The following is a 47,226-nucleotide window of genomic DNA, read 5'->3' on the forward strand; positions in this document are numbered from 1 at the left end:
CGACCGTCTTCACGGGGAGCAGCACGGCAAAGGCCTGCCAGATCTCGTCATAGAGGCCGTGCTTCCTGATCTGGTCGATGTAGACGGCATCGGCCTTGCGCAGGATGTCGAGCTTGTCGCGCGTGATGTCGCCGGGGCAGCGGATGGCAAGTCCCGGGCCCGGGAAGGGATGGCGGCCGACGAAGATTTCGGGCAGGCCGAGCTCGCGCCCGAGCTTGCGGACCTCGTCCTTGAACAGCTCGCGCAAGGGCTCGACGAGCTTCATGTTCATGCGCTCAGGGAGACCGCCGACATTGTGGTGCGACTTGATGGTGACCGAGGGGCCGCCGGTGAAGGAGACGCTCTCGATCACGTCGGGGTAGAGCGTGCCCTGCGCCAGGAAGTCGGCGCCGCCGATCTTCTTGGCCTCAGCCTCGAACACCTCGATGAAGAGGCGGCCGATGGTCTTGCGCTTAGTTTCGGGATCGGTGACGCCTTCGAGCTCGCCGAGGAACTGCTTGGACGCGTCCACGTGCACGAGCGGGATGTTGTAGTGGTGGCGAAACAGGTCGACCACGGTCTTGGCTTCGTCGAGACGCAGCAGACCATGATCGACGAACACGCAGGTGAGCTGGTCGCCGATGGCCTCATGGATCAAGACGGCCGCGACGGCGGAATCGACACCGCCGGACAGGCCGCAGATCACCTTGCCCTTGCCGACCTGCTGGCGGATCTTTGCGATCTCCTCCTCGCGGAAGGCGCGCATGGTCCAGTCCCCGGTGAGGCCGGCGATCTTGCGGACGAAATTGCGGATCAGCTTGGCGCCGTCGGGCGTGTGCACCACTTCGGGATGGAACATCAGGCCGTAATATTTGCGCGTCTCGTCCTGGATGATCGCGAAGGGCGCGTTCGGCGAGGTGCCGGCGACGGAGAAGCCCGGCGGCATCCTGGTGATGCGGTCGCCATGGCTCATCCAGACCTGGTTCTTGCTGCCTGATGACCAGACGTCCGCGAACAGCTGGCTCTCGGCCTTGACCTCGACGTCGGCGCGACCGAATTCGCGGTGATGGCCGCCCTCGACCTCGCCGCCGAGCTGCGCCGCCATGGTCATCTGGCCGTAGCAGATGCCCATCACGGGCACGCCGGAATCGAAGATGAGCTGCGGGGCGCGGGGCGAGCCGGCTTCATGCACCGATTCAGGGCCGCCGGAGAGAATCACCGCTTTCGGCTTCATCTCTTTGAAGGCCTGTTCGGCCTTGTTGAACGGGACGATCTCGCAATAGACGCCGTCTTCGCGCACCCGACGCGCGATCAGCTGCGTCACCTGGCTGCCGAAATCGACGATGAGAATCTTGTCGTGCGCCGCGGCCACCGAGGGCGTCGACGCGGAGCGGTCGTTCTGTGCTGCTGTCATGGCAAGCCAATACGCGATGAGCCCCCTGCCCGCAACCGCGGCCGTAGGCACTCCCACATGCTTCTTTGGGCATGGACAAAGCTATATAGGTAAGTATTGTTGACCTAATTGCCCATCGCGTGAATCAAGGGCTATCAGGGAGAACGCCATGTCCAGATTTCATCAGCCATCACAGCTTGTCACCCTCGGCCGGACCTGGGTCGAGGCCTGGAACGCGCGCGACCTCGAGCGCGTGCTGACGCTCTATGACGAGGACGCCGTGATGACCTCGGACCGAATCCCCGCGATGGGGTTCGACGCCAGCGGCACGGTGCGCGGCAAGGAGAGTTTACGCGCGTATTGGGGCAAGGCACTCGGATTGTTGCCGGAGCTGCACTTCTCGCTGATCGATGTGTTCGTCAGCCCTGACAGCGTCGTGGTATTTTACCAGAACGAGCGCGGCAAGAAGATCTGCGAATATCTGCGGGTGAATGATGCGGGGCTGATCGTGCAGGGCTCGGCGAACCATCTGCCGCATTGAGAGCTCACGTCCCATCCGCCACCGTCATTCCTCGCGAAACCGGGGAATCCAGTACGCCGCGGCTCCTCCGCATTACGGCATGGCCTCTGGAGTCCTGGATCCCCCGCTTCGCGGGCGATGAGACGGAGACTGCGGCGCGTACGTGCGCTAACACAGGTGCTGCCGGCTCTGAATTCAAGGACTCCTCTCCATGAAACTCCCCACCTCGCCATTCACCGTCACCGACTGGAGCAAGGTCGAAGCCACCATACATCCCGGCGAGACCGGCGAAGCAAAATGGCGCACCCTGAACATCGGTGATCTCAGGGTGCGGATGGTCGAATATTCGGCGGGCTATCTCGCCGATCACTGGTGCGATCGCGGCCATGTGCTTTACGTGCTCGCCGGCGAGCTCGACAGCGAATTGCGCGACGGGCGCAGGTTCAAGCTGACGCCGGGCATGAGCTACCAGGTCTCGGATTTCGGCGACGCCGCGCATCGCTCGTCGACGGCGGTGGGCGCAACGCTCTTCATCGTCGACTGACGGAACTATCCTTCCCGCGGCCGTGTGCAGCGCAAAATAGCAAAGCGCGCGCGGCTCGCTGTCAGCGCGCGGTGCCTTGAAGTCGCCCCAAAAAATCTCTAGATTGTGATCATCGATCCTTGGCCGAACGACTGGGCCGCTCCGTCTCATTTCCAATGGGCGAGCACGTTTCAGGTATTTCTCCAAAATCGACCAATCGGGACGTGGGCGCAAACCATGCGCATTTGTCCCCCTGAGTGCATCGTCACAAAGAAGGAAATGACTATGGCAATGGGTACCGTGAAGTGGTTCAACAATCAAAAGGGCTTTGGCTTCATCCAGCCTGACAACGGCGACAAGGACGTGTTCGTTCACATCAGCGCCGTCGAGCGCGCCGGCCTCAGCACCCTCAACGAGGGCCAGAAGGTCTCGTTCGACATCGTCGCGGACCGCCGCAGCGGCAAGTCCTCGGCCGACAACCTCCGCGCCGGCTAGTCAGCCGCGCACGATCTGACCACGGACGTACCGGTTAGAATCGTTGAACTCGAAGACCCCGCGACCGGGATACGGTTCGCGGGGTTTTTGTTTGTGCTGTCATTCCGGGACGCCCCCAGGGCGAGCCCCGGAATGACGGCGGAGCGAGATCAGCCGACCTTCTTCAGAACCGAGACGAAAAACCCGTCCGTCCCCGTACGGCGCGGGGTCATCAGCCAGCCCTCGTCGGATTGCAGCGCGGCTTGCGCAAACTGCTCGGCCTTGTCCCAAAGCACGCTGGCGGTCTGCTCGGGCGGAAGGGCCGAAAACTCCGGATGCTTGGCGATGAAGGCCCTCACCTGCTCGTTGTTCTCTTCTGACAGCACCGAGCAGGTGATGTAGGCGATGCGGCCGCCGGCCTTCACCAGCGGAACGGCGCGCTCCAGCACCTCGGCCTGGTCTTTCAGGCGGATCTCCAGCGCACCCGGCCGCATGCGCCATTTGGCATCGGGGTTACGGCGCCAGGTCCCGGTTCCTGTGCAAGGCGCGTCGATCACGACGAGGTCGGCGGTCGCGCTGATATCGGCAAGCGGATCGGCTTCGCCCTTGGGCGTGCGGACATCGGCATTGTGGACGCCGGCGCGCGACAGGCGTTCGTGGATGGGCATCAGCTGGCGCTTGTCGCGATCGGTGGCAATGAGCCGGCCCTTGCCCTGCATCAGCGCGGCGAGCGCCAGTGTCTTGCCGCCGGCCCCGGCGCAGAGATCGATCACCTGCTCACCCGGTTTGGCCGCGGTGAACAGGGCCGCAAGCTGCGATCCTTCATCCTGCACCTCAACGCCGCCCTTGATGAAATCCTCTTCCGCCTGAATGCCGGGATTGCGCGCATCGGCCGACAGCTCGATGCGCAGGCCGTTTGGCGACCATGGCGTCGGTTTCGCATGAAGATGAGCAAGCGCCTTCAGCACCTTGTCGCGATTGGACTTTAGCGTGTTGACGCGCAGGTCGAGCGGCGCCCGGCTTGCCATCGCCATCGCCTCGGCGATGCGGTCATCGCCGAACACTTTGGCCAGATGCGAATCGAGCCATTCCGGATAGTCGCCGGCGATCGAGGCCGGTGCATGCTTCAGCGAGCGTTGGCTGAGCGCGGCCTGCTCCGCCTCCGTCAAAGGCGCCGGTGCGAAGCGGCTGCCGTCGAACAGGGCGGCCATGGTCGCGGTATCCATGTCGCGCTCGAGGCGGAGCATGCCGATCAGGCGCGCGCGGGCGGTATCGGAATCCATCAAATAGGCGCTCGAGGAAAAGCGGCGCAACACGTCCCAGACGAGGCCTGCGATGGCGGCGCGGTCGCCGGAGCCGGCAAAGCGGTGCGCGGTGCCCCACTCCTTCAGCGCCTTCGCCGCAGGCACGCGGTCGCGTTCGATGGTGTCGATCAGTTCGATGGCTGCGGACAGCCGGGCAGCGGGAGTCATTTGAGTCTTTCAGATCAGGATTGGCGCACCAGCGCCTAGATCAGCAGCAGGATTTTCAGTGCGAAGTAGACCCACATCGCCAGCAGCACGAGCACGCCGGCGAGCCAGATCGACGAGCGCTGGCCGAGATCGTTCGACGTGATGAACACGCCGGCATGGGCAAAGCGCGTCACCACGAACACCCAGGACATCAGCACGATGAAAAGGTCGGCGTGGCGCAAGGGCAGTGCCAGTGCGATCAGCGCATAGAACAGCACCGGCAGTTCGAACTGGTTGCGGTAGCAATTGGCGGTTTGCGTGGCGCCCTTGGGCCAATTGGGCTCGCCGAGCGCAATGTCGCGGATCTTGGTCTCGCCCGAGACCAGCGCTTTGCGGCGGGCGAACACCATGCCGATCAGGAGGGCGAAGGTGAGCCCGATCTGCACGAAGACAGGCAACAAAGCCATTTGAACTGACATCGGAACTTTCCCGTGAGGCGGCATGCCGCGGACCGTCAATAGCCGCGACTGCTCGCCCTGACAATCGGCGAGTTGAACCGGCGTTCCCGCTTCGGCGACCAACTGCTGATACTTGAAGCGATTTTGGCCCCTCAAGTCCGGCGGCGGCGCCGCCCAGAGCGCGACATGAATACCCTGTCCAATCTTTGGAGCGAAGCCGCCGACGGCGAGCTCGGCATCTGGATGTCGGCGCTGTCGGGCATCGCCGCGGCCCTCGCCGTGGCGCTGGCGATGACCGTCTACTTCCGCCTGTCCTACCGGACCTGGCGCGACGTCGTCAGGCATGGCCTCGCAACGCTCGCTGCCGTCGCCCTGTTCGGTTTCGCCGCTTACGACATGCGCCACGCCGCGCTGGCCTATCTCGGCCTCAACCCCTCCAAGCCCGCGGTCGAGTTCGAGATCCGCATGCCCCGGGAGACGCTGACGGCCGTCAGCGGCAGCCAGATCGAGCTGCACACCGACCGCAACCAGACGCTGGCGCTGGTCGACGGCGTGACCGAACTTGCCGACGGACGCGCGGTGCTACGCGGCGCGGTCGCCCTCAACTACCGCACCGCCGACCGGGTGCTGGTCCTGAACCTGCCCGGCAAAGGCACGTTCGAGTTTCGCCTGCGCCTCTCCGCCGAGCCGCATCCCAGCGAGCAGTTCGGCCCCTGGCACCTCGCCGACCGCATCACCCCCTCGGTCGCAAGCGGCGCCGCGCCGCAGGACGCTTACACGATCCGCTATCGCGTGCTTTAAACTTTGTTTCATCACGGTTCTTGTGCGCGCGTCATCGTTCCGACGTTTCGCCGGACGATACTTTGCCTATGTCCGAATTTCGCCTCACCCAGATTTCCGACACGCATCTCGGCCGGCGCTTTCCCGGCCTGATCGCCAACTTCCAGGCGATCAGCGAGCATATCGACGCGAGCAGGCCTGATCTCGTCATCAACACCGGCGACGTATCCTTCGACGGGCCGATCAGCCGCGACGACGTCGAGTTCGCGAAAAGCCTGCACGACGCCCTGCCCGTTGCCTGCCGCTACATTCCGGGCAATCACGACATCGGCGACAATCCGACCGCACTCGGGCCTGCGCCGAAACCGCCGGTGACCGAAGCCCACCGCCGGCAATTCCGCGACATCATCGGCGAAGACCATTGGTCGTTCGAGGCTGCCGGCTGGTGCTTCATCGGCCTCAACTCGCTGGTGATGAATTCTGGCCTCGCCTTCGAGGCCGAGCAATTCGACTGGCTCTCGGCCGAAATCTCACGCGCGAACAGAAAACAAGTCGCGCTGTTCATCCACAAGCCGCTGTTTCTCCACCGGCCCGATGACGTCGAGACGCCGGAGACCTCGATCCGTTACGTGCCGCAGCCGGCGCGTGCGCGCCTGATCGAGATGCTCGGCAGCGCGGACCTCCGCCTCATCGCCAGCGGCCATGTGCATCAGCGCCGCGACTTCACGTTCCGCCACGTCAGGCACGTCTGGGCACCGTCGGCCGGCTTCAAGATCAACGACGCGCGCCAGGACCGGATCGCGATCAAGGAGACCGGCCTCGTCGAGTACCGCTTTTCACCCGACAGTTTTGAAGTCCGCCACATCCGCGCGGCTGGTCAAGTCGATGTCGATATCGAAGAGCTCTTCGCCCAGATGGGCGGCGAGCAGTGAGCGCACACGCTCAAGCGACGCTCTTGAGATCCTGCTGGATCGCAGCGAGTAACGATTGCAGCGCTTCGCTGGTGACTTCTGGAGGCGCCGCCCCATCGACCGGCACGATCTTCGCGGGCTCGGCCGTCTTGAGCGACCGATTGGGAAAACGCGGCGGCGGCTTTGGCATGGCGGGGGCTGCGAACTCGCCCTCCTCCTCGCTGTGCACGAACTTGCCGTGAATGACGTCGTCGTGGCGGCCCATGACATACATGGCCACCCAATAGCCGGCCGCCAGAAGAATAACGCAGAAAATACCGATCTCTAACATCGCAGCACCTGAAATATGCGCGATGATTCAATGCCTTCGCCCGGACGTCAATCAACCCTCGTTCACACTCCGCCCTTTAGGGGCGAGTGTGGCCGATCGGTGACTCTTTGTTAACCATTGACGCCCAGGGCGCGGCGTCGGAGCAACTGGATGGCGCTCCAGGCCTGTCGGAGACGCAGCAGGCCTTGAAAGTTAAGCCTTATCCCCCCCGACCCGGACCAGCTGCTTGCCGAAATTGGCCCCCTTCAGCAGCCCGATGAAGGCAGCCGGGGCACTCTCCAGGCCCTCGGTGACGAATTCCTTGTACTTCACCTTGCCATCGCGGACCCAGGTCGACATGTCGCGCAGGAAGTCGCCATGGCGCGAGGCGAAGTCGGAGACGATGAAGCCGCGGAAGGTCAGCCGCTTGGTGAGGATGTTGCGCATCATCGCAGCGGCCCATTTGGGGGGCTTGGCCTCGGTATCGTTATAGTGGGCGATCAGGCCGCAGACCGGCACCCGCGCGAAGGGATTGAGCAGCGGGAAGACCGCCTCGAAGACGGCGCCGCCGACATTCTCGAAATAGACGTCGATGCCATCAGGGCAGGCATCCTTCAGCTTGGCCGCAAGATCGGGATCGCGGTGATCGATGCAGGCGTCGAAGCCGAGCTCCTTCACCACGTAGTCGCACTTGTCCTTGCCGCCGGCGATGCCAACCGCCCGTGCGCCCTTGATCTTCGCGATCTGGCCGACGGCCGAGCCGACAGCGCCGGAAGCGCCGGCGACGACCACGGTTTCACCGGCTTGCGGCTTGCCGATATCGAGCAGGCCCGTATACGCGGTCATGCCGGGCATGCCGAGCACACCGATGGAGGTCGAGATCGGCCCGAGCTTGGGATCGACCTTGATGAGCCCCTTGCCATTCGAGATCGCATGCGTCTGCCAGCCGGTGCGCGCACGGACGATGTCGCCGACCGCGAAATCGGAATTGTTGGAGGCTACGACCTCGCTCACCGCCTCGCCTTCCATCACGCCGCCAACCGGCACCGGGGCGGCATAGGACGGCCCTTCGCTCATGCGTCCGCGCATGTAGGGATCGAGGGACAGCCAGACGGTGCGCAGCAGGACATCACCCGCGCCGGCCGAGGGAATCGCGAATTCCTCGAGACGAAAATCCGACGGCTTGGGTTCCCCGACGGGGCGTGCGGCGAGAACGATGCGTTTTGCTTGGGCCATGATGGTTCCTCCGGATCTGTTTGTGGGCATGATTTAGAGGCAGCGTGGCGGCGAAGCAAACGCTCGCTCGATTAAGGCTTTGGTCGCGAATGCAAACTAAAATTGCGCAGCGTTTCCATGATCAAAGAGCCTAACCGGTGCCAGAGCTTTCCGTCCCGTCCGACCATCGCCGAGAGATCGGCGCGAAGGGCGGGCTCAGCCTGCGCTGGCGCGTCCTGGCCGGCAACCTGATCACGAGCCTTTTGGCCGTCGCCTTCGCCGGCGCGGTCGCCTGGGGCGGATGGGGCGACCTGCGCAAGCGGGAAGCGGCCGCGCGCTCGCTTGATGCCTTCGAGCTGGTGATGAAAGCGAACAGCCTGATTCCGGTCGAACGCACCGCCTGGTATGCGGCCGCAACTCCCGCCGAGCCGGCCACGCCCGAGAAGTTGTCGGCGCTCGACAAGACCATCGCCAACACGGACGCTGCCATCGATGCGGCCAAAGCGGCCATTCGCGCGGCGGAGCTGCCGACGCGATCGGTCGAAGCCGCCGAGCAGATCTTGCAAAAGACCCGTAGCGTCGGACGCCAGGCCGCGGCCTTGCCCAAGTCGCAACGTCCCGCCGATAGCCAGACGGCGATCGTGGACGGCCTTGCGCGCTCCGTCGACGCGCTTACGGCTGCGACGAGCGAAGCCTTGATCAGCCTATCGCGCACCGGCAGCGACATCGAGAACCTGCTGCCATCGGCCGCGCTGGCGCAGAGCGCGCAAAGCATGCGCACCATCAACGGCGCGCGTGCCGCCGTGCTCGGCCTGTTCGCCCGCAATCAGCCTCTGTCGGCAGCCCAGCGCGTCGAGGTGACCGAATTGTCGGGTCAGGTCGCGCTGATCTGGACCCAGATCGAGCAAGGCGTTCACAATGCCGGCGATGCGCCGGTGCTCGTGAACGTCGCCAACCAGGTGCGCGCAAAACTGATGAGCGAAGGCGAGCCGCGTTTCCAGGAATTGGTCGCGGCGGCCCGCGAGGGGCGCCCCAGCCCGATCAGCGAGGCCGAATGGCCGCGCTGGCTCGCTCCCGTCCTGAACAGCGTGCTCGGTCTGCGTGACGCCGCCCTGACCTTTGCCCACGAGGCCAACAATACGGCGATCGGGCAAGCGCAGACGCGCCTGATCTGGGCGCTGGCGGCCCTGCTGGTCGTGCTGATCGCCTCGGTCTCCGTCGTCATCGCCGTGATGCGCCAGGTGATCAGCCCACTGGTGCGGCTGACCGGCGCGACCCTGCGGCTTGCTGACGGCGAGCTCGACGTCGCGATCCCCGACGGGCATCGCAAGGACGAGATCGGCACCATGGCCGGCGCGCTGCAGATTTTCAAGGATGCGCTGGTCGCGAAAAAGCGCGCCGACGCGGATGCGGCGCGTAACGCCGAAGCGCAGATCGAGCGCGGCCGTCGCGTCAACGTCATCACGCGCGATTTCGAGACCGTGATCGGCGAGATCGTCAGCACCGTCTCCTCGGCCGCGACCGAGCTTGAGGGGTCGGCCGGCACCCTGAACACCACGGCGGATCGCTCGCAGACGCTGACGACGGCCGTCGCGGCAGCCTCCGAAGAAGCATCGGCCAATGTGCAATCGGTGGCCACCGCGACGGAAGAGCTCACCTCGTCGGTCAACGAGATCAGCCGTCAGGTGCAGGAATCCGCGCGCGTGGCCGGCGATGCCGTCGAGCAGGCCCGCCGCACCAACGACCGCGTCGGCGAATTGTCACAGGCCGCGAGCCGGATCGGCGACGTCATCGAACTCATCAACTCGATCGCGGGCCAGACCAACCTTTTGGCGCTGAACGCGACCATCGAGGCCGCGCGCGCCGGCGATGCCGGTCGCGGCTTCGCGGTGGTCGCCTCGGAAGTGAAGGCGCTGGCGCAGCAAACCGCTAAAGCGACCGAGGAAATCCAGCAGCAGATCGGAAACGTGCAGGCGGCGACCCAGGAATCCGTCGGCGCCATCAAGGCGATCAGCGAGACGATCGAGCGACTGTCGGAGATATCCTCGACGATTGCCGCGGCCGTCGAGGAACAGGGCGCAGCCACGCAGGAGATCGCGCGAAACGTGCAGCAGGCCGCGCACGGCACCCAGCAGGTCTCCGTCAACATCAATGACGTCCAGCAGGGCGCCAGCGAGACCGGCTCGGCCTCGTCCCAGGTGCTGACCGCCGCCCAGCTGCTGGCCTCGGATTCGAGCCGCCTCAAGCTCGAGGTCGGGAAATTTCTCGAAGCCGTACGCGCGGCCTGAGGCCGCGCGTAACTAGCCGCCGCCCGGATAGTTCGGGCTCTCGCGCGTGATGGTCACGTCGTGGACGTGGCTTTCGCGCAGGCCCGCGCCGGTGATACGGACGAACTGCGCCTTGTCGTGCAGCTCCTTCATGTCCTTGGCGCCGACATAGCCCATCGCCGCGCGCAAGCCACCGGCGAGCTGGTGCATGACGTTGCCGACCGGTCCCTTGTACGGCACCTGGCCTTCGATGCCTTCGGGCACGAGCTTGAGCGAGTCCTTGATGTCCTGCTGGAAGTAGCGGTCGGCCGAGCCCCGCGCCATTGCGCCGACCGAGCCCATGCCGCGATAGGCCTTGTAGGAGCGGCCCTGCCACAGGAAAACTTCGCCTGGGGTTTCGTCTGTGCCGGCGAGCAGCGAGCCGACCATCGCAATGTCGGCGCCGGCGGCGAGCGCCTTGGCGAGGTCCCCTGAGAACTTGATGCCGCCGTCGGCGATGACCGGGATGTCCGACTTCTTCGCCGCCTCGACCGCATCCATGATCGCGGTGAGCTGGGGCACGCCGACGCCGGCAACGATGCGCGTGGTGCAGATCGAGCCCGGGCCGATACCGACCTTGATGCAGTCCGCGCCCGCATCGATCAGCGCCTGCGCGCCGTCTGATGTCGCGACGTTGCCGGCGACGACCTGCACCGAGTTGGACAGGCGCTTGATGCGGTTGACCGCATGCAGCACGTGACGCGAATGACCGTGCGCGGTGTCGACGACGACGAGGTCGACGCCGGCATCGATCAGGCGCTCGGTACGCTCGAAGCCGGTATCACCGACCGTGGTGGCGGCGGCGACGCGCAGGCGGCCCTGAGCATCCTTGCAGGCGAGCGGATGGGCGACCGCCTTCTCCATGTCCTTGACGGTGATCAGACCGACGCAGCGATACTGGTCGTCGACGACCAGCAGCTTCTCGATCCGGTGCTGATGCAGCATCCGCCGCGCTTCGTCCTGGCTGACATTCTCGCGCACCGTGACGAGGCCTTCGTGCGTCATCAGCTCGGAGACCTTTTGCCGGCGGTCGGTGGCAAAGCGCACGTCGCGGTTGGTGAGGATGCCGACCAGCTTGCCGGGCGTATTCTTGCCGGCGCCGGTGACGACGGGAATGCCGGAGATGCCGTGGTCGCTCATCAGCTTGAGTGCATCGTCGAGCGAGGCCTCGGGGCTGATGGTAAGCGGGTTCACCACCATGCCCGACTCATAGCGCTTGACCTGCCGGACCTGGGCGGCCTGGCCTTCAGGATCGAAATTGCGGTGGATGACGCCGAGGCCGCCGGCTTGCGCCATGGCGATCGCCATGCGGGCCTCGGTGACGGTGTCCATGGCCGAGGCCATGATCGGGATGTTGAGCGGGATGGCGCGGGTGACGCGAGAGCGGATGTCGACCTCGCCCGGCATGACGTCCGACAGGCCCGGCTTCAACAGCACGTCGTCGAACGTAAAGGCTTCGCGGATGCCCTGAAGTTGCACCGTGGCCATATGCCAACTCCTTCCTGCGGCCGTGCCGCAAATGACGATGGATGAGCGCCGCCCTCGGCGTACCTTGCGGCATCGCCTTGAAGAATCGGAGCCCATCGGTGGGGTTGACGCGGGTCGATAGCACGGCCGCGTGACGAATCAAAGCAAATCGGACCGCCGGCCAGCCATGCACAGGTATTTTTAGGTAAATTCCGCGGGAAAAGGCCGGCGGCGGCCCATCCAATCCGCCGTCATTCCGGGGCGCGACGAAGTCGCAAGCCGGGAATCCATCCCGCAGCTATCCCGGCGCCCAATGGATTCCAGGCTCACGCCACGTGGCGCGCCCCGGAATGACTGAAAGAGCGAGCGCAAAATCTAGGTGCTATGCGCTGATCTGCAATGGTCCGACGCTAGCGGCGGTGATAAGCCGCAATCCTCGCCCTTTCCGCCCCATTTCCAGTACCAATCGCTCATGGTCGACAAGCAACGCATCATTCCGCTGATCGTGGCCACCGCCTTGTTCATGGAGAACATGGATTCGACCGTGATCGCCACCTCGCTGCCGGCGATCGCGGCCGACATCGGCACCAGCCCGTTGACGCTCAAGCTTGCGATCACTTCCTACCTCTTGTCGCTCGCGGTGTTCATTCCGGCGAGCGGCTGGACCGCGGACAGGTTCGGCGCGCGCATGGTGTTCGCGATCGCGGTCGGCGTGTTCATGATCGGCTCGGTCGGCTGCGCGCTGTCGGGCTCCGTCACCGACTTCGTGTTCGCGCGCATCCTGCAAGGCATGGGTGGGGCCATGATGACGCCGGTCGGGCGTCTCGTGCTGCTCCGCTCGGTCGACAAGAGCGCGCTGGTCAACGCCATGGCCTGGGTGACGGTCCCTGCCCTGATCGGTCCCGTGATCGGGCCGCCGCTTGGTGGCTTCATCACCACCTACGCGTCGTGGCACTGGATCTTCCTGATCAACATCCCGATCGGCCTGCTCGGCATCTTCATGGCGCTGCGCTTCATCGACCCCATCAAGAGCGAGACGCAGGAGAAGTTCGATCTCTACGGCATGATGCTCGCAGGCCTCGGGCTTGCCGGCATCGCATTCGGCCTCTCGGTCGCCGGCCTCAATCTCCTGCCCTGGAGCACGGTGGCGGCTCTCGTCCTCGGCGGGACGATCTCGATGACGCTGTATGTCCTGCATGCGCGCCGCACGGGCTCGCCGGTGCTGGACTTCTCGCTGCTGAAGCTTCCGACGCTGCGCGCGGCGGTGTTCGGCGGTTTCATGTTCCGGCTCGGCATCGGCGCGCTGCCCTTCCTGCTCCCGCTCCTGATGCAGATCGGCTTCGGGCTGTCGCCGTTCCATTCCGGCCTCGTCACCTTTGCTTCCTCGCTCGGCGCGATGGGCATGAAGACGCTGGCTGCACGCCTGATCCGCACCTTCGGTTTCCGTAATCTGATGACGGTGAACGCGATCGTCAGCGCGTTCTTCCTCGGCGTCTGCGCGCTGTTCACGGTGACGACGCCGCTTCTGATCATCATGGTGATCCTGGTGGTCGGCGGCTTCTTCCGCTCGCTCGAGTTCACCGCGATCAACACGGTGGCCTATGCCGACGTCGAGAGTCCGCAGATGAGCCGCGCCACGACCCTCGTCAGCGTCAACCAGCAGCTCGCAGTCTCCGCCGGCGTCGCGGTCGGCGCGGCTTGCGTCGAGACGACCATGTGGTTCAGCCATGTCGACGAGCTCAACGCCACGGTGTTCGCGCCCGCCTTCATCGTGGTGGCGCTGACCTCGGCGGCATCGAGCTGGTTCTTCTGGCAGATGCCCAGCGATGCCGGCCACGAGATCTCCGGCCGGAAGGCGGTGGAGATCGCAAGCCGCAAGGGGGCCGGCAAGGGTGCGGCCAAGGCCGCCGTCAAGACGGCGACCGAAGACACCCAGGACGTGCGGGACCAGCGGTTGGGGTAGAAGGCTACGACTGCTGCGGCACCAGGGCATACCCGACGCCGCGCACCGTCGTGATCGGCGCCGGCGCCCCGTCGAGCTGCATCTTGCGGCGCAGCCGCACGATCAGATTGTCGACCGTGTGCTCGCTGATCTCGCGAGGATCGCGGTTCGAGATCACGTCGAGCAGGAAATCACGGCTCAGCGGCTGCGTCATGTGAGACGCGAGCGCGACGAGGATGTTGAACTCCCCCGACGTCAACTTGACCATGCTTCCGTCGGGACGAAACAGTTCGCGGCGGACCGGATCGAGAATCCAGCCGTCAAAGGTGACGACCTTTTCCTTGGTCCGCCGCAAGACGCTGCGGATGCGGGCCAGGAGCGTGCGCAGATTGATCGGCTTGGAGACGTAGTCGTCCCCGCCTGCGTCGAGCCCAGAGAGCATGTCGGCTTCGGAATCCCGGCTGGTGACGAAGATCAGGCCGCATTGTTCGCCGAGCCGCAGCTCACGCGCCAACGCGATGCCGTCGGCATCCGGCAGATTGATGTCGAGCAGGACGATGTCGGGCCTCAGCGTGGCCAGACCGGCGCGCAGCTCCGCGCCGGTCGCCACGCCGTGAGCGGTCATACCCTCTCCGGTCAGGAACGAGGTCAGCATCAGCCGGATATCCGGCGCATCTTCAACCACGAGCACGCTGATCGACATCACTTTCCCCAAACTCACACGTGCCGGCCGCGCTTGCCGGCGCGCCACGCCCGCCAGCGCCCTGCTCTCTCAACACGAGATCGATCTGCCTGCGCAGCGCATTGACGGCGTCATCCCGGTCACGAAGCCCCGCGAGCACGGCGCGCCCGGCAATCATCGCGTCATCGGCGCTCGCTGCAAGCTCCGACATGCGCAGATTGGCTGCGCTTCCCTTGATGCGGTGGGCGATGCCCACGAGCTCCTTCGGAGTCAAATCGCTTCGCGCCAGCGCGCGGTCCAGCTCCGGCAGACTATCCGCAAACAGCTCCTGAAATTCGTCGATGCGGTCCCGCCCGAACACCTCCTCGAGCGTGAACGCGCCGTCGGCAGTTTCCGGCGCAAGGAATGCCTCGATCTTCCAGACGACCTCTTCCGGCGACAGCGTCGCTGCAATGACCAGATCGGCGCCCTCATCCAGCAGGCGAGCGCCCTCTTCAGGCGCAGAAGCGCCGATGACGAAGATGCGCTTGCCCTCGTGCTGGGCTCGCGAACGCAGCGCCTGAACCAAACCGGGCGGCGGGGCGACCGCGACGATCGCGGCGAACTCGCGCGCCGCCAGCATGGCACCGGCGGCATCGAACGAGCCGGCGGGAAAGACGCGAAACCCGAGATGCCGAAGCGGGTCGTGGATCGCCTTGCTGCCCTCGCCCACCACCAGGACGTCACTGCCGACGTTGAGAAGGGCGCCGGGCCCGGCGACGGGCCAGTGCCTGGTCGTCAGCGCGGCCTCGATCGTACGATGCAGAGCCGCAACGTCGATCGGCTTGGCCAGATGCCCGTCCATGCCGGCCGCACGACAGGCTTCGACATCTTCCGTCATGACGTTGGCGGTCAGGGCGACGATCGGAACCTGGCTTTGCGGCGAGGCCAGCGCGCGAATTCGCCGCGTGGCCTCCAGACCGTCGACATCGGGCATCTGCACGTCCATGAGCACGGCGTCAAAGCGCGCGCTGCGCACGAGCTCGATCGCCTGCTCACCCGACTTGACCAGCGCAGTCCTGTGGCCTGCCCGCTCCAGAATGCCACGCGCAACCTCGGCGTTGATCTTGATATCCTCGACCAGCAACAGGTTCAACGGCCTGACCGGCGGCAACGCCGTGTCCACCGCATCACGAGCAGGTGGACCATCGGCCGGCGGTAGCGGCAACGAGAACCGAAAGCGGCTGCCGCGCCCCGGCGTGCTCTCGGCTTCGATCTGTCCCTTCATGCCTTCGACGAGGCGCTTGCAAATCGCAAGGCCCAGGCCCGTGCCGCCGAAGCGCCGGCGGATCGAAGCGTCGCCCTGCTCGAACGATTGAAACAGGCGCGCCTGTTGTTCGGGCGCGATTCCGATGCCTGTATCCGAAACACAGAACGTGACGAGCATCTCGTCCTGCGATCCAGACGCGGTCACTTCGATGGTGACCCCGCCGCGGCTGGTGAATTTCAGGGCGTTGCCGATCAGGTTGAAGAGAATCTGTCGTAACCGCGACTGATCGCCAAGCACCCATCGCGGCAAAGCCGGCGCAAGCACGAGCTGGGGCGTCAGGCCTTTCTCATGGGCGCGCGGCGACATCAGGTTGACGATTTCGCGCAGAGCTTGCCGGACATCGAACGGTGCACGTTCGTAGATATCGGCCTGCCGCTCGAGCTTCGAGATGTCGAGGATATCGTCCAGGATCTTGAGCAGGCCTTGCGCCGAGGAGCGGATGGTCGACACGCGCCGCCGCTGGGCGAGCGACAACGGATCATCCAGCGCCAATTGCGCCATGCCGAGGATTCCGTTCATCGGCGTGCGGATCTCGTGGCTCATGACCGCCAGGAAGTCGGCCTTGACGCTCGCAGCGGCTTCTGCCGCATCCTTGGCTTCGCGCAGATCGAGGTTGACCTGCCGTTCGCGCGCGATGCGCAGATATTCCTCGCGCCGCAGCCGATTGAACTGCGTGCGTGCCACCGCGCCAACGACGTAGCCGACCAGCACGACCAGCATGATGATCGTCAGATCAAGCGAGCTTTCCGGATCGGGCCTGAGCACCGCCCAGAACACCAGGCTGATGATGGGCGCATAGGCGCTCATCAATGCGACCCAGCGAAATCGCCCGGGGATGCACAGGTTGAGCGCGATGGCGATCAACGGCAGCAACAATCCGCCGTGACGGGTCAGGCTCGGATGGTTGAAGACCAGCGCGTTGAGCGTGAAGAACGCAAACTGGTGCGCGTAGGTGACCGCGACGATGCGCGCATAGCGGCTCGTCCGCAGCACGGCGATCACCGCGGCAACGGCCGACAGCGCGATCAGGAGCCGGACCTCGCTGAAATAGGCCAGGCGCGGCCCGGTCAGCATCATGAAATCCAGCGGCACGAAGGACAGGCTTGCCGCCGTCTCGGCGAGAATGCACAGCAGAGACATGGCGCGGGCCGACTGCCAGACGCTCTCCGAGAACGCCTCCTCTGTCGCGCCGTCGCGGAATTCGCCGGTTGGCCCAATGAGCCCGCGAAGGTCGAATTCTACCGCGGACATTCCGGCCAATCTCCTCGCTCGCCAATCACGTCCATCCTTTGCAGGAGCGCCCCACGTTCGTCCAGAGCCAATTCCGCCAGGGCCCTCGCAGCGCACCTGCGATCAACCCTCGTTGATGGTGGTTTCCGAGACCTTACCGTACGAGACCCCTCGATCCCGGACACGTCCGATGTCGCGTCAATTATGGCGACCGACGTTTCGTCGGTGGCCCTGTTCGACGGTCCGTCGAGGACCGGCGGGAGGGACCGGGAGACGGGTTGGGGAGACGTATGATTTTCTCTGGTCGCGATACATTCGCGCGCGGCGGTTTGCGCCGATTGGCAACACGAATTGATCTCGCCAATTGGCGCTCTGCCTCAGCCGTTTCAAGGACGCGTTCTCGGCAGCGGCACGGACCATGGCATGCATGGCCGGGTTGCTCGTTCTCGCCCAGGCGATCGGCTTCGGCTCGGCTCTTGCGGCGACCACCTGTGCCGACATCAATGGCGGCGCCTTCAACGTGAGCGGCGCTGATCATCAATCCAGCACGGTGTCGCTGACCGCGGGCGACATCATCACGTTGAATTACACTTTCATCGTCGACACGACATTCTTTCACGGCATCGAACTCGGCGTCGGCGGACACTACGCCGACGGATCCGGCAGCGTCTCGGGTGCGCTGCACGTCACGGTGACCACAACGGGCACGCAGAGCTTCAGCTGGCGCTCGCTGAGCGAAGGCATCCCGTCGCAGATCGACGTCACGGTGGCCTGCACCGCCGCGGTCCTTCCCGGCCCCGTGGTGACCAGCGCCAGTCCGGCGTCGGGCCCCATCGCCGGCCAGCAAACGACGGTCGTCACCGGCCAGAACCTCACCGGCGCGACCTCAGTCAAGTTCGGCGGCGTCAACGTGCTCCGCTTCACCGTGTTGAGCGCGACGCAGATCTCGGTGGTGACGCCGCCGCATGCGGTGGGCGCAGTCGACGTCACGGTGACGACGCCGCTCGGCTCGGGCACGGGCACGGCGATCTATCGCTATGCCGCCCTGCCGGATCCGACCATGGATCCGACCGTGAAAGCGATGGTCGACTTTCAGGTCCACACCGTGCAGGTGATGGGTCAGCAACAGATGGACAACGTGCAGGACCGGCTGACCGAGTTGCACAATGACGAGGTGCCCCTGCTCAGCAACCGGGCCGCCTTCGCGCAGATGCCGGCCTCGCAGCGACAATACGGGCTGCCGACGGACCCTGCAGCGAATGCTGGCCCCGCATCCGATGCGACGTCGCCTCGTCAGACACCGAAAGATGGACAAGCCGCGCCGATGACAGCGGCCCCCGATTCGTCGCTGCGCTATTGGACCGCCGGCGCGCTGCAATTCGGCCGGGATACCACCTATGCCGACGCCAAATACAACGTGTCCTCATCCGGCATGACCGCTGGCGTCGACACGCGCCTCACCCGGAATGTGAAAGCCGGCGTCGCCGCCGGCTTCGGTATCGATCATGCGACGATCGGCAGCAACGGCTCGCGCATCGATGCCAATGTCTGGTCGGCGCAGGCCTATGCCAGCTACCGCGTGGCGCCGCTCTGGTTCATCGATGGTGTGCTCGGCTATGCGGCAGGCCGGCTCGCAAATTATCGTTACGACAGCACCGCCTTGGCGTTCGGCTCGGGCGAGCGGTCCGCCGGCGATCTGTTCGGCTCGCTGTCGATCAACCACGAGATCAAGGTCGATCGCTGGAAGATCGCGCCCTATGCCCGGCTCGACCTGCAATGGATCCGGCTCGACGGCTACGCCGAGACCGGTGCAGGCATCTACAATTTGACCTTCAACCGGACGTCGGCCGTCGATGCCGCGGGCGTACTCGGGACTAGGTTCAGCCAAGTGGCGGACACCTCGGCCGGCGCGCTCAAATCGACCCTCGAGCTCGCCTATCGCCACAGCTTCAGCGGCGCCTACACGCAGATCGCCTATTACAGTTTCGATGCTGCGACGACCTACGGCCTTTTCGGTCTGGCAGAGAAGCACGATCAGGCCCTGATCGGCCTCGGCCTCGAGCTGCAGGTAAACAAGTCGCTGAGCATCAGCGCCCGGTTCGACGAACTGATCGCGAACCAGGCGAGAAGCGAGCGCGGCCGCGCGCAAGTCAAGTTCGCTTTCTGACGACGCGCGTGAGCAGGGATTCCGGAGACCAAACATGATCGCGACAAGCAAGTCAGCCCGAGCAAGCTCAACGGCGCGACCAGCCCAAAACGAAACGGCCTGGCTCCTGGCCGTAGCCGCCGCCTTCCTGGTCGTTCACATCGTCGCCCTGACGATCTCGGAGCGCGCCTCCGCGAGCCGGACGGTCGCGGGACAATCGGCGATATCAGAACTATGCGACTAACACGCCGCGAAGAGCGAGGCGACTACGCCTCGCGGCTGGTACCGCCGCGAAACCCTGTCGCCAGCACGTAGCGCTCCGAGGAATCCTGCCGGCTTGCCGCAGGCTTGACGTGGCGCACGGTGGCGAAGTCGCGCTTGAGCTGGGCGAGCAGATCGGCATCGGCGCCGCTCTGGAACGTTTTGGCCAGGAACGTGCCGCCGGGCTTGAGCACGTCGCAAGCAAACGCCGCCGCCGTTTCGACCAAGCCGACGATGCGGAGCTGGTCGGTCTTGCGATGGCCCGTAGTGTTGGCGGCCATGTCGGACATGACCACGTCGGCACCGCCGCCCAGCATCGCGGTGAGTTTTGCCGGTGCGTCATTGTCCATGAAATCGAGCTGCGCGAAGTCGACGCCGGGAATCTCCGGCATCTCCAAGAGGTCAATCGCAACGACCTTGCCCTTGCCTTCCGTCGATCCGACGCGCTTGGCGGCGATCTGGCTCCAGCCGCCCGGCGCGGCGCCGAGATCGACCACCGCCATGCCAGGCTTCAGCAGCCGAAACTTGTCGTCGATCTCCAGGAGCTTGAATGCCGCGCGCGAGCGATAGCCGGCCGCCTTAGCCTTGGCGACATAGGGATCGTTGAGCTGCCGCTCCAGCCACAGCTTCGAGGACAGCTTGCGCTTGCCGCCGGTCTTGACCTGGACGTGCAAGCGGCCGGTGGTGTCTTTCGCCATCTCACCAGCTCCCGAGTGCGCCGTCCTCGCGCATCATCTCGACCAGCATGCCCTCGCGCAGGCCGCGGTCGGCGACGCGCAAGCGCGGCAGCGGAAACGCGCGCCTGATCGCGTCGAGGATGGCGCAGCCGGCCAGCACGAGATCGGCGCGCTCGACGCTGATGCAGCTGTTGTTCGCGCGCTCCTCATAGCTCATGCCGAGCAGCTTGTTGATGGTCGCGGTGATGTCGACATCGTTCATCCAGATGCTGTCGATGCGGCGGCGATCGTAGCGCGCCAGATTGAGATGGATGCCGGCGAGCGTCGTCACCGTCCCGGACGTGCCGAGCAGATGCATGTCGGTCAGATCGCGGCCGTGCTGCTCCGCGAAGGGCGCGACATGGCTGGCGACCTCCCGCTCCATCGCGGCATAGATGTCCGGCGTCACGTCACGGCCGCCGAACTGCTCGGCCAGCGTGACCACACCGTACGGGATCGACATCCAAGCCTTGATGCGCGGCTCCGGATTTTGCGTGTCGCGCTCGATCCGCACCAGCTCGGTCGAGCCGCCGCCGATATCGAACAAGATGGCGCCGCGCCCCTTGGGGTCGACCAGCGGCGAGCAGCCGAGCATGGCGAGCGAGGCTTCCGTTTCGCGGTCGATCACCTCGAGCTCGATGCCGGTCTCGGCCGCGACGCGGCTGCGGAAATCTTCCGCATTCGAGGCCGCGCGGCAGGCTTCGGTCGCGATCAGCCGCAGCCGCTTCGCCTTGCGCAGGTTGATCTTGTCGCGGCAGATGCTGAGCGCGGCGATGGCGCGATCGATCGCGGCCTCGCTGATGTTCCCTGTGGCCGAGACGCCCTCGCCGAGCCGGATGATGCGCGAGAAGGAATCGACCACGCGAAAGCCGTCGCTCGTCGGACAGGCGATCAGCAGCCGGCAATTGTTGGTGCCGAGGTCGAGCGCCGCATAGACGCCGGTTCCCGACGCCTGCACGGGGACGGCAGGCCCGGTGGCCAACGCCACCGCCGCCATCGACCCCTCCAGCTCACCGTGCGGCCCATGGCCGTCGCGGAGCCGCGTGTGGTCATTCATACAAACTGTCTTTCCGAGGCCGCTGGGGCCGGTCAGGAATTGCTTTTTCGCCTGAAACATTAGCAGCGCGGCAGGCCTGCGCAACAACGCATCACATGGGACCATGCCCATTCGTGCGTTGTCGTGAACGGGTCCGTGGGCTATCTCAAGCGGGTCCGGCCCTCCAGGCGCCCCGCGAAATCGCGCAATTGCCGGCTTTTCAGGTCGATTCCATGCAAGAACACACTAAATCGTCCACGCTCGAAAACGCTATTGCACTGCAAAAATATGGCGTCGGGCAACCGGTCCGCCGCAAGGAGGACGACACGCTGGTGCGGGGCAAAGGCCGCTACACCGACGATTATAACCTGCCAGGCCAGGCCTACGCCGTGATCGTCCGCTCGACGCATGCCCATGGCGTGATCCGCGGCATCAGTGTCGACGCCGCCAAGGCGATGCCGGGCGTGCTGGGGGTCTGGACCGGCAAGAACCTCGATGCCGCCGGCTATGGCCCCTTCACCTGCGGCCTTCCGCTGAAGAGCCGCGACGGCTCGCCCCTGTTCCAGACCAACCGCCAGCCGCTGGCGACCGACAAGGTCCGGTTCGTCGGCGATCCCGTCGCCTTCGTGGTCGCCGAGACGCTGGCCCAGGCACGCGATGCCGGTGAAGCGGTCGAGCTCGACATCGAGCCGCTGCCGGCGGTGACCGACCCAGTGGAAGCCGCCAAGCCCGGCGCGCCGCAGCTTTACGACCACATCCCGAACAATGTCGCGCTCGACTATCACTATGGCGACACGGACAAGGTCAACGCGGCCTTTGCCAGCGCCGCCCATGTCACCAGGATCGACATCGAGAACACCCGCGTCGCCGTGGTGTCGATGGAGCCGCGCGTCGGGCTCGCCTCCTATGACAAGAAGACCGAGCGCTACACCATCCAGATGCCGACGCAGGGCGTCGCGGGCAACCGCGCCAACCTCGCCAAGAACCTGAAGGTGCCGAACGAGAAGGTGCGCATCCTCACCGCCAATGTCGGCGGCTCCTTCGGCATGAAGAACGTCAACTATCCCGAATACATGTGCATCCTGTACGCGGCGAAGGCGCTGGGCCGCCCGGTGAAGTGGCTGGACGAGCGTTCGACCAGCTTCCTCTCCGACAGCCACGGCCGTGCGCAGAAGATCCACGCCGAGCTCGCGCTCGACGCCGAGGGGCATTTCCTCGCGGCCAGGCTGTCCGGCTACGGCAATCTCGGCGCCTACATTACCGGCGTTGCGCCGAGCCCGCTCTCGCTCAATACCGGCAAGAACTTCTCCAGCGTTTACCGCACGCCGCTGATGGCGGTCGACATCAAGACGGTGCTGACCAATACAACGCTGATGGGCGCCTATCGTGGCGCCGGCCGACCCGAGGCGAACTATTACATGGAGCGGCTGATCGACCGCGCCGCAGACGAGATGGGCATCAACCGCCTGACGTTGCGCAAGCGCAACTTCATCAAGCCGAACCAGATGCCGTTCGCGGCCTCCTCCGGCGTCACCTATGACAGCGGCGACTTCCAGGCCGTTTTCAACAAGGCGCTCGAGATCTCCGACCACGAGAACTTCGTCAAGCGCAAGAAGGAGAGCAAGAAGGCCGGCAAGCTGCGCGGCATCGCGGTCGGCTCGTACCTGGAGGTCACCGCGCCGCCGAGCCCCGAACTCGGCAAGATCGTGTTCGACCCTGACGGCACCGTGCAGCTGATCACCGGCACGCTCGATTACGGTCAGGGCCACGCCACACCGTTCGCGCAGGTGCTGTGCGCGCAGCTCGGCATTCCCTTCGAAAGCGTCAAGCTGGTGCAGGGAGACAGCGACATCGTCCACGCCGGCAACGGCACCGGCGGCTCGCGGTCGATCACCGCGAGCGGCATGGCGATCGTCGAGGCTTCCAAGCTCGTGATCGAGAAGGGCAAGCGCGCCGCGGCGCATATGCTGGAGGCGTCCGAGGCCGATATCGAATTCGCAGGCGGCAGCTTCACGATTGCCGGTACCGACCGCAGCATCGACATCATGGAGCTCGCCAAGAAGCTCCATGATGGCAAGGTGCCGGACGGCGTGCCTGACTCACTCGACGTCGACCACACCAGCGAACCGGTACCGTCAGCGTTCCCGAACGGCTGCCACGTCGCCGAGGTCGAGATCGATCCTGAGACCGGAGTGGTGGAGATCGTGCGTTATAGCGCGGTCAACGACTTCGGCACGGTGATCAACCCGATGCTGGTCGCGGGTCAGCTCCATGGCGGCGTCGTGCAGGGCATCGGCCAGGCACTGATGGAGCACATCCGCTACGACGAGAGCGGCCAGCCGATCACGGGCTCGCTGATGGATTACGCCCTGCCGCGCGCGGGCGACGTGCCCAATATGACAGTCGGCGACCACCCGGTGCCGGCCACGACCAACCCGCTTGGCAGCAAGGGCTGCGGCGAAGCCGGCTGCGCCGGCAGCCTGTCGACGGTGGTGAACGCGGTGCTCGATGCGCTCTCCGAATATGGCGTCAAGCACATCGACATGCCGCTGACCCCGGAGCGCGTGTGGCGGGCGATCCAGGATGCGAAGAGGAAGGCAGCTTAATCGGCGCGCTTCTGCCTCCACAACAACGCTGTCATCGCCCGGCTCGACCGGGCGATCAGTACTCCGAGACGGTCGTGATTGACTGAGAGGCTGCGGCTTACTGGATGCCCCGCCTTCGCGGGGCATGACGGCATCTTTGGGACCGCGAGCTTGCCTCCAGGCTGGCGCCTACGCCGCCGCTTGCTCTCGCGGCTGATAGATCGCCGTGTGCTGGCAATGTGCGATCGGCGTCGTGCCGTTGGCGACGACCAGCGCGTCGAGTTCGACGAAGCGGTGGCCTTTCTTCTCGTAGTTCGCGACGACTTTCGCGCGCGCAGTAATCTCGTCCCCGATGCGGACGGCGGACAAAAGCTGCATGCGGCTGCCGACGTGGATCCATGGGCCGAGAATGCTGTTGTCGACCAGCACGCGGTTCATCACGCGTTGGATCAGGCCGGGATGGCCTAGTCCTTCGCGCGCGAAAATCGGATCGGTCTCCCTGATATCGGCGAGATAATTAGTTGCCGCCTGCCCGGCCCAGCGGCGCGGCGCCGTGCCGAGCCATTTGCCGACCTGGAAGATTTCAGGGCTGACCGGTTTGCGCTCGGCCGCCGCGGGCACCGCGACATAGTCGCTCAGCGAAACCGCCGGAGCGACCGCCGGCAGCGACGCAGTCCCCGTGGCGCAAAGCTCGGTGCGACTGAACACCTCGATCGTCAGTAGCCCATTGTGCTCGGTCGCATCCACATCGGCCGCCTCGCCGTCATAGACCGGCTTGATGAAGCGGGCCTCGACCAACCCGCGGGAGAGGAAATCACGACCCCAGCGGGCGACCGGCACGTGCATCATGTAGGCGAAGACGTCGACGCCGGGGACCAACCCGCCTTCAAATCCGAAGCGGCGTGCCACCGTGTCGTCATGCATCTTGTTCTCGGACTGCTTGGCGGTGTTGTAGGCCTCGACACGCCAGGTTTGGAGCCGGCTCGGCATGGGATCATCTTCCCTATTCTCGTGGTTTCGGACCCGATCGTAGGCCCCGGGGAACACGGGTCAATCCCCTCGCCTTTGCGGCCCGAATGGGGTACCACGCCGCCAATGACCGACACTCCCATCCGCATCTATGTCGACGCCGACGCCTGCCCGGTGAAGGACGAAATCTACCGCGTCGCGCTCCGCCACGGCGTGCCCGTGAGCGTCGTCGCCGGCAATTTCATCCGCGTGCCACAGGATCCGCTGATCGAGCGTATCGCCGCCGGCTCCGGGATGGACGCCGCCGACGACTGGATCGCCGAGCGGGCGAGGCCCGGCGACGTGGTCGTCACGTCGGACATTCCGCTGGCAAGCCGCTGCGTGAAAGCGGGCGCGGAGGTGATCGCACCGAACGGCAAGCCGTTCACCGAAGAATCGATCGGCATGACGTTGGCGGTCCGCAATCTGATGACCGATCTGCGCTCGGCCGGCGAAGTCACCGGTGGTCCCCGCTCGTTCTCGCCGCGCGACCGCTCCGCCTTTTTCTCGGCGCTCGACCAGACGCTGCGCCGGATCCAGCGCCGCCGCGCCGATCAGGCCGCCACGAGCCAGAATTTGAGTCAAGGCTAGTCATGGCACCGCCGCTGATCCAACTCAAAGACATCAGGCTGACCTTCGGCGGCACGCCGCTGCTGTCGGGCGTCGAGCTCAATGTCGCTCCATCCGAGCGCGTCTGCCTGATCGGCCGCAACGGCTCCGGCAAGTCGACGCTGCTGAAGATCGCGGCCGGCCTCGTCGAGCCCGACGGCGGCACGCGCTTCGTGCAGCCCGGCGCCACCGTTCGTTACCTGCCGCAGGAGCCGGACTTCGGCGAGCACAAGACCACGCTGAGCTATGTCGAGTCCGGCCTCGCGCCGGGCGACGACCAGCACCAAGCGCGCTATCTGCTGGAGCAGCTTGGCCTCACCGGCGAGGAGAACCCGCACAACCTCTCGGGCGGCGAAGCGCGGCGCGCGGCGCTGGCCTATGTGCTGGCACCCTCGCCCGACATCCTGCTGCTGGACGAGCCGACCAACCATCTCGATCTCTCCACCATCGAATGGCTGGAACAGGAGCTCGACTCCCGGCGCAGTGCGCTTGTGATCATCAGCCACGACCGCCGCTTCCTCACCAATCTCTCGCGTTCGACGGCCTGGCTCGACCGCGGCAAGATCAAGCAGATCGACCGCGGCTTTGCCTCGTTCGAGAGCTGGCGCGACGAGGTGCTCGCGGAGGAGGAACGCGACCAGCACAAGCTCGATCGCAAGATCGTCGATGAGGAGCACTGGCTGCGGCACGGCGTTTCCGGACGGCGCAAGCGCAACGTCAAGCGGCTCGCCAATCTGCATGCGCTGCGCGACCAGCGCCGCAACTATCGCGGCACCGCCGGCACCGCCAGCCTCGCCGCGGCCGAAGCCGAACAATCCGGCAAGCTGGTGATCGAGGCGAAGGGCATCACCAAGGCCTATGGCGACCGCGTGATCGTCGACAAATTCTCCACGCGCATCCAGCGCGGCGACCGGCTCGGCATCATCGGCCCGAACGGCGCCGGCAAGACCACGCTCGTCAACCTGCTCACCGGCGGGACGCAGCCGGATTCCGGCACGGTACGGCTCGGCGCCAATCTGGAGATGGCGACGCTCGACCAGCATCGCGAAAGTCTCGACCCCAAATCGACGCTGGCGGAAGCCCTGACCGGAGGTCGCGGCGACCACGTCATGGTCGGCGGCAAGCCGAAGCACGTCGTCGGCTACATGAAGGACTTCCTGTTCGGGCAGGAGCAGCGCGGCACACCGCTCGAGGTGCTCTCAGGCGGTGAGCGCGGCCGGCTGATGCTGGCGCGCGCGCTGGCAAAGCCCTCGAACCTGCTGGTGCTGGACGAGCCGACCAACGATCTCGATCTGGAAACCCTAGACGTGCTCGAGGAGATGCTCGGTGATTACGAGGGCACCGTCATCCTGATCAGCCATGACCGCGACTTCCTCGACCGCGTCGTCACGTCGGTGATAGCGCCCGAAGGCAACGGCAAGTGGATCGAATATGCCGGCGGCTACAGCGACATGCTGGCGCAGCGCGGCGCCGATTTGAAGCGCGAGACCGCAAAGGCACCGGTCCCCGTCGAGAAGAAAGAGGAGCGCATCGCTGCTCCCGTCGCCGCGTCGAAGCGCAAGTTGAGCTTCAACGAGAAGCACGCGCTGGAGACGCTGCCGAAGAAGATGGAGACGCTGCAGGCCGAGATCGCGAAACTGCAGCGCGTGCTTGATGATCCCAACCTCTATGCCAGGGATCGCAGGAAATTCGACGATACCTCCGCGGCCATCGCCAAGGCGCATGAGGAACTCTCCGCCGCCGAAGAACGCTGGCTCGAACTTGAAATGCTTCGCGAAGAAATAGAGCAGGCCTAATCATGACAACGACTCTCGCCGCAAAAATCGCCCGTGAATACGGCACGCCCTGCGCCGTCATCGACATGGACCGGGTCGAGCGCAACATCGCGCGGATCCAGAAGGCCTGCGACGACGCAGGTATCGCCAACCGCCCGCACATCAAGACGCACAAGAACCCGACGCTGGCCAAGATGCAGGTCGCAGCCGGCGCCAAGGGCATCACCTGCCAGAAGATCGGCGAGGCCGAGATCATGGCCAATGCCGGCATCGACGACATCCTGATCAGCTACAACCTGCTCGGCGAAGAGAAGATGGCGCGGCTCGGCGCGCTGAATGCCAAGACCAACATGACGGTCGCCGCCGACAATTCGACCGTCGTTGCCGGCCTGCCCAAGGCCGCCGCGGCGTCGGGCCGTCCGCTCTCCGTCGTGGTCGAATGCGACACCGGTCGCAAGCGCGCAGGCGTCGAGACGCCAGCCGAGGCGATCGCGCTGGCGCGCGAGATCGCCGGCTCGAAGGGGCTGGAATTCGCCGGCTTCATGCTCTATCCGACCGAGAGCGGATGGGCTGACGCACAGAAGTTTTACGATGAAGCGCTGGCCGGCGTGCGCACGCACGGGCTGGATGCCAAGATCGTCTCGACCGGCGGCACGCCGAACCTCGTCAACATCGGCAAGCTCAAGGGCGGCACCGAGCACCGCTTCGGCACCTACATCTACAACGACCGCATGCAGGTTGCGGCCGGCGTTGCGACCTGGGACGATTGCGCCCTGCACATCTATTCCACAGTGGTCAGCCGTGCCGCGCCCGAGCGCGGCATTCTCGATGCCGGCTCGAAGACGCTGACGACGGACACCGGCGGCCTCGACGGCCACGGGCTGATCCTGGAGCACCCCGAAGCCAAAATCGCGAAGTTCGCCGAGGAGCACGGCTTCCTCGATCTCTCCCGCAGCAACACACGGCCAAACGTCGGCGACGTGGTCCGGATCGTGCCGAACCACGTCTGCGTCGTCGTCAACATGATGGACGAGGTTCTGATGGTCCGCGGCGAGGAGATCATCGGCACGCTGCCGGTGGCGGCCCGCGGGAAGCTGCGCTAGGCGCGAATAAGAGCCTGTAGCTCCCGATCGAGCCCCTCGCGGAACAGGCTGATCGGTCGGGCCAGCCGCCCGGCCGGAGGACGGTGCACCAACCATGCCCGAACGGCGGGATTGAAGTCCCGCGCAGCGACCAGCTTGAGTTGCTTGCGAAACGCACTGCGCTTCAATGCGAGGGGCGTCACCAGCCCGACGCCGAGGCCCCGCGCCACGAGCGACAGGCGAAGCTCGCTGTCGAGCGCCTCCACGGCGACCGTGAACGGCAAATGCTCGGCATCGAAGCGGCGCTTCAGCGTGTCGCGGAAGCCGCAGCCGTCCTGGTTGATGACCCATGAGAGCTGCGACAGGCACTCGAGATCGACGGTGCGAGGGATCTTGGTATCGCGCGCGACGACGAACACCACGGGCTGTGCACCGAGATCGTCAGAGACGAGATCAGCGGGCGGCACGGCCCCGTCGGGCAGGCAGATCGCGGCGGCATCCAGCTCGTTGCGGCTGACCCGCTCGACCTGGTTGGGTGACCAGCCCGAGACGACGCGTACGCTCAGCGCAGGAAATTCGGCACTCACGGCATCGAGTGGCGCACTGAGCCCGGCTTCGGAGAGAAACGGCGTGAGGCCGAGCCTGAACTCGCCGCGCACCACGCCGTCGTTGGCAACACCGGCCTTGAGATCGTCGAGCATTCTGAGCAAGCGTCGGCCCTGCTCATAGGCCTCGTGTCCCGCGGCAGTCGGCTTCAGCGGCTTCGAGAGGCGATCCAGCAATTGCGTGCCCAGCATCTCCTCCAGATTCTGGATGCGCCGCGTCACGCCGGGTTGAGTGAGGTTGAGACGCGTCGAGGCCGCGACGATCGATCCGGTCTCGACGACCGCGACGAAGGCGACGAGGTCATGGGTATTCATGAGAAACTCGCATATTCTTTATAGGCTTAATTGAATTGTAGCATATTGTACCTCCCGCTTAAAGAGGACCACGCATTCCATTCGCGAGGTCCCATGACCATCTCCGAAACCACCAGGCTTGCATCACCCAAGCATCTCGCCGAACGATCCCTGATCTGGCTTGGCTCGATCACCACCGGCGTCGTCGTCACCAATTTGTTCGCGCCGCAGATTCTGGTTGGCCTGATCGGCCGGTCCCTGGCCATGACCGCGGTTCAGGCCGGCCTCGTCAGCACGTTGACCCTGCTCGGCTATGCGCTCGGCCTGGTGTTGCTCGTGCCGCTGGTCGATCTCGTCGAGAATCGGCGCCTGATCCTGCGCACGCTCGGCTGCGCAATCTTCGCGGCACTGGCAACGGCATTGGCGCCGACACCCTCGCTGCTATTGCTCGCCACCTTCGTTCTCGGAGCGTCCTGCGCGGCGATCCAAATGATCGTTCCTCTCGTGGCCTCGATGGTAGCGCCGGAACGCCGCGGCCAGGCGATCGGCGAGGTGATGGGCGGCTTGATGATCGGCATCCTGTTGTCGCGGCCGACCGCGAGCCTGATTGCCGATCTTTCGAGCTGGCGCGCGTATTATCTCGCCTCAGCTATTCTGATGACGCTGCTTGCCGGCGCACTCGGTCGCTATCTGCCGACGCTGCAGCCAGCCGCCCGCCTCGGCTACGTCGACTTGCTCCGCTCTTTCCCAAAGCTGCTACGGGACGAGCCTGTGCTGCGCGTGCGCGCCTGGACAGCTTCCCTGGTCATGGCGTCTTTCACCGCATTCTGGTCCGCCGTTGCGCTGCGTCTGCCCGATGCACCCTTCACGCTCGATGCCAAGGGCATCGCGGCTTTCGCGCTGATCGGGGTTGCGGGCGCCGCGGCGACACCGATCGCCGGCCGTTGGGGCGACAAGGGGTGGGCACGGCCGATGTTCGTCGCTGCTCACCTGTGCATCATCGGCTCACTCGCCCTTTGTGCCTGGGCGGGCGTGATCGAGTCCCGCAGTGCTGCCCTGCTGGTGATGAGCCTCGGCACCATCCTGCTGGACGTCGGCATCACCGCCGACCAGACGCTTGGGCGTCGCGCCGTCAATTTGCTGCGCCCCGAGGCGCGCGGCCGGATCAACGGCCTGTTCGTCGCGCTGTTCTTCGTCGGTGGAGGCGTCGGCTCCGCGGCGGCCTCACTGGCCTGGAGCTATGCCGGTTGGACCGCCGTCTGCGCCGTCGCGGCGGGCTTCGGTTTGCTCGGCCTGCTCACCGATCTCTTGACCAGGACCGGCACGTCATGATCGGGACGACGCCAGCCACGCAAAAGCGCCCCTGCCCGCAGCAACCCCCGTCGCGAACGACGCCTGGAGCAGATAGCCCCCAGTCGGAGCTTCCCAGTCCAGCATCTCGCCGGCCGCGAACACGCCGGGCAATTTGCGCAGCATGAAGTGCTCGTCGAGCTCGCCAAACTCAATCCCGCCCGCGGTCGAGATCGCCCGCTCGATCGGCGCGGTGCCGGTGAGCCGAACCGGAATCGCATTCACCAGATGCGCCAGCTCCGCCGGTGAGAGCGATGCCAGCGGCCGGCCGGATGCGATGGCCGCCTCCTGCATCAGGCCGATACCGACCGGTGACAATTGCACCGCCTTGCGCAGGAAATTCGCCAGCGATTGCTTGCCGCGCGTGCCCGACAATCGTGTCGTCAGCGCATCCGTGCCGAGATCGGGCCGCAATGCGATCGTCAATGTCGCCTGCCCCAGAGCCAGTACCGCTTCGCGCAATTCCGCCGACAGCGCGTAGATCGCGCCGCCCTCGATCCCGCCCCGGGTGATCATGGCTTCGCCACGCACCGTATGTGCACCGATCGTCAGCGCCACGCCCTTGAGCGGCTGCCCCTCGAACCGGTCGCGGAAGACGTCGGACCAGGCGACTGTGAAGCCCGAATTCGCCGGCCGGAGCTTCGAGATGGTAATGCCTTTCGCGGCGAGCAAATCAACCCACGCGCCATCGGAGCCCAGCCGCGGCCAGCTCGCACCACCGAGCGCCAGCACGCTTGCGGCGGCGGCGATGGCTCGCGGACCATCCGGTGTCTGAAATTGCAGGCGACCAGTCTCGTCCCAGCCGGTCCAGCGATGCCGGAACGCGAATTGCGCGCCTGATACATCAAGGCGCCGCAGCCAGGCGCGCAGCAAGGGCGAGGCCTTGAAGCTTTTTGGAAACACTCGTCCGCTGCTACCGACAAAGGTCAGCTGCCCCAAGCCCGCACTCCAGTCGCGCAACGCATCGGGCGGAAACGCCTCGACCGCGGCGCGCAGATGCGGCATTGCCTGCCGGTAGCGGAGAAGGAAATCCGCCAGCGGCTCGCTATGGGTGAGATTGAGCCCGCCGCGGCCGGCCATCAGGAATTTGCGACCTGCCGACGGCATGGCGTCGTAGATGGTGACGCGGGCACCGCCCTGCGCCAGCACCTCCGCCGCCATCAGCCCGGCGGGACCGGCACCGATGACGGCGACATCGTTCAGAGCTTGATCCCCGCGCGTACCGCGGCCTGCGCCACGTATTTCTGCGTCTGCTCGAAAGCGCCGGCGAGCGCCTTCGCCTTGGACATGTCGCTGATCTCGGCAAAATGCGCGGCGATCGCGTCCGGCGTCCATTCGGACTCCGGCAGGTTGATGCCTTCGCTCTCGAGAATCTTGATCACCGCGAAGGAGCCGGCGCCGGCGCCCATGATGGTGCGCGTCGGCGCGTCCTCGCTGAGCATGTACTCGACCGCGGGCGTGATCGCGTTCGGCTTCATCAATTGCAGCGCCTGCGGCGGCAGCAGCTCTTCCGTCATGCGGGTTGCCGCCGTCGGCGAGATGATGTTGACGCGGATATTGTTCTTGCGCCCCTCTTCCGCGAGCACGTTCATCAGGCCGACCATGCCCGATTTGGCGGCGCCGTAATTGGCCTGGCCGAAATTGCCGTAGAGGCCGGAGGAGGAGGTCGTCAGGACGATGCGGCCGTAATTGCGGTCGCGCATGCCGGCCCAGACCGCCTTGCAGCAATAGAACGTGCCGACGAGATGCACGTCCAGCACCTTCTGGAAATCAGCCGCTTCCATTTTGCCGAACGACTTGTCGCGCAGGATGCCGGCATTGGCACACATGATGTCGACGCTGCCCCACTCCTTGGTGGCGCGCTCGACCATCGCCGTGACCTGTTCGAAATTCGACACGTCGGCGCCATCCGCCATCGCGGTGCCGCCGGCTTTGCGGATCTCCTCGACCACGGCTTCAGCCGGCGAGAGCGAGGCGCCGGTGCCGTCGCGCGCGCCGCCGAAATCGTTGACAACGACCTTCGCGCCGCGGCTCGCGAGACCCAACGCGTGTGCGCGTCCGAGACCATTGCCCGCGCCGGTGACGATGGCGACGCGTCCGTCGAACCTGATTGCCATTGATTACATCCTGTTCTTCTCTTCCCTTCTCCCCTTGTGGGGGAAGGTGGCGCGTAAGCGCCGGATGAGGGGTATCTCGCCACAGCCGAGTTCGCGGAGAGAGACCCTCACCCGGCTTCGCGTTCCGCGAAGCCACCTCTCCCACAAGGGGAGAGGGTGACACCGGGCGATTTGAACAGCTTTTTGAGCAGTGATGGCTTGCCGGGTCAAGCCCGGGACCAACGCCTCAAGTCAGGCGATATAGATCAGGCCGAGCCAGTCCGCGACCAGCGCGGGCTTGTCCTCGCCTTCGATCTCCACGGTCACGTTGGTGCGGGACTGCAGTTCGCCTGGTTTGCGCAGCTTGGCTTCGGCCAGCACAAAGCGGCCGCGGACGCGCCCGCCCGAGCGTACCGGCGAGATGAAGCGCAGCTTGTCGAAGCCGTAATTGACGCCCATCGTGGTGCCCGCAATCGCCGGCATCACTTCGTAGGACATCACCGACAACATCGACATGGTCAGGAAACCGTGCGCGATGGTGGTGCCGAACGCCGTCTCCTTGGCCCTCTCGGGATCGACATGGATGAACTGGTGATCCTCGGTCACATCAGCGAAGGTGTCGATGCGGGGCTGGTCGATCAGGTGCCAGGACGACACGCCGATCTCCTTGCCGACCATCGCGTGATAGGATTCCAGCGTAATCGGCGGCTTCTTCCAGATTTGGTTCACTTAAGTCTCACTCCGTGTTTTCGGCAGCTCCGGAAAATCCTCCTCACGGAATTCCCGGCCGCGCAGCGGATCGTTGCGATCATCGTCGCGTTCGAGCCGTCGTAGCTGCACACGGCGGATTTTGCCAGAGATCGTCTTCGGCAATTCGGTGACGATTTCGAGCCGGCGGATGCGCTTGAAGGGCGCAAGGCGCGTGTGCAGGTGCTTGAAAATCGAGAGCGCCGTCTCCGGGGTCCGCTCCGCGCCAGCGATCAGCAGCACGAATGCCTTGGGGATCGCCAGCCGGATCGGATCGGGGCTCGGCACCACGGCGGCCTCGGCAACGAGCTCATGCTCGAGCAGCACGCTCTCAAGCTCGAACGGGCTGATCCGGTAGTCCGATGACTTGAACACGTCGTCGGAGCGACCGACGAAGGTGAGATAGCCATCCTCATCTTCGAACACGACGTCGCCGCTGCGATAAAGCTCGCCCTCGGCGCCCGACAGCTTGCCGTCGTCGCCCTGATAGCCCTGCATCAGGCCGGCGGGCCTGTCAGCACCCAGCAGCAGCGCCACCTCGCCTTCCTTCGCCGGATGGCCATCGGCATCGCTGACCTGCACGCGATAGCCCGGCAGCGGCCGGCCCATCGAGCCGACCTTGATCTTTTGTCCCGGCGAATTGCCGGCAAGCGCGGTCGTTTCGGTCTGGCCATAGCCATCGCGGATGGTGAGTCCCCAGGCGGCCTGCACCTGATCGATCACCTCAGGATTGAGCGGCTCGCCGGCGCCGCAGACTTCGCGCAAGGCAACTTTGAACGAGGCCAGGTTCTCCTGGATGAACAGCCGCCAGACCGTCGGCGGCGCGCACAGCGTCGTGACGCCGCAGCGCCCGATGGTGGCGAGCAGAGCCTTGGCATCGAAGCGCGGCTGATTGACCACGAACACGGTGGCGCCCGCATTCCAGGGCGCGAAGAAACAGCTCCAGGCATGCTTGGCCCAGCCGGGCGAGGAGATGTTGAGATGGATGTCTCCGGGCTGCAGCCCGATCCAGTACATGGTCGAGAGATGCCCGACCGGATAGCTGCGCTGGCTATGTCGCACCAGCTTTGGCTTTGCCGTCGTGCCCGAGGTGAAATAGAGCAGCATCGGGTCGTCGGCATGGGTCGGACCGTCGGGTGTGAAGCTTTCCGGGGTCTTCGCTGCCTCATCATAGGACAACCAGCCGTCGAACGGTTCGCCGACAACCACGCGCACCACGCCATCGACACCAAGGCTTGCGAATTTCGCGACCTGGTCCTGCGCGGCAACGACCGCCTTTGCCTTACCGCGATCGAGCCGATCACGCAGCTCGTCCGCGGTGAGCAGCGTGGTCGCGGGTATCACGACAACGCCCAGCTTCATCGCCGCGAGCATCGTCTCCCACAGCGGCACGACATTGCCGAGCAGCAGCAGCAGATGATCGCCGCGCTTCAGGCCCCGGGCACGCAGGAAGTTCGCGACCTGGTTGGAGCGCTTTGAGAGCGCCGCGAAGGACAATTTGGTCTGCTTGTCCTGGGCCGCATCAACAATCCAGAGCGCGGGCCGATCCTTGCTGTCCGCATTCGTCGCCAGCTCGGCGTCGAACCAGTCGAGCGCCCAGTTGAAGGGGACCGGATCGGGCCAGCGGAAATCCCTGACCGCTGTCTCGTAATCCGTGCGGTGAACGAGAAGAAACGCGCGCGCGTCCTGAAATGTCGTCATTAAGCTTTCCCGGCTAGTCCCCTAACGTGCTTGATAATTCCGGAAAAATCCACCCCGCCCTGGCCGGCTGCGTCGAAAGACTGATAGATCTCCTGCGCATGCTTGCCGAGCGGCGTCGCCGCGCCGGCGGCTTTGGCGGCGTCCTGCGCCAGGGTCAGATCCTTCACCATCAGCGCCGAAGCGAAGCCTGGCTTGTAGTCGTTGTTGGCCGGCGAGGTCGGCACCGGGCCCGGAACCGGGCAATAGGAGGTCAGCGACCAGCACTGGCCCGACGAGGTCGAGGCGACGTCGAACAGCGCCTGGTGCGAGAGCCCGAGCTTTTCGCCGAGTGCAAAAGCTTCGCTCACGGCGATCATGGAAATGCCGAGGATCATGTTGTTGCAGATTTTTGCCGCCTGACCCGCGCCGGCGCCGCCGCAATGGACGATCTTCTTGCCCATGTTTTCCAGCACCGGCTTCGCCGCGGCGAACGCGTTCTCCTCGCCGCCGCACATGAAGGTGAGCGTCGCGCCCTTGGCGCCGCCGGTGCCGCCGGAGACCGGCGCGTCGACCGAGAGCACGCCGTGCTTGGCCGCGAGCGAATGTGCCTGCCTGGCGCTCTCGACATCGATGGTGGAGCTGTCAATGATCAACGCGCCTTTGGTCATGGCGGGAAGGACTTCATTCCACACGCCGAGCACGTGTTTGCCGGCCGGCAGCATGGTGACGACGACATCGGCTCCCTTCGCCGCTCCCGCGGCGCTGTCCGCGACGCCGGCGCCATCGGCCTTGGCCTGATTGCGGGAGGCTTCGACGAGATCGAAGGCCACCACCTTGTGGCCGGCCTTGACGAGGTTGGCGGCCATCGGGCCGCCCATGTTGCCGAGACCGATGAATGCGATCGTGGCCATTGTCGTTTCCTCCGCTTGTGACCTTGATTAGTTGAACTTGAGCTCGTCGGCACCGATCTCCGCGAGATATGGCGCCAGCATTTGCGGCGTGACATCCTCGATCCGTGGCGGCGACCAGGAGGGACTGCGATCCTTGTCGATTACGGCGGCGCGCACGCCCTCGCGAAAGTCATCGCTGCGGAACACTTCCAGCGCGGCGCGATATTCGCGCACCAGACATTCCTCCAGGCTCGAAGAGGCCCGCGCGAGCCGCAAGAGCTTCAGCGTCACCACCATGCCGCGCGGGGATTTTTCGTTGAGCGTCTTCAGCGTGGCCAGCGCGAAGTCCGAGCCGTCGCGCTTGAGCGCGGCGAAGATGTCCTCCATGCGATCGAAGCCGAACAGCGCGTCGATCAGAGGCTCCTGGGCGGCGACCGGCCCCGCCCTCTCCCCAGTCGCAAAGCCGTTGATCAGCTTGGTGACCTCGGATGCCATCACGCCCTGACCAACCCTGGTCAGCGCCTCGCGCAGCTCCGGCCATTTGGCTGCAGGCACTACCGCATCCGCGAACTTCGCATAGATCGCGTCAGGCCCGTTCATCGTCTGGCCAGTCAAGCCAAAATAGGTGCCGATCTCGCCCGGCGAGCGAGACAATAAATAGGTGCCTCCGACATCGGGGAAGAAGCCGAGCCCGACCTCGGGCATCGCCAGCTTGGTGCGATCCGTCACGACACGATGGCTCGCATGCGCGGACAAGCCGACGCCGCCGCCCATGACGATGCCGTCCATGAAGGCGACATAGGGCTTCGGAAACATCTTGATCCGGGCATTGAGGATGTACTCCTCGCGCCACAGGATCTTGCCGAGATCGCCGCCAGCCTTCGAACTCTCCCAGAGCGTGCGAATGTCGCCGCCGGCGCACAGGCCGCGCTCGCCGGAGCCCTCCAGCAGAACTACGGCAACGGCGGGATCAGATTCGAAGCGGTCGAGCGCCTTGTCGATGTCGCGAAACATCTCCAGCGTCACCGCATTGATCGCCTTCGGACGGTTGAGCCTGATGACGCCGACCGCGCCCTCGACGCGGGCGACGAGATCGCCCTCTTCCGCACCACTCATCGCGCGCCCTCGATCAATTTGCGCGCCACGATGAGCCGCATGATTTCGTTGGTGCCTTCGAGGATCTGGTGCACGCGCAGATCGCGCACGATCTTCTCGATGCCGTATTCGCTGAGGTAACCGTAGCCGCCATGCAGCTGCAGCGCATGGTTGGCGACTTCGAAGCCGACATCGGTGCCGAAGCGCTTGGCCATGGCGCACAGCATGGTGGCGTCCGGATCCTTGCGGTCGAGCGCGGCAGCCGCACGCCACAGGAAGGTGCGCGCGGCCTCCAGTTCGATCGCCATGTCGGCAAGGCGGAACTGCAGCGCCTGGAATTCATCGAGACGCTTTCCAAATGCCTTGCGCTCCTTCATGTACGTGCGCGCCTTCTCAAGCGCGGTCTGCGCGCCGCCGAGCGAGCACGCAGTGATGTTGAGGCGTCCGCCATCCAGGCCGGCCATCGCGATCTTGAAGCCGACGCCCTCTTCGCTCAGCCTGTTTGCAACAGGCACGCGGGCGTGCTCGAACATCACCGCGCGAGTTGGCTGCGCATTCCAGCCCATCTTGCGCTCATTCGCACCGAAGGAGACGCCAGGTGTCTTGCCGTCGATGACGAGAGTCGAGATGCCGCCAGGGCCATCGCCGCCGGTGCGCACCATCGCGACCAGGAGGTCGGTGCCGCCGGCGCCGGAAATGAACTGCTTCTGGCCGTTGAGCACGTAGTGATCGCCGTCACGCACGGCGCGGGTACGCAGGGCCGCCGCATCCGAGCCGGCGCCCGGCTCGGTCAGGCAGTAGCTCGCAATCAGCTCCATCGAACAGAGCTTTGGCAGCCATTGATGGCGCTGGGTGTCGCTGCCGAAGGCATCGATCATCCAGCTCGCCATGTTGTGGATGGAGATGAAGGCCGAGGTGGTCGGACAGCCCGTCGCCAGCGCCTCGAAGATCAGCGCCGCGTCGAACCGGCTCATCGCGGATCCGCCGACGTCGTCGCGGATGTAGATGCCGCCCATCCCGAGTGCGGCGGCCTCGCGCATCACGGCGACGGGAAAATGCTTCTCCTCGTCCCAGCGCAGCGCGTGCGGCGCGATCTTTTCTGCCGCAAACGCCACCGCCATGTCGCGAACCGCGACCTGATCCTCATTCAGAGCGAACTGCATGCCGGGCGGCTCATTTTTCTCGTCATTGCGAGCGAAGCGAAACAATCCAGACTGTCTCCGTGGAAAGATGCTGGATTGCTTTGTCGCATCCGTGAAAAATTGCTGCGCAATTTTTTACGAGCTCCTCGCAATGACGGCCGAGGGAGTTTACTTCATCGTCGGGATCGAGAACTCCGCACCTTCCTTGACGCCTGACGGCCAGCGCGAGGTCACCGTCTTGGTCTTGGTGTAGAAGCGAACCGAATCCGGGCCGTGCTGGTTGAGATCGCCGAAGCCCGACTTCTTCCAGCCGCCGAAGGTGTAATAGGCGATCGGCACGGGGATCGGCACGTTGATGCCGACCATGCCCACGTTGACCTTGGCCGCGAAGTCGCGGGCGGCGTCGCCATCGCGGGTGAAGATGGCCACGCCGTTGCCGTAGTCATGCTCGGACGGCAGCGCCAGCGCTTCCTTGTAGTCATGCGCGCGCACGACCGAGAGCACGGGCCCGAATATCTCTTCCTTGTAGATCCGCATGTCCTTGGTGACGTTGTCGAACAGCGAACCGCCGAGATAGAAGCCGTTCTCATAACCCTGCATCTTGAAGCCGCGGCCATCCACGGCAAGCGTCGCGCCTTCCTTGATGCCGATGTCGATGTAGCTCTTGACCTTCTCGACCGCCTCGCGCGTGACCAGCGGACCGTAGTCGGCCGACGGATCGATCGAAGTGCCGATCTTGAGGCTCTCGACCCGCGGGATCAGCTTGTCCATCAGGCGGTCGGCGGTAGTCTTGCCGACGGGCACCGCAACTGAGACAGCCATGCAGCGTTCGCCGGCCGAGCCGTAGCCGGCGCCGATCAGCGCGTCGACGGCCTGATCCATGTCGGCATCCGGCATGATGATGGCGTGGTTCTTGGCGCCACCGAAACACTGGCAACGCTTGCCGGTCTGGGCGGCGCGCTCATAGATGTACTGCGCGATCGGCGTCGAGCCGACGAAGCCGATGGCCTTGATATCAGGGTCGTCGAGAATGGCATCGACCGCTTCCTTGTCGCCATTGACGACGTTGAGGATACCGGCCGGCAGGCCCGCCTCGATCATCAGCTCGGCAAGCTTCATCGGCACGCCGGGATCGCGCTCCGACGGCTTGAGGATGAAGGCGTTGCCGCAGGCGATCGCGGGCGCGAATTTCCACATCGGGATCATGGCCGGGAAGTTGAACGGCGTGATGCCGGCGACGACGCCGAGCGGCTGGCGCATCGAATAGATATCGATGCCGGGGCCGGCGCCCTCGGTGTACTCGCCCTTCATCAGGTGCGGGATGCCGCAGGCGAATTCGGCGACCTCGAGGCCGCGCTGGATGTCACCCTTGGCGTCCGGCACGGTCTTGCCGTGCTCGCGCGCGAGCAGCTCGGCCAGCTTGTCGTAATCGCGCTGCACCAGCTCGAGGAATTTCATCATGACGCGGGCGCGCCGCTGCGGGTTGGTCGCGGCCCATTCCGGCTGCGCGGCACGCGCGTTCTCGACCGAGGCGCGGACTTCGGCCTTGGATGCCAGCGCGACCTTGGCCTGGACGTCACCGGTCATCGGCTCGAAGACGTCGGCGGTGCGGCCCGAGGTGCCCTTGACCTCCTTGCCACCGATGAAATGTCCGATTGAACGCATGGAATGATCTCCTTCAGGCCGAGCTTGAACGCTTTGACAAATCCTATTGACCTGCATTTTATAGGATTCAAGTCTGAGATAATGCACCATAGATGTGCGAAAATGCTGGATCAAGGCGCTATCGATTGGGACGACTTTCGCTTCGTGCTGGCCATCGTGCGGGGCGGCTCGGTGTCGGCTGCGGCAAAGCAGCTCGGCGTCGATCATGCCACCGTGATCCGGCGCGTCGACCGGCTGGAGAAGCATCTCTCGGCCAAGCTGTTTGACCGGCGCAAGACCGGCTATCTCCTCACCGAAGCCGGCCAGCGCGTTGCCGACAGCGCGGAGACGATGGAATCCACCATCGTCGCCAACCAGGAGCAGGTCGGCGGCTCGGTGGCACGGTTGACCGGGACGGTGCGGATCGGCGCGCCCGACGGGTTCGGCACCGCCTTTCTCGCTCCGCGCCTCGCCCCCTTCGCCGATCGATATCCCGATCTCGACCTGCAACTTGTGGCGACCGCGCGGCTGTTCAGCCTCTCCAAGCGCGAGGCCGACATCGCCATCAGCCTGACCATGCCGAAGGAAGGCCGCATCGTTGGCCGCAAGCTGCTGGACTACCGTCTGGGGCTGTATGCCGCCCCGGCCTATCTCGACCGGTTTCCTGAGATCACCTCGCGGCAGGATCTGCTGCAGCACCGTTTCGTCGGCTACATCGAGGAGTTGCTGTTCACGCCGGAACTCGACTATCTGCCCCAAGTCTCGCCGCGTATCTCCGCCCGCTTCCGCAGCGCCAATCTGATCGCGCAGCTCAACGCCACGCTCTCAGGCTTCGGGATCGCGGTGCTGCCGCACTTCATGGCGAGCGACTATCCGCAGCTCGTGGCCGTGCTGCCGGAGGAGATCTCGATCATCAGGACGTTCTGGATGCTGATGCATGCCGACAGCAAGGACCTCGCCCGGATTCGGGCCGTGGCGGACTACATCGGAGAGATCGTGGAACGCGAGCGGGCGTTGTTTGCGGGGCGGTAGCACCGGTGCTTTAGGGGGGCAAAGCGAAGCGTGCCCGCCGAATCTTTGTAATCGTGAAAAGAACGTGGGCACGGCGCTCGCGCGCCTTTCCCCACCCTACGGCAGCTTCGCCTTCTTCGCCGCCGCAACCTTCGGCGCGCGCTTTCCCCCATCCAGCGCGCTGTCCCTGCCCGCCTTCAGCAGCTCGTCCGACAGCTCGCCGGAGCCGGCAATGCGCGCCAGCAGCATGGTGCCAGCCATCGTCGCCAACGTCGCGATCGCCTGCTTGCGGGCCGCTTTGCGCGGCAAATTCGGAATGAAATCAGTCAGCATCTCGATCATCTCGTCGAGCTTGCCGGCAAAGGCCTTGCGCGTCTTGGGGCTCTCGCGGGCGATCTCGGCGCCGAGCGCGGGGATCGAGCAGCCATGGCCGGGATTGTCCCGATGCAGCGTCGAGAGATAGGTCTCGACGATTTGAACGAGCTGCTTCTCGGGCGCGACCTGGTCGGACTGCTTGCGCCAGTGTTCCATCGAGCGGTCCATGGCGTAGGCAAAGGCCTCGATCACCAGCGCCTCGCGCGAATCGAAATGCGCATAGAAACCGCCATGGGTCAGTCCCGCCTCCTTCATGAGGTCGGCGACGCCGATCCCATGAGCGCCCTTTTCGCGCAGCCGCACGGACGCCTTCCTCACGATCCGGTCGTGGGTTTCCTGCTTGTGTTCCGGGGAATAGCGCATGCTGCTCTCATTGGATGTCGGAAGTCATTCAATAGCACGGATATCGCCATGGCGGCGCATTAATTCCCGGTAAAATTGTTGCCGATCATGGAAAAGGTTGCAGTCGCATGGACCGCCAGTGCCCCCTTACCGTCGCGAACAAAGCCTTCGGTGTAGCTGGCCTGGCGCCCGAGCTTGATGACCCTGCCTTCGGCCGAGATCAGTCCTGATCGGACCGACAGCGGACGCAGGAAAGTCATTTTCAGATCGAGCGTCACGGAGGACTGCCCGGCCTCCTGGCGAGTCGAAATGGCGCAGCCCATGGCGGTGTCGAGGAGCGCGGCGGCGGTCGCCCCGTGCAGAAGCCCGATGGTGTTTTCAAGATCCTCGCGCGGCTCCAGTTCCATCACGATCCGGCCCGGCTCGACGACCGCCATGACGAAGCCGATCAGCTTGGCAAAGGGCGGCGGCGGTAGCCGGCCGTCCCGGATACCATGCATGGCGTCGATGCCTGACCACCCCATGGCCATTTTCGCGACCGGCATGGGCGCTTGCCAATCCACCACCCGCTCGCGCCTTCGCGCCGGTGAAAACAGGTCGGGTTGATCGGCGTCGGTCATCAGCCATTCCTTTGAATGATATTCATCATACTATGCTGCGGACTTCGTTCTGGCAACTCCATCCCGCCGGCTTGACAAGAGAGGCATTTCGGCACGGAAGTAATCCCCAACCGCGGCGCTGGCGCGCCCGCCCACGAAAGCCTCGAGATATCGGATGGAAATGCTCAACAACCACTGCGGCGTGACGCGCGATGCGCGCGGCGTCGTCCATGTTGCGATCTGCAATGCCGGCTCGCTGAACATTCTGGGTTCGCCCGTGATCGATGCGGTGCGCGACGGGCTGCAAAAGCTCGCCGCCGACCGCAGCATCCGCGTCGCGGTGCTGCGCGGACAAAGCGAGAAGAGCATGATCGGCGGCGCCGACATCAAAGAGATGGCCAGGCTCGACCAGAAGTCTGCCGAAGCCTTCATCAGCCGCCTGCGCGATCTCTGCGAAGCGGTGCGGCAATTCCCTGCCCCGATGATTGCACGCATGCCCGGCTGGTGCCTGGGCGGCGGGCTCGAGGTCGCGGCGGCCTGCGACTTCCGCGTTGCCGCGGATGATGCGCATTTCGGCATGCCGGAGGTCCGCGTCGGCATTCCCTCGGTGATCCACGCAGCGCTGCTGCCGCGCCTGATCGGCTGGGCCCGGGCGCGCTGGCTGGTAATGACGGCGGAGAACGTCGACGCGCCGACCGCGCTGGCCTGGGGGCTGGTTGACAAGGTGGCGCCGGCCGGCGGCCTCGATACCGAGATCGAGCACCTCGTGACGGCGCTGCTCGAATGCGGCCCCGAGGCGCTGCGGTCGCAGAAAGCGCTGCTGCGGCAATGGGAGGAACTGCCGTTGACTAAATCGGTGAACCTCAGCGTCAAGGTGTTCGGCGAGGCGTTCCTGACCGACGAGCCGACGCGGCTGATGCAGGCGTTTGTGAACCGCAAGCGGTAGAGCTTCTGGAAGCCAGGAAGCTTCCTCAAAGACGGTGTCAAGCCCCGCGCAGGCGGGGCATCCAGTACGCAGTGGCTTCTCGGCTCCAGCGCAACGGTCTCTGGAATACTGGATTGCCCGCTTTCGCGGGCAATGACAGCGAGTGTGCGGCAATCACCGTTCATGATCCGCGACTCGGTCACCATCACCGCCTGCCTTCAAACGACCAATTCTCATCCGCCTCACGACATTTTCTCATGCCGGGGGAGGTTGCATTTTTTGCGACGCATCATATGATGACCATAATCTAACACATTCTCGCAGGGAGCCTTGCCATGGCTGAAGCCGCCGATCCTGTCGTCATCGTCTCCGCCGCCCGCACCCCGCTCGGCCGCTTCATGGGTGAGCTCTCGCCGCTTGCCGCGCACAAGCTCGGATCGCATGTGATCAATGCGGCCTTGGAGCGCGCCAGGCTCGCCCCCGAGAAGGTCGATGAGGTCTTCATGGGCTGCGTGCTGCCGGCAGGACAAGGCCAGGCGCCGGCGCGTCAAGCGGCGCGTTCCGCGGGACTTCCGGACGCGACCGGCGCCACCACCGTCAACAAGGTCTGCGGCTCCGGAATGAAGGCGACCATGCTGGCGCACGACATCATTCGCGCCGGCTCCGCCGAGATCGTCGTCTCCGGCGGCATGGAGAGCATGAGCAACGCGCCCTACCTGCTCGCGAAAGCGCGCGGCGGTTATCGCGCCGGTCATGACCGTATCATCGACCACATGATGATGGATGGTCTTGAAGACGCCTACGAGACCGGCCGCTCCATGGGCGATTTCGGCGAGGCCACGGCTGAAGCCTATCAATTCACCCGCAAGGACCAGGATGCCTATGCGATGGAAACGCTGAGCCGCGCGCGCAGAGCGGTCGAAGGCGGGGCGTTCAAGGCCGAGATCGCGCCGATCACGCTGACCGAGAAGGCCGGCCCGCGTGTGATCGCCAATGACGAGCATCCGCTGAAGGTCGATCCCGCCAAGATTCCGGGATTGAAGCCGGCGTTCCGCGCCAACGGCACCATCACGCCGGCCGCCTCTTCCGCCAACGCCGATGGCGCCGCCGCGCTGGTGCTGACGAAGCGCTCGCTCGCGGACCGCAATGGCCTGCCTGCCAAGGCCGAGATCAAGGGCCACGCCACCCACAGCCAGGAACCGCAATGGTTCACGACCGCGCCGATCCCGGCGATCCGCAAGTTGCTCGACAAGGTCGGCTGGAGCGCAGGTGACGTCGATCTGTTCGAGATCAATGAGGCCTTTGCCGTGGTGGCGATGGCGGCGCAGCGCGATCTCGGCATTCCCCGCGATAAACTCAACATCAATGGCGGCGCCTGCGCGCTCGGCCATCCCATCGGTGCCACCGGCGCGCGGCTGATCGTGACGCTGTTGCACGCGCTCGAAGCCAACAACCTCAAGCGCGGCGTCGCGGCGCTTTGCATCGGCGGCGGCGAGGCCACCGCGATTGCGGTCGAGCGTCTCGCGCACTAGGCCCCCATACGTCCTAAAATGAGGGAAGTCTGTCATTTCAGACTTCCCGCTTCCGTGCCAGACTGCAACCATGACGCTGGGCCTCCCGCAGCCCGCTAACCTGATTGAGGGGCAATGATCTCGAACTGGCTTTCGGCTGTGCTCGGCCGCCGCAATATCCACTATGGCTGGGTGATGGTCGGCGTGACCTTCTTCGCCGCCTTGATCAGCGCCGGCACGGTCGGCGCGCCCGGCGTGTTCATCGTGCCGCTCCAGAAGGAGTTCGGCTGGAGCACAGCCGAAATCTCGTCCGCGCTCTCGATCCGCTTCATCCTGTTCGGCTTGATGGCGCCGTTCGCAGCCGCCCTCCTCAACCGCTATGGCCTGCGCAACGTCACGCTGACCGCGCAGCTCATCGTCGTCTCCGCGCTCGTACTCTCGCTCGGCATGACGCACGTCTGGCAGCTCGTGGCACTTTGGGGCGTGGTGATCGGCATCGGCACCGGCATGACCGCACTGGTGCTGGGCGCGACCATCGCAACGCGCTGGTTCGCGGCGCGGCGCGGCCTCGTCATCGGCGTGATGACCGCGAGCGTCGCTACCGGCCAGCTCGTGTTCCTGCCGCTGCTGGCGAGCCTGACCGAACGCTTCGGCTGGCGCCTCGCGCTTGGCTTCGTCTGCATCATGCTCGGCGTCTCCGCCACCGCCGTGGCGCTCGTCATGCGCGACCGCCCGAGCGATCTCGGCTTGCGCCCCTTCGGCGATGAGGGCACCGATCCGCTGCCCGCACCGCCCGTAACGCGTGGCTCGATCACATCGGTTGCGCTGGGCACGTTGCGCGACGCTTCGAAGTCGAGCGCGTTCTGGATCCTGTTTGCGACCTTCTTCGTCTGCGGCGCCTCGACCAACGGCCTCGTGCAGGTGCATCTGATTCCGATGTGCCTCGATTTCGGCATCCCCCAAGTTCAGGCCGCAAGCCTGCTGGCGGCGATGGGCATCTTCGATTTCTTCGGGACCATCATGTCGGGCTGGCTGTCGGACCGATATGACAATCGCTTTCTGCTGTTCTGGTACTACGGCCTGCGCGGGCTCTCGCTGATCTTCCTGCCTTTCAGCGATTTCTCGTTCTATGGCCTGTCGATCTTCGCGATGTTCTACGGTCTCGACTGGATCGCCACGGTGCCGCCGACGGTGCGCCTCACGGCGCAGAAGTTCGGGCCCGAGCGCGCCAATCTGGTGTTCGGCTGGATCTTTGCCGGCCACCAGCTGGGCGCCGGCACTGCCGCCTTCGGGGCGGGCCTGTCGCGGACGCTGCTGCAAAGTTACCTGCCCGCCTTCTTCGTCGCCGGCGCGCTCTGCGTGTTCGCCTCGCTGATCGTGCTGGCCCTGTCGCGACAGCCGAAGCCGCAAGCAAAGCCGGCGATGGCTTAGGAGCCGTCGCATCGCTCGTACCGAGCGAGCAAGCTGCATCGCCGTCACCACGCCGGTCGCATTCGCACGCATCGCTGAAGGCATGCCTTCGCGCTCTCGCGGCTAATTTCGCCCGAGCTTTGCGTTCTGGTTTCGCACCCCTCTGGACAAAGGGTGCAGGGAAGGCCGGGCGCCGGCAGGCACCCGCGGCCCCGTGTGCAAAACAACGCGCACGGGTTGGACTACAGGTGATGCCGGAACGCCCGGCCTTCCCTGCGCAATGGCTTTACGGCTTATGTCGCGCTCTCCCCGGGGAGCGATGCACTATTGCCCCCGTCGCCTTGCAGATGACTGACGTGTGCATCCGGTTGGAGAGCCCACATCACCACAAGAGTTGACGCACAGACACCGGGCGTCAGGACCACACGATTTTGCCGTCCGCGCACATCCCCACCCCGCACCCCGATGGCTGGCGTGCGCTCACCATCGAGGCCGAACGAGGACGCTGTCAGCGCCGTGTCGTACCGCGCTCATGCCGCTCACGGAGCACCCCTTGGGGAATCCCGCCCTGCAGCCTGGAATGCGCGCCGACGCCGTCGCGGCCACCGCCTCCCTGCCCCGTCTCGTGACGATCGCGAAACGCCCTTTGGCGGGCGGGATGCGCGCAATATGCGCCATATCCGAATTCGGTAAACAGGAATATTTCTGCGCAGAGGGGTTGACATGGTGTGTTGCCCGACGCCTCTCGCTCCACGTTCATCGCCCGTCAGGCTTCGCCTCCTTGTTCAACTCGATCGCGACCTCCGACATCCAGGATCCCGGCGCTTCCATCAGGAACGACTGATGATTGGCCTTGGTCTGGATCGTCACCAGCGCGGCCACCGTGTTTCCTTCGATCCGTGCTTCGATCAAGCCGTCCTTGTTCGTGCCGTAGACTTTGCCGCCCTGGCGGTATTCGCTCTCGAACCAGTTGCCCGAGAGCTCCGTGCCGTTCTGCTCGATGTTCGCGGACAGAACCATTTTGTAGGCATCACTGGCGCAGCGCAGGTCGAGGCTCACGGAACGTCCGGGCCTGGTGATGTTGTACGCCACCTTGCAACGGACCTTCTCGCGCGGGCCATCCGAGGGCTTCATCGAACCTGTGCCCGACCATGTGCCGCCCAGACCGTCGAATACAGGCTCCGCAGACGCGGGGTTGAGGCTCACAAGCGCCAGGCAGGCTGCGCCTGCGCCGAGACGTGCGGCCCGAAAGTTCAATCGCATGTTGTCAATCCTGATCGATGAAATCCTGTCACCTCCTAAGCGGAGACGGGGCGCAAGATGTTGGCGAAGATGTTGAGAG

At 65.0% G+C, this 47,226-nt stretch carries 39 protein-coding genes and 1 pseudogene (1 of these 40 only partly in view); 17 read left to right on the forward strand and 23 right to left on the reverse strand.

Annotated elements, in window-relative coordinates; genetic code table 11:
• Window positions 1-1,393, reverse strand: partial view of a glutamine-hydrolyzing GMP synthase gene (guaA, locus tag IF809_RS20930; RefSeq protein WP_462838377.1) — the 5' portion only. It extends 206 nt beyond the left edge of the window; the window shows 1,393 of its 1,599 coding nt (coding positions 1-1,393); its start codon is at window positions 1,391-1,393; its stop codon lies beyond the left edge, outside the window.
• Window positions 1,394-1,541: 148 nt separating this feature from the next.
• Between guaA and IF809_RS20935 the strand changes: the two genes are divergently transcribed.
• The 3 genes from IF809_RS20935 (at window position 1,542) to IF809_RS20945 (ending at window position 2,910) form a co-directional block, all read left to right on the forward strand.
• Window positions 1,542-1,913: a nuclear transport factor 2 family protein gene (locus IF809_RS20935; protein ID WP_462838378.1), complete on the forward strand. Its 372-nt coding sequence runs from the start codon at window positions 1,542-1,544 to the stop codon at window positions 1,911-1,913.
• Between the two features lie 190 nt (window positions 1,914-2,103).
• The gene (locus IF809_RS20940) at window positions 2,104-2,436 is read left to right on the forward strand and encodes a DHCW motif cupin fold protein (protein ID WP_128966931.1); all 333 of its coding nucleotides are present in this window, start codon (window positions 2,104-2,106) and stop codon (window positions 2,434-2,436) included.
• Window positions 2,437-2,700: 264 nt separating this feature from the next.
• Window positions 2,701-2,910, forward strand: a complete 210-nt coding sequence (locus IF809_RS20945) for a cold-shock protein (protein ID WP_045000506.1) — start codon at window positions 2,701-2,703, stop codon at window positions 2,908-2,910.
• Window positions 2,911-3,059: 149 nt separating this feature from the next.
• Here IF809_RS20945 and IF809_RS20950 read toward each other — a convergent pair whose 3' ends face one another.
• The gene (locus tag IF809_RS20950) at window positions 3,060-4,361 is read right to left on the reverse strand and encodes an RsmB/NOP family class I SAM-dependent RNA methyltransferase (protein WP_128966932.1); all 1,302 of its coding nucleotides are present in this window, start codon (window positions 4,359-4,361) and stop codon (window positions 3,060-3,062) included.
• Between the two features lie 35 nt (window positions 4,362-4,396).
• The gene (locus tag IF809_RS20955; protein ID WP_128966933.1) at window positions 4,397-4,819 is read right to left on the reverse strand and encodes an MAPEG family protein; all 423 of its coding nucleotides are present in this window, start codon (window positions 4,817-4,819) and stop codon (window positions 4,397-4,399) included.
• A gap of 165 nt (window positions 4,820-4,984) precedes the next feature.
• Between IF809_RS20955 and IF809_RS20960 the strand changes: the two genes are divergently transcribed.
• Together IF809_RS20960 and IF809_RS20965 are read left to right on the forward strand one after the other, a co-directional pair.
• Entirely contained in the window at window positions 4,985-5,599 is a 615-nt protein-coding gene (locus IF809_RS20960) for an acriflavin resistance protein (protein ID WP_128966934.1), read from the forward strand.
• 68 nt (window positions 5,600-5,667) lie between these two features.
• On the forward strand, window positions 5,668-6,510 hold the full coding sequence (locus tag IF809_RS20965) for a metallophosphoesterase family protein (RefSeq protein ID WP_462838379.1): 843 nt from the start codon (window positions 5,668-5,670) through the stop codon (window positions 6,508-6,510).
• A 10-nt stretch (window positions 6,511-6,520) separates the two neighbouring features.
• Here IF809_RS20965 and IF809_RS20970 read toward each other — a convergent pair whose 3' ends face one another.
• Entirely contained in the window at window positions 6,521-6,820 is a 300-nt protein-coding gene (locus IF809_RS20970) for a hypothetical protein (protein ID WP_128966936.1), read from the reverse strand.
• Window positions 6,821-7,012: 192 nt separating this feature from the next.
• A complete protein-coding gene (locus IF809_RS20975; protein WP_462838380.1) occupies window positions 7,013-8,035 on the reverse strand; it encodes an NADP-dependent oxidoreductase in 1,023 nt (340 codons plus the stop codon).
• 137 nt (window positions 8,036-8,172) lie between these two features.
• Between IF809_RS20975 and IF809_RS20980 the strand changes: the two genes are divergently transcribed.
• A complete protein-coding gene (locus IF809_RS20980; protein WP_462838381.1) occupies window positions 8,173-10,302 on the forward strand; it encodes a methyl-accepting chemotaxis protein in 2,130 nt (709 codons plus the stop codon).
• A 12-nt stretch (window positions 10,303-10,314) separates the two neighbouring features.
• On the opposite strand, the gene guaB is transcribed toward IF809_RS20980, so the two are convergent.
• The gene (gene guaB, locus IF809_RS20985; protein ID WP_128966939.1) at window positions 10,315-11,808 is read right to left on the reverse strand and encodes an IMP dehydrogenase; all 1,494 of its coding nucleotides are present in this window, start codon (window positions 11,806-11,808) and stop codon (window positions 10,315-10,317) included.
• A 451-nt stretch (window positions 11,809-12,259) separates the two neighbouring features.
• Between guaB and IF809_RS20990 the strand changes: the two genes are divergently transcribed.
• Window positions 12,260-13,750: an MFS transporter gene (locus IF809_RS20990; protein WP_453979327.1), complete on the forward strand. Its 1,491-nt coding sequence runs from the start codon at window positions 12,260-12,262 to the stop codon at window positions 13,748-13,750.
• 4 nt (window positions 13,751-13,754) lie between these two features.
• Here the strand turns inward: IF809_RS20990 and IF809_RS20995 are convergent, their stop codons facing one another.
• The gene (locus IF809_RS20995) at window positions 13,755-14,432 is read right to left on the reverse strand and encodes a response regulator transcription factor (protein WP_128966941.1); all 678 of its coding nucleotides are present in this window, start codon (window positions 14,430-14,432) and stop codon (window positions 13,755-13,757) included.
• On the reverse strand, window positions 14,407-16,971 hold the full coding sequence (locus tag IF809_RS21000; protein WP_462838382.1) for an ATP-binding protein: 2,565 nt from the start codon (window positions 16,969-16,971) through the stop codon (window positions 14,407-14,409). Before IF809_RS21000 ends, IF809_RS20995 begins: the two co-directional genes overlap by 26 nt.
• 406 nt (window positions 16,972-17,377) lie before the next feature.
• Here IF809_RS21000 and IF809_RS21005 point away from each other — a divergent pair, with 406 nt between their 5' ends.
• Complete coding sequence (locus tag IF809_RS21005; RefSeq protein WP_462838383.1) at window positions 17,378-19,117, forward strand: autotransporter family protein; 1,740 nt, start codon at window positions 17,378-17,380, stop codon at window positions 19,115-19,117.
• Window positions 19,118-19,362: 245 nt separating this feature from the next.
• Here the strand turns inward: IF809_RS21005 and IF809_RS21010 are convergent, their stop codons facing one another.
• Entirely contained in the window at window positions 19,363-20,055 is a 693-nt protein-coding gene (locus tag IF809_RS21010; RefSeq protein ID WP_453979330.1) for an RlmE family RNA methyltransferase, read from the reverse strand.
• Between the two features lies 1 nt (window position 20,056).
• Complete coding sequence (locus IF809_RS21015; protein WP_462838384.1) at window positions 20,057-21,130, reverse strand: Ppx/GppA phosphatase family protein; 1,074 nt, start codon at window positions 21,128-21,130, stop codon at window positions 20,057-20,059.
• A 212-nt stretch (window positions 21,131-21,342) separates the two neighbouring features.
• On the opposite strand from IF809_RS21015, the gene IF809_RS21020 reads away from it, so the two are divergent.
• On the forward strand, window positions 21,343-23,715 hold the full coding sequence (locus tag IF809_RS21020) for a xanthine dehydrogenase family protein molybdopterin-binding subunit (RefSeq protein WP_462838385.1): 2,373 nt from the start codon (window positions 21,343-21,345) through the stop codon (window positions 23,713-23,715).
• A 168-nt stretch (window positions 23,716-23,883) separates the two neighbouring features.
• Here the strand turns inward: IF809_RS21020 and IF809_RS21025 are convergent, their stop codons facing one another.
• On the reverse strand, window positions 23,884-24,684 hold the full coding sequence (locus tag IF809_RS21025; RefSeq protein ID WP_462838386.1) for a hypothetical protein: 801 nt from the start codon (window positions 24,682-24,684) through the stop codon (window positions 23,884-23,886).
• Window positions 24,685-24,789: 105 nt separating this feature from the next.
• On the opposite strand from IF809_RS21025, the gene IF809_RS21030 reads away from it, so the two are divergent.
• Genes IF809_RS21030 through IF809_RS21040 form a run of 3 tightly spaced genes read left to right on the forward strand, consistent with a single transcriptional unit; the run spans window position 24,790 to window position 28,189 of the window.
• Complete coding sequence (locus tag IF809_RS21030; protein WP_462838387.1) at window positions 24,790-25,293, forward strand: YaiI/YqxD family protein; 504 nt, start codon at window positions 24,790-24,792, stop codon at window positions 25,291-25,293.
• A gap of 2 nt (window positions 25,294-25,295) precedes the next feature.
• On the forward strand, window positions 25,296-27,107 hold the full coding sequence (locus tag IF809_RS21035; RefSeq protein WP_462838388.1) for an ABC-F family ATP-binding cassette domain-containing protein: 1,812 nt from the start codon (window positions 25,296-25,298) through the stop codon (window positions 27,105-27,107).
• A gap of 2 nt (window positions 27,108-27,109) precedes the next feature.
• Window positions 27,110-28,189: a D-TA family PLP-dependent enzyme gene (locus IF809_RS21040; RefSeq protein ID WP_462838389.1), complete on the forward strand. Its 1,080-nt coding sequence runs from the start codon at window positions 27,110-27,112 to the stop codon at window positions 28,187-28,189.
• On the opposite strand, the gene IF809_RS21045 is transcribed toward IF809_RS21040, so the two are convergent.
• Window positions 28,186-29,088 (reverse strand): LysR family transcriptional regulator, encoded by a 903-nt coding sequence (locus IF809_RS21045; protein WP_462838390.1) that lies wholly within the window; start codon window positions 29,086-29,088, stop codon window positions 28,186-28,188. The genes IF809_RS21040 and IF809_RS21045 overlap by 4 nt on opposite strands.
• Before the next feature lie 93 nt (window positions 29,089-29,181).
• On the opposite strand from IF809_RS21045, the gene IF809_RS21050 reads away from it, so the two are divergent.
• Window positions 29,182-30,399 carry an MFS transporter gene (locus IF809_RS21050; protein ID WP_462838391.1) on the forward strand — a complete coding sequence of 406 codons (1,218 nt, stop codon included), beginning with the start codon at window positions 29,182-29,184 and terminating at the stop codon, window positions 30,397-30,399.
• Here the strand turns inward: IF809_RS21050 and IF809_RS21055 are convergent.
• The 8 genes and pseudogenes from IF809_RS21055 to IF809_RS21090 form a co-directional block, all read right to left on the reverse strand.
• Window positions 30,394-31,659 (reverse strand): BaiN/RdsA family NAD(P)/FAD-dependent oxidoreductase, encoded by a 1,266-nt coding sequence (locus IF809_RS21055; RefSeq protein ID WP_462838402.1) that lies wholly within the window; start codon window positions 31,657-31,659, stop codon window positions 30,394-30,396. The genes IF809_RS21050 and IF809_RS21055 overlap by 6 nt on opposite strands.
• Window positions 31,617-32,534, reverse strand: coding sequence for an SDR family NAD(P)-dependent oxidoreductase (locus IF809_RS21060; protein ID WP_462838392.1), 918 nt, complete (start codon window positions 32,532-32,534; stop codon window positions 31,617-31,619). The genes IF809_RS21055 and IF809_RS21060 overlap by 43 nt, the downstream gene beginning before the upstream one ends.
• 231 nt (window positions 32,535-32,765) lie before the next feature.
• Window positions 32,766-33,242, reverse strand: coding sequence for a MaoC family dehydratase (locus IF809_RS21065; protein WP_462838393.1), 477 nt, complete (start codon window positions 33,240-33,242; stop codon window positions 32,766-32,768).
• A complete protein-coding gene (locus IF809_RS21070) occupies window positions 33,243-34,961 on the reverse strand; it encodes an AMP-binding protein (protein ID WP_128966955.1) in 1,719 nt (572 codons plus the stop codon). It abuts the gene before it with no gap.
• Window positions 34,961-35,857: pseudogene (gene mmsB / locus IF809_RS21075) on the reverse strand (3-hydroxyisobutyrate dehydrogenase); the annotation flags it as partial. The pseudogene mmsB and the gene IF809_RS21070, both read right to left, overlap by 1 nt.
• A 21-nt stretch (window positions 35,858-35,878) precedes the next feature.
• A complete protein-coding gene (locus IF809_RS21080; protein ID WP_128966957.1) occupies window positions 35,879-36,946 on the reverse strand; it encodes an enoyl-CoA hydratase/isomerase family protein in 1,068 nt (355 codons plus the stop codon).
• Window positions 36,943-38,088, reverse strand: coding sequence for an isobutyryl-CoA dehydrogenase (locus IF809_RS21085; RefSeq protein WP_462838394.1), 1,146 nt, complete (start codon window positions 38,086-38,088; stop codon window positions 36,943-36,945). The genes IF809_RS21080 and IF809_RS21085 overlap by 4 nt, the downstream gene beginning before the upstream one ends.
• A 147-nt stretch (window positions 38,089-38,235) precedes the next feature.
• Window positions 38,236-39,732: a CoA-acylating methylmalonate-semialdehyde dehydrogenase gene (locus IF809_RS21090; protein ID WP_462838395.1), complete on the reverse strand. Its 1,497-nt coding sequence runs from the start codon at window positions 39,730-39,732 to the stop codon at window positions 38,236-38,238.
• A 102-nt stretch (window positions 39,733-39,834) separates the two neighbouring features.
• Between IF809_RS21090 and IF809_RS21095 the strand changes: the two genes are divergently transcribed.
• Complete coding sequence (locus IF809_RS21095; RefSeq protein WP_128966960.1) at window positions 39,835-40,743, forward strand: LysR family transcriptional regulator; 909 nt, start codon at window positions 39,835-39,837, stop codon at window positions 40,741-40,743.
• 96 nt (window positions 40,744-40,839) lie between these two features.
• Here IF809_RS21095 and IF809_RS21100 read toward each other — a convergent pair whose 3' ends face one another.
• Window positions 40,840-41,460, reverse strand: coding sequence for a TetR/AcrR family transcriptional regulator (locus IF809_RS21100; RefSeq protein ID WP_128966961.1), 621 nt, complete (start codon window positions 41,458-41,460; stop codon window positions 40,840-40,842).
• Between the two features lie 59 nt (window positions 41,461-41,519).
• Window positions 41,520-42,059 (reverse strand): PaaI family thioesterase, encoded by a 540-nt coding sequence (locus tag IF809_RS21105; RefSeq protein WP_462838396.1) that lies wholly within the window; start codon window positions 42,057-42,059, stop codon window positions 41,520-41,522.
• A gap of 154 nt (window positions 42,060-42,213) precedes the next feature.
• Here IF809_RS21105 and IF809_RS21110 point away from each other — a divergent pair, with 154 nt between their 5' ends.
• From IF809_RS21110 to IF809_RS21120, 3 genes are all read left to right on the forward strand, one after another.
• Window positions 42,214-42,984 (forward strand): enoyl-CoA hydratase, encoded by a 771-nt coding sequence (locus IF809_RS21110; protein ID WP_462838397.1) that lies wholly within the window; start codon window positions 42,214-42,216, stop codon window positions 42,982-42,984.
• A 314-nt stretch (window positions 42,985-43,298) separates the two neighbouring features.
• A complete protein-coding gene (locus IF809_RS21115; protein ID WP_453979350.1) occupies window positions 43,299-44,495 on the forward strand; it encodes an acetyl-CoA C-acyltransferase in 1,197 nt (398 codons plus the stop codon).
• Window positions 44,496-44,609: 114 nt separating this feature from the next.
• On the forward strand, window positions 44,610-45,905 hold the full coding sequence (locus IF809_RS21120) for an MFS transporter (protein ID WP_453979351.1): 1,296 nt from the start codon (window positions 44,610-44,612) through the stop codon (window positions 45,903-45,905).
• Between the two features lie 735 nt (window positions 45,906-46,640).
• Here IF809_RS21120 and IF809_RS21125 read toward each other — a convergent pair.
• Window positions 46,641-47,147: a hypothetical protein gene (locus IF809_RS21125; protein ID WP_462838398.1), complete on the reverse strand. Its 507-nt coding sequence runs from the start codon at window positions 47,145-47,147 to the stop codon at window positions 46,641-46,643.
• Between the last annotated feature and the right edge of the window lie 79 nt (window positions 47,148-47,226).

This window comes from Bradyrhizobium sp. UFLA06-24, from assembly GCF_054967145.1.

What these genes read in the sequence shown, in the direction of transcription:
- IF809_RS21070 (WP_128966955.1), bottom strand. Translation starts at nt 34,961, where the DNA reads ATGACGACATTTCAGGACGCGCGCGCGTTTCTTCTCGTTCACCGCACG.
- IF809_RS20960 (WP_128966934.1), top strand. Translation starts at nt 4,985, where the DNA reads ATGAATACCCTGTCCAATCTTTGGAGCGAAGCCGCCGACGGCGAGCTC.
- IF809_RS21095 (WP_128966960.1), top strand. Translation starts at nt 39,835, where the DNA reads ATGCTGGATCAAGGCGCTATCGATTGGGACGACTTTCGCTTCGTGCTG.
- IF809_RS20945 (WP_045000506.1), top strand. Translation starts at nt 2,701, where the DNA reads ATGGCAATGGGTACCGTGAAGTGGTTCAACAATCAAAAGGGCTTTGGC.
- IF809_RS20995 (WP_128966941.1), bottom strand. Translation starts at nt 14,432, where the DNA reads ATGTCGATCAGCGTGCTCGTGGTTGAAGATGCGCCGGATATCCGGCTG.
- IF809_RS21035 (WP_462838388.1), top strand. Translation starts at nt 25,296, where the DNA reads ATGGCACCGCCGCTGATCCAACTCAAAGACATCAGGCTGACCTTCGGC.
- IF809_RS21025 (WP_462838386.1), bottom strand. Translation starts at nt 24,684, where the DNA reads ATGCCGAGCCGGCTCCAAACCTGGCGTGTCGAGGCCTACAACACCGCC.
- IF809_RS20950 (WP_128966932.1), bottom strand. Translation starts at nt 4,361, where the DNA reads ATGACTCCCGCTGCCCGGCTGTCCGCAGCCATCGAACTGATCGACACC.
- IF809_RS21080 (WP_128966957.1), bottom strand. Translation starts at nt 36,946, where the DNA reads ATGAGTGGTGCGGAAGAGGGCGATCTCGTCGCCCGCGTCGAGGGCGCG.
- IF809_RS20990 (WP_453979327.1), top strand. Translation starts at nt 12,260, where the DNA reads ATGGTCGACAAGCAACGCATCATTCCGCTGATCGTGGCCACCGCCTTG.
- IF809_RS21040 (WP_462838389.1), top strand. Translation starts at nt 27,110, where the DNA reads ATGACAACGACTCTCGCCGCAAAAATCGCCCGTGAATACGGCACGCCC.
- IF809_RS21125 (WP_462838398.1), bottom strand. Translation starts at nt 47,147, where the DNA reads ATGCGATTGAACTTTCGGGCCGCACGTCTCGGCGCAGGCGCAGCCTGC.
- IF809_RS21100 (WP_128966961.1), bottom strand. Translation starts at nt 41,460, where the DNA reads ATGCGCTATTCCCCGGAACACAAGCAGGAAACCCACGACCGGATCGTG.
- IF809_RS21110 (WP_462838397.1), top strand. Translation starts at nt 42,214, where the DNA reads ATGGAAATGCTCAACAACCACTGCGGCGTGACGCGCGATGCGCGCGGC.
- guaB (WP_128966939.1), bottom strand. Translation starts at nt 11,808, where the DNA reads ATGGCCACGGTGCAACTTCAGGGCATCCGCGAAGCCTTTACGTTCGAC.
- IF809_RS21005 (WP_462838383.1), top strand. Translation starts at nt 17,378, where the DNA reads ATGGCCGGGTTGCTCGTTCTCGCCCAGGCGATCGGCTTCGGCTCGGCT.
- IF809_RS21120 (WP_453979351.1), top strand. Translation starts at nt 44,610, where the DNA reads ATGATCTCGAACTGGCTTTCGGCTGTGCTCGGCCGCCGCAATATCCAC.
- IF809_RS21015 (WP_462838384.1), bottom strand. Translation starts at nt 21,130, where the DNA reads ATGAATGACCACACGCGGCTCCGCGACGGCCATGGGCCGCACGGTGAG.
- IF809_RS20955 (WP_128966933.1), bottom strand. Translation starts at nt 4,819, where the DNA reads ATGTCAGTTCAAATGGCTTTGTTGCCTGTCTTCGTGCAGATCGGGCTC.
- IF809_RS21030 (WP_462838387.1), top strand. Translation starts at nt 24,790, where the DNA reads ATGACCGACACTCCCATCCGCATCTATGTCGACGCCGACGCCTGCCCG.
- IF809_RS21050 (WP_462838391.1), top strand. Translation starts at nt 29,182, where the DNA reads ATGACCATCTCCGAAACCACCAGGCTTGCATCACCCAAGCATCTCGCC.
- IF809_RS21085 (WP_462838394.1), bottom strand. Translation starts at nt 38,088, where the DNA reads ATGCAGTTCGCTCTGAATGAGGATCAGGTCGCGGTTCGCGACATGGCG.
- IF809_RS21090 (WP_462838395.1), bottom strand. Translation starts at nt 39,732, where the DNA reads ATGCGTTCAATCGGACATTTCATCGGTGGCAAGGAGGTCAAGGGCACC.
- IF809_RS20940 (WP_128966931.1), top strand. Translation starts at nt 2,104, where the DNA reads ATGAAACTCCCCACCTCGCCATTCACCGTCACCGACTGGAGCAAGGTC.
- IF809_RS21000 (WP_462838382.1), bottom strand. Translation starts at nt 16,971, where the DNA reads ATGTCCGCGGTAGAATTCGACCTTCGCGGGCTCATTGGGCCAACCGGC.
- IF809_RS21045 (WP_462838390.1), bottom strand. Translation starts at nt 29,088, where the DNA reads ATGAATACCCATGACCTCGTCGCCTTCGTCGCGGTCGTCGAGACCGGA.
- IF809_RS20935 (WP_462838378.1), top strand. Translation starts at nt 1,542, where the DNA reads ATGTCCAGATTTCATCAGCCATCACAGCTTGTCACCCTCGGCCGGACC.
- IF809_RS21020 (WP_462838385.1), top strand. Translation starts at nt 21,343, where the DNA reads ATGCAAGAACACACTAAATCGTCCACGCTCGAAAACGCTATTGCACTG.
- IF809_RS21010 (WP_453979330.1), bottom strand. Translation starts at nt 20,055, where the DNA reads ATGGCGAAAGACACCACCGGCCGCTTGCACGTCCAGGTCAAGACCGGC.
- IF809_RS20975 (WP_462838380.1), bottom strand. Translation starts at nt 8,035, where the DNA reads ATGGCCCAAGCAAAACGCATCGTTCTCGCCGCACGCCCCGTCGGGGAA.
- IF809_RS20970 (WP_128966936.1), bottom strand. Translation starts at nt 6,820, where the DNA reads ATGTTAGAGATCGGTATTTTCTGCGTTATTCTTCTGGCGGCCGGCTAT.
- IF809_RS21060 (WP_462838392.1), bottom strand. Translation starts at nt 32,534, where the DNA reads ATGGCAATCAGGTTCGACGGACGCGTCGCCATCGTCACCGGCGCGGGC.
- IF809_RS21115 (WP_453979350.1), top strand. Translation starts at nt 43,299, where the DNA reads ATGGCTGAAGCCGCCGATCCTGTCGTCATCGTCTCCGCCGCCCGCACC.
- IF809_RS21105 (WP_462838396.1), bottom strand. Translation starts at nt 42,059, where the DNA reads ATGACCGACGCCGATCAACCCGACCTGTTTTCACCGGCGCGAAGGCGC.
- IF809_RS20965 (WP_462838379.1), top strand. Translation starts at nt 5,668, where the DNA reads ATGTCCGAATTTCGCCTCACCCAGATTTCCGACACGCATCTCGGCCGG.